This window comes from Nocardioides sp., from assembly GCF_016462705.1.
Taxonomy (GTDB): domain Bacteria; phylum Actinomycetota; class Actinomycetes; order Propionibacteriales; family Nocardioidaceae; genus Nocardioides.
This window is the reverse complement of record NZ_JAEMSS010000002.1, coordinates 1-55,955: the sequence shown is the minus strand read 5'-3', so window position 1 is coordinate 55,955 and position 55,955 is coordinate 1. Positions and strand designations below refer to the sequence as shown.

At 72.3% G+C, this 55,955-nt stretch carries 58 protein-coding genes and 1 pseudogene (1 of these 59 running past the window's edge); 46 read left to right on the top strand and 13 right to left on the bottom strand.

Going from position 1 to position 55,955, the window contains the following annotated elements:
• The 5 genes from JHD21_RS00580 to JHD21_RS00560 all read left to right on the top strand — a co-directional run.
• Nucleotides 1-631, top strand: partial view of a TerC family protein gene (locus JHD21_RS00580; RefSeq protein ID WP_292670802.1) — the 3' portion only. It extends 359 nt beyond the left edge of the window; 631 of the gene's 990 nt are visible here — the last part of the coding sequence; its start codon lies off the left edge, out of view; its stop codon occupies nt 629-631.
• Nucleotides 628-1,683, top strand: a complete 1,056-nt coding sequence (locus tag JHD21_RS00575) for a hypothetical protein (RefSeq protein ID WP_292670800.1) — start codon at nt 628-630, stop codon at nt 1,681-1,683. Before JHD21_RS00580 ends, JHD21_RS00575 begins: the two co-directional genes overlap by 4 nt.
• Nucleotides 1,684-1,748: 65 nt before the next feature.
• Nucleotides 1,749-2,033 carry a winged helix-turn-helix domain-containing protein gene (locus JHD21_RS00570; RefSeq protein WP_292670799.1) on the top strand — a complete coding sequence of 95 codons (285 nt, stop codon included), beginning with the start codon at nt 1,749-1,751 and terminating at the stop codon, nt 2,031-2,033.
• An 82-nt stretch (nt 2,034-2,115) separates the two neighbouring features.
• Entirely contained in the window at nt 2,116-3,129 is a 1,014-nt protein-coding gene (locus JHD21_RS00565; protein ID WP_292670798.1) for an NADPH:quinone reductase, read from the top strand.
• Nucleotides 3,130-3,290: 161 nt separating this feature from the next.
• Nucleotides 3,291-3,932: a hypothetical protein gene (locus JHD21_RS00560; RefSeq protein ID WP_292670796.1), complete on the top strand. Its 642-nt coding sequence runs from the start codon at nt 3,291-3,293 to the stop codon at nt 3,930-3,932.
• 45 nt (nt 3,933-3,977) lie between these two features.
• Here the strand turns inward: JHD21_RS00560 and JHD21_RS00555 are convergent, their stop codons facing one another.
• Entirely contained in the window at nt 3,978-4,325 is a 348-nt protein-coding gene (locus JHD21_RS00555) for a hypothetical protein (protein WP_292670795.1), read from the bottom strand.
• A 117-nt stretch (nt 4,326-4,442) separates the two neighbouring features.
• On the opposite strand from JHD21_RS00555, the gene JHD21_RS00550 reads away from it, so the two are divergent.
• From JHD21_RS00550 to JHD21_RS00525, 6 genes are read left to right on the top strand one after another with little or no spacing between them, the layout of a single operon-like run.
• The gene (locus JHD21_RS00550; protein WP_292670794.1) at nt 4,443-5,417 is read left to right on the top strand and encodes an SDR family NAD(P)-dependent oxidoreductase; all 975 of its coding nucleotides are present in this window, start codon (nt 4,443-4,445) and stop codon (nt 5,415-5,417) included.
• Between the two features lie 13 nt (nt 5,418-5,430).
• A complete protein-coding gene (locus JHD21_RS00545) occupies nt 5,431-6,063 on the top strand; it encodes a nitroreductase family protein (protein WP_292670792.1) in 633 nt (210 codons plus the stop codon).
• On the top strand, nt 6,060-6,710 hold the full coding sequence (locus JHD21_RS00540; RefSeq protein ID WP_292670790.1) for a hypothetical protein: 651 nt from the start codon (nt 6,060-6,062) through the stop codon (nt 6,708-6,710). The genes JHD21_RS00545 and JHD21_RS00540 overlap by 4 nt, the downstream gene beginning before the upstream one ends.
• 36 nt (nt 6,711-6,746) lie before the next feature.
• On the top strand, nt 6,747-7,229 hold the full coding sequence (locus tag JHD21_RS00535; protein ID WP_292670788.1) for a glutathione peroxidase: 483 nt from the start codon (nt 6,747-6,749) through the stop codon (nt 7,227-7,229).
• Nucleotides 7,230-7,245: 16 nt separating this feature from the next.
• Nucleotides 7,246-7,731: an SRPBCC family protein gene (locus JHD21_RS00530; protein WP_292670787.1), complete on the top strand. Its 486-nt coding sequence runs from the start codon at nt 7,246-7,248 to the stop codon at nt 7,729-7,731.
• A gap of 43 nt (nt 7,732-7,774) precedes the next feature.
• Nucleotides 7,775-9,151, top strand: coding sequence for an NAD-dependent malic enzyme (locus tag JHD21_RS00525; protein ID WP_292670785.1), 1,377 nt, complete (start codon nt 7,775-7,777; stop codon nt 9,149-9,151).
• On the opposite strand, the gene JHD21_RS00520 is transcribed toward JHD21_RS00525, so the two are convergent.
• Entirely contained in the window at nt 9,148-11,166 is a 2,019-nt protein-coding gene (locus JHD21_RS00520; protein WP_292670783.1) for an MMPL family transporter, read from the bottom strand. The two genes, JHD21_RS00525 and JHD21_RS00520, sit on opposite strands and share 4 nt — an antisense overlap.
• Nucleotides 11,167-11,220: 54 nt before the next feature.
• Here JHD21_RS00520 and JHD21_RS00515 point away from each other — a divergent pair, with 54 nt between their 5' ends.
• Nucleotides 11,221-11,712: a MarR family transcriptional regulator gene (locus JHD21_RS00515; RefSeq protein WP_292670782.1), complete on the top strand. Its 492-nt coding sequence runs from the start codon at nt 11,221-11,223 to the stop codon at nt 11,710-11,712.
• On the opposite strand, the gene ppgK is transcribed toward JHD21_RS00515, so the two are convergent.
• Nucleotides 11,679-12,434 (bottom strand): polyphosphate--glucose phosphotransferase, encoded by a 756-nt coding sequence (ppgK, locus tag JHD21_RS00510; RefSeq protein ID WP_292670780.1) that lies wholly within the window; start codon nt 12,432-12,434, stop codon nt 11,679-11,681. The genes JHD21_RS00515 and ppgK overlap by 34 nt on opposite strands.
• A gap of 22 nt (nt 12,435-12,456) precedes the next feature.
• Between ppgK and JHD21_RS00505 the strand changes: the two genes are divergently transcribed.
• The 9 genes from JHD21_RS00505 (at nt 12,457) to JHD21_RS00460 (ending at nt 21,021) form a co-directional block, all read left to right on the top strand.
• Nucleotides 12,457-13,587, top strand: a complete 1,131-nt coding sequence (locus JHD21_RS00505) for a glycosyltransferase (RefSeq protein ID WP_292670778.1) — start codon at nt 12,457-12,459, stop codon at nt 13,585-13,587.
• Nucleotides 13,588-13,594: 7 nt separating this feature from the next.
• Nucleotides 13,595-14,161 (top strand): dTDP-4-dehydrorhamnose 3,5-epimerase family protein, encoded by a 567-nt coding sequence (locus tag JHD21_RS00500; RefSeq protein WP_292670776.1) that lies wholly within the window; start codon nt 13,595-13,597, stop codon nt 14,159-14,161.
• Nucleotides 14,162-14,220: 59 nt separating this feature from the next.
• Nucleotides 14,221-14,994 carry a maleylpyruvate isomerase family mycothiol-dependent enzyme gene (locus JHD21_RS00495; protein WP_292670774.1) on the top strand — a complete coding sequence of 258 codons (774 nt, stop codon included), beginning with the start codon at nt 14,221-14,223 and terminating at the stop codon, nt 14,992-14,994.
• A gap of 95 nt (nt 14,995-15,089) precedes the next feature.
• On the top strand, nt 15,090-16,112 hold the full coding sequence (locus tag JHD21_RS00490; protein WP_292670808.1) for an ATP-binding cassette domain-containing protein: 1,023 nt from the start codon (nt 15,090-15,092) through the stop codon (nt 16,110-16,112).
• A gap of 173 nt (nt 16,113-16,285) precedes the next feature.
• Nucleotides 16,286-17,047 carry an ABC transporter permease gene (locus JHD21_RS00485; protein ID WP_292670772.1) on the top strand — a complete coding sequence of 254 codons (762 nt, stop codon included), beginning with the start codon at nt 16,286-16,288 and terminating at the stop codon, nt 17,045-17,047.
• Between the two features lie 61 nt (nt 17,048-17,108).
• The gene (locus JHD21_RS00480) at nt 17,109-18,710 is read left to right on the top strand and encodes a von Willebrand factor type A domain-containing protein (protein ID WP_292670770.1); all 1,602 of its coding nucleotides are present in this window, start codon (nt 17,109-17,111) and stop codon (nt 18,708-18,710) included.
• A gap of 69 nt (nt 18,711-18,779) precedes the next feature.
• The gene (locus JHD21_RS21865; protein WP_365695253.1) at nt 18,780-20,234 is read left to right on the top strand and encodes a fatty acid desaturase; all 1,455 of its coding nucleotides are present in this window, start codon (nt 18,780-18,782) and stop codon (nt 20,232-20,234) included.
• Nucleotides 20,235-20,244: 10 nt separating this feature from the next.
• A complete protein-coding gene (locus JHD21_RS00465) occupies nt 20,245-20,436 on the top strand; it encodes a ferredoxin (protein WP_292670768.1) in 192 nt (63 codons plus the stop codon).
• Nucleotides 20,437-20,451: 15 nt separating this feature from the next.
• A complete protein-coding gene (locus JHD21_RS00460) occupies nt 20,452-21,021 on the top strand; it encodes a TetR family transcriptional regulator (protein WP_292670767.1) in 570 nt (189 codons plus the stop codon).
• Nucleotides 21,022-21,174: 153 nt separating this feature from the next.
• On the opposite strand, the gene JHD21_RS00455 is transcribed toward JHD21_RS00460, so the two are convergent.
• Nucleotides 21,175-22,056, bottom strand: a complete 882-nt coding sequence (locus JHD21_RS00455; protein ID WP_292670765.1) for a GTP-binding protein LepA — start codon at nt 22,054-22,056, stop codon at nt 21,175-21,177.
• Between the two features lie 54 nt (nt 22,057-22,110).
• Between JHD21_RS00455 and JHD21_RS00450 the strand changes: the two genes are divergently transcribed.
• Nucleotides 22,111-23,514: an MFS transporter gene (locus tag JHD21_RS00450; protein ID WP_292670764.1), complete on the top strand. Its 1,404-nt coding sequence runs from the start codon at nt 22,111-22,113 to the stop codon at nt 23,512-23,514.
• A 3-nt stretch (nt 23,515-23,517) separates the two neighbouring features.
• Nucleotides 23,518-24,717 (top strand): M15 family metallopeptidase, encoded by a 1,200-nt coding sequence (locus JHD21_RS00445; RefSeq protein ID WP_292670762.1) that lies wholly within the window; start codon nt 23,518-23,520, stop codon nt 24,715-24,717.
• A 6-nt stretch (nt 24,718-24,723) separates the two neighbouring features.
• Here the strand turns inward: JHD21_RS00445 and JHD21_RS00440 are convergent, their stop codons facing one another.
• The gene (locus JHD21_RS00440; protein WP_292670759.1) at nt 24,724-25,737 is read right to left on the bottom strand and encodes an alcohol dehydrogenase catalytic domain-containing protein; all 1,014 of its coding nucleotides are present in this window, start codon (nt 25,735-25,737) and stop codon (nt 24,724-24,726) included.
• Between the two features lie 82 nt (nt 25,738-25,819).
• On the opposite strand from JHD21_RS00440, the gene JHD21_RS00435 reads away from it, so the two are divergent.
• The 7 genes from JHD21_RS00435 (at nt 25,820) to JHD21_RS00405 (ending at nt 35,202) form a co-directional block, all read left to right on the top strand.
• A complete protein-coding gene (locus JHD21_RS00435; protein ID WP_292670758.1) occupies nt 25,820-28,114 on the top strand; it encodes a heavy metal translocating P-type ATPase in 2,295 nt (764 codons plus the stop codon).
• Nucleotides 28,115-28,123: 9 nt separating this feature from the next.
• Nucleotides 28,124-29,092: an NADPH:quinone oxidoreductase family protein gene (locus JHD21_RS00430; protein WP_292670757.1), complete on the top strand. Its 969-nt coding sequence runs from the start codon at nt 28,124-28,126 to the stop codon at nt 29,090-29,092.
• A 7-nt stretch (nt 29,093-29,099) separates the two neighbouring features.
• The gene (locus tag JHD21_RS00425; protein ID WP_292670756.1) at nt 29,100-29,852 is read left to right on the top strand and encodes a 2-phosphosulfolactate phosphatase; all 753 of its coding nucleotides are present in this window, start codon (nt 29,100-29,102) and stop codon (nt 29,850-29,852) included.
• A gap of 14 nt (nt 29,853-29,866) precedes the next feature.
• Entirely contained in the window at nt 29,867-31,834 is a 1,968-nt protein-coding gene (locus JHD21_RS00420) for a M13-type metalloendopeptidase (protein WP_292670755.1), read from the top strand.
• A gap of 116 nt (nt 31,835-31,950) precedes the next feature.
• Nucleotides 31,951-32,820, top strand: coding sequence for an AraC family transcriptional regulator (locus JHD21_RS00415; protein ID WP_292670754.1), 870 nt, complete (start codon nt 31,951-31,953; stop codon nt 32,818-32,820).
• Between the two features lie 225 nt (nt 32,821-33,045).
• Nucleotides 33,046-33,252: a cold-shock protein gene (locus JHD21_RS00410; RefSeq protein WP_292670753.1), complete on the top strand. Its 207-nt coding sequence runs from the start codon at nt 33,046-33,048 to the stop codon at nt 33,250-33,252.
• Nucleotides 33,253-33,339: 87 nt separating this feature from the next.
• Nucleotides 33,340-35,202, top strand: coding sequence for a 1-acyl-sn-glycerol-3-phosphate acyltransferase (locus tag JHD21_RS00405; RefSeq protein WP_292670752.1), 1,863 nt, complete (start codon nt 33,340-33,342; stop codon nt 35,200-35,202).
• A 27-nt stretch (nt 35,203-35,229) separates the two neighbouring features.
• Here JHD21_RS00405 and JHD21_RS00400 read toward each other — a convergent pair whose 3' ends face one another.
• Both JHD21_RS00400 and JHD21_RS00395 read right to left on the bottom strand, forming a co-directional pair.
• The gene (locus tag JHD21_RS00400) at nt 35,230-35,739 is read right to left on the bottom strand and encodes a hypothetical protein (protein ID WP_292670751.1); all 510 of its coding nucleotides are present in this window, start codon (nt 35,737-35,739) and stop codon (nt 35,230-35,232) included.
• Nucleotides 35,736-36,224 carry a hypothetical protein gene (locus JHD21_RS00395; RefSeq protein ID WP_292670750.1) on the bottom strand — a complete coding sequence of 163 codons (489 nt, stop codon included), beginning with the start codon at nt 36,222-36,224 and terminating at the stop codon, nt 35,736-35,738. The genes JHD21_RS00400 and JHD21_RS00395 overlap by 4 nt, the downstream gene beginning before the upstream one ends.
• Nucleotides 36,225-36,357: 133 nt before the next feature.
• On the opposite strand from JHD21_RS00395, the gene JHD21_RS00390 reads away from it, so the two are divergent.
• Both JHD21_RS00390 and JHD21_RS00385 read left to right on the top strand, forming a co-directional pair.
• Nucleotides 36,358-37,677 (top strand): DUF222 domain-containing protein, encoded by a 1,320-nt coding sequence (locus JHD21_RS00390; RefSeq protein WP_292670749.1) that lies wholly within the window; start codon nt 36,358-36,360, stop codon nt 37,675-37,677.
• A gap of 57 nt (nt 37,678-37,734) precedes the next feature.
• Nucleotides 37,735-38,466, top strand: a complete 732-nt coding sequence (locus JHD21_RS00385; RefSeq protein WP_292670748.1) for a class I SAM-dependent methyltransferase — start codon at nt 37,735-37,737, stop codon at nt 38,464-38,466.
• Between the two features lie 18 nt (nt 38,467-38,484).
• On the opposite strand, the gene JHD21_RS00380 is transcribed toward JHD21_RS00385, so the two are convergent.
• A complete protein-coding gene (locus tag JHD21_RS00380; protein ID WP_292670746.1) occupies nt 38,485-38,853 on the bottom strand; it encodes a GntR family transcriptional regulator in 369 nt (122 codons plus the stop codon).
• 17 nt (nt 38,854-38,870) lie between these two features.
• Nucleotides 38,871-39,563 carry a DapH/DapD/GlmU-related protein gene (locus JHD21_RS00375; RefSeq protein WP_292670745.1) on the bottom strand — a complete coding sequence of 231 codons (693 nt, stop codon included), beginning with the start codon at nt 39,561-39,563 and terminating at the stop codon, nt 38,871-38,873.
• Nucleotides 39,564-39,750: 187 nt separating this feature from the next.
• Between JHD21_RS00375 and JHD21_RS00370 the strand changes: the two genes are divergently transcribed.
• From JHD21_RS00370 to nadE, 7 genes are read left to right on the top strand one after another with little or no spacing between them, the layout of a single operon-like run.
• Nucleotides 39,751-40,047 (top strand): acyl carrier protein, encoded by a 297-nt coding sequence (locus JHD21_RS00370; protein ID WP_292670744.1) that lies wholly within the window; start codon nt 39,751-39,753, stop codon nt 40,045-40,047.
• Nucleotides 40,044-41,555, top strand: a complete 1,512-nt coding sequence (locus tag JHD21_RS00365) for an AMP-binding protein (protein WP_292670743.1) — start codon at nt 40,044-40,046, stop codon at nt 41,553-41,555. Before JHD21_RS00370 ends, JHD21_RS00365 begins: the two co-directional genes overlap by 4 nt.
• A 4-nt stretch (nt 41,556-41,559) precedes the next feature.
• Nucleotides 41,560-42,243, top strand: a complete 684-nt coding sequence (locus JHD21_RS00360; RefSeq protein ID WP_292670742.1) for a hypothetical protein — start codon at nt 41,560-41,562, stop codon at nt 42,241-42,243.
• A gap of 3 nt (nt 42,244-42,246) precedes the next feature.
• The gene (gene acpS, locus JHD21_RS00355; protein ID WP_292670741.1) at nt 42,247-42,651 is read left to right on the top strand and encodes a holo-ACP synthase; all 405 of its coding nucleotides are present in this window, start codon (nt 42,247-42,249) and stop codon (nt 42,649-42,651) included.
• Nucleotides 42,648-42,866, top strand: a complete 219-nt coding sequence (locus tag JHD21_RS00350; RefSeq protein ID WP_292670739.1) for a hypothetical protein — start codon at nt 42,648-42,650, stop codon at nt 42,864-42,866. The genes acpS and JHD21_RS00350 overlap by 4 nt, the downstream gene beginning before the upstream one ends.
• A complete protein-coding gene (gene asnB / locus JHD21_RS00345; RefSeq protein WP_292670737.1) occupies nt 42,866-44,866 on the top strand; it encodes an asparagine synthase (glutamine-hydrolyzing) in 2,001 nt (666 codons plus the stop codon). Before JHD21_RS00350 ends, asnB begins: the two co-directional genes overlap by 1 nt.
• The gene (gene nadE / locus JHD21_RS00340) at nt 44,863-45,855 is read left to right on the top strand and encodes an NAD(+) synthase (RefSeq protein WP_292670735.1); all 993 of its coding nucleotides are present in this window, start codon (nt 44,863-44,865) and stop codon (nt 45,853-45,855) included. Before asnB ends, nadE begins: the two co-directional genes overlap by 4 nt.
• Before the next feature lie 9 nt (nt 45,856-45,864).
• Here the strand turns inward: nadE and JHD21_RS00335 are convergent, their stop codons facing one another.
• A complete protein-coding gene (locus JHD21_RS00335; protein ID WP_292670733.1) occupies nt 45,865-46,857 on the bottom strand; it encodes an aldo/keto reductase in 993 nt (330 codons plus the stop codon).
• Nucleotides 46,858-46,891: 34 nt separating this feature from the next.
• Nucleotides 46,892-47,284 (bottom strand): MerR family transcriptional regulator, encoded by a 393-nt coding sequence (locus JHD21_RS00330; protein ID WP_292670731.1) that lies wholly within the window; start codon nt 47,282-47,284, stop codon nt 46,892-46,894.
• A 102-nt stretch (nt 47,285-47,386) separates the two neighbouring features.
• On the opposite strand from JHD21_RS00330, the gene JHD21_RS00325 reads away from it, so the two are divergent.
• Both JHD21_RS00325 and JHD21_RS00320 read left to right on the top strand, forming a co-directional pair.
• The gene (locus JHD21_RS00325) at nt 47,387-47,836 is read left to right on the top strand and encodes a MarR family transcriptional regulator (RefSeq protein WP_292670729.1); all 450 of its coding nucleotides are present in this window, start codon (nt 47,387-47,389) and stop codon (nt 47,834-47,836) included.
• A gap of 10 nt (nt 47,837-47,846) precedes the next feature.
• Entirely contained in the window at nt 47,847-49,169 is a 1,323-nt protein-coding gene (locus JHD21_RS00320; RefSeq protein WP_292670727.1) for an MFS transporter, read from the top strand.
• Between the two features lie 173 nt (nt 49,170-49,342).
• On the opposite strand, the pseudogene JHD21_RS00315 reads toward JHD21_RS00320, so the two are convergent.
• Nucleotides 49,343-49,846, bottom strand: a pseudogene (locus JHD21_RS00315) (NAD(P)-dependent oxidoreductase); the annotation flags it as partial.
• Between the two features lie 30 nt (nt 49,847-49,876).
• A complete protein-coding gene (locus tag JHD21_RS00310) occupies nt 49,877-50,533 on the bottom strand; it encodes a biliverdin-producing heme oxygenase (RefSeq protein ID WP_292670724.1) in 657 nt (218 codons plus the stop codon).
• Nucleotides 50,534-50,632: 99 nt separating this feature from the next.
• On the opposite strand from JHD21_RS00310, the gene JHD21_RS00305 reads away from it, so the two are divergent.
• The 5 genes from JHD21_RS00305 to JHD21_RS00285 all read left to right on the top strand — a co-directional run.
• Nucleotides 50,633-51,727 carry an ABC transporter substrate-binding protein gene (locus tag JHD21_RS00305; RefSeq protein WP_292670722.1) on the top strand — a complete coding sequence of 365 codons (1,095 nt, stop codon included), beginning with the start codon at nt 50,633-50,635 and terminating at the stop codon, nt 51,725-51,727.
• Nucleotides 51,724-52,812 (top strand): iron ABC transporter permease, encoded by a 1,089-nt coding sequence (locus JHD21_RS00300; protein WP_292670720.1) that lies wholly within the window; start codon nt 51,724-51,726, stop codon nt 52,810-52,812. Before JHD21_RS00305 ends, JHD21_RS00300 begins: the two co-directional genes overlap by 4 nt.
• Nucleotides 52,809-53,612: a heme ABC transporter ATP-binding protein gene (locus JHD21_RS00295; RefSeq protein ID WP_292670718.1), complete on the top strand. Its 804-nt coding sequence runs from the start codon at nt 52,809-52,811 to the stop codon at nt 53,610-53,612. Before JHD21_RS00300 ends, JHD21_RS00295 begins: the two co-directional genes overlap by 4 nt.
• Complete coding sequence (locus tag JHD21_RS00290) at nt 53,600-54,685, top strand: hypothetical protein (protein ID WP_292670716.1); 1,086 nt, start codon at nt 53,600-53,602, stop codon at nt 54,683-54,685. The genes JHD21_RS00295 and JHD21_RS00290 overlap by 13 nt, the downstream gene beginning before the upstream one ends.
• The coding region (locus JHD21_RS00285; RefSeq protein WP_292670714.1) for a hypothetical protein at nt 54,678-55,955 on the top strand (1,278 nt) is incomplete at its 3' end. The genes JHD21_RS00290 and JHD21_RS00285, both read left to right, overlap by 8 nt.

Genomic DNA, 55,955 nt, shown 5'->3' with positions numbered 1-55,955 from the left:
CGGCTCGGTGCTGATCAGCAGCTTCGCCTGGATCCTCTACATCTTCGGCGCGTTCCTGGTCTACACGGGCTGGAAGATGTTCACCCATCGCAACGACGAGATGGACCTGTCCCGCAACAAGGTCCTGGCCTGGGCCAGGAGACGCGTCCCCTCCACCGAGGAGTACCACGGCCAGAAGTTCTGGGTGAGGAAGGCCGGCACGTGGGTCGCCACACCGTTGTTCTTCGTCCTGGTCATGGTCGAGACGACCGACATCATCTTCGCCGTCGACTCCATTCCCGCGATCTTCGCGGTGACCCAGGAGCCGTTCCTGGTCTTCACCAGCAACGCCTTCGCGATCCTCGGGCTGCGAGCCATGTACTTCCTGCTCGCCGACCTGATCGACCGGTTCATCTACCTCAAGGCGGGCCTGGCCGCGATCCTGGTCTTCGTCGGCGTCAAGATGCTGCTGCTCGACGTCTACAAGGTCCCGATCTGGCTCTCCCTGAGCGCGATCGCGCTCGCCCTGGCGGTCTCGGTCGGCCTCAGCCTGTACCGCACCCGGGGCCGCCCCTCCGTCTCCGAGCCGGCTGACCAGCCGGAGGCGGACACCGAGGACGGCCTGGAGCCGACGACGGCGGGTCGCCGATGACCGCCGCACCGACGCGCACCGCGATCAGCGCTGTCGACCCGCGGTCCGTGGCGCACCTGACGGTCTCCCGCGGGTACCCGTGCATCTCGGTGCTGCTGCCCACCACACCGTCCCGGCGGATGCTCGACGCGGACGCGGGTCTCCTCAGCAGACTGCTGCACCAGGTCAAGCAGCAGCTGGAGGACAGTCAGGTGACCAGTCGCGACAAGCTCCTGAGTGAGCTCGAGGGCCTGGCGCTCGTGGCGAGGGAGTCCCGCACCGACAGCGGCCTCGGCCTCTTCGTCAACCTCAGCCTGACGAGAGCCTGGACCCTGCCGGTGCCGGTCAACGCGAAGGCCGTCGTCGAGTCGACGTTCGCCACCCGTGACCTGCTGCGGGCGCTGCACCGCACACCACCGCACCTGGTCCTCCGCCTGGACGGGTTCGGCGCCCGGGCTTTCTGGGTGTCCGACCGGGTCACGGTGCTCGATGCCGTGGAGCGGATCCCGAGGAGCGGCGGCGGTTCGGGCGTGGCCGCCAGGCGGGAGGCGGTGGCCGAGGAGCGGCGCGACTTCGTGGCCCGCGTCGATGCCCGGCTGACGCGGTTGAGGTCGGAGCATACGGCCCCGCTGGTCCTCGCCGGTGACCTCGACCTCGTGACCGAGCTGAAGGGGCGTGCCCGGTCGTTGCAGCGGCTCGCCGGCGAGGTCGTCGGGGCTGAGGCCGCCGAGCCGGCGACCCTCTTCCCCGCCGCCGCACTGCGCCTCGAGGACTACCTGCACCGGCGCGGGCAGCAGACCCTCGACGCCCTCCGCGAGGCGGCAGCCGACACGCCCGGACGAGTGATCGCCGGACTCGACGACTGCGAGGCCGCCATCGCCGGCTACACGCCAGGAACCCTGGTCGTCGAGCACGGCTACGTCCACCCGCGCGCGGAGACCGGAACCGCCCCGGCGTCCCACGACCTCATCGACGACCTCCTCGAGCTGGCACTCGAGAACGGCAACCTGATCGCGTTCGTCGAGGACGGGCAGCTGCACGAGTTCGGCGGCATCGCGGTCCTGAGGCCCTGACCCCGGCAGGCGATCGGCGCGCTCGACCGGAGACAGTGAACTCGAACTCACGTAGTCTTCTTCGTATGACGCGGGACGGCTGGACGTTCCTGTCCAACCACGGGCACGTGCTCGTGTGCCTGGCCAAGAACCCCGGCTTCCGGACGCGAGACGTCGCCGAGGCCGTCGGGATCACCGAACGGGCCGTCCAGCAGATCGTGAGCGACCTGGTGGAACACGGCTACCTGATCAAGGAGAAGGTCGGCCGACGGAACCGGTACGCCGTGGTCCGGCGGGCGCACTTCCGGCACCACCTCGAGGCGGACGTGACCCTCGGGGAGTTCTTGGACCTCGTGTCGGACGGGCGGTAGCCGTCGGTGTTCACCACAGGCGCAAGAACGCGGAGCATCTCGACCAGGGAATGGCCGGGCGGCCCCCAGGCTTGCTAGCCGTATGCGCGCCGTCGTCTTCTCCGAGCCCGGTCCCTCCTCCGTCCTGAGGCTGGTCGAGCGCGACCTCCCCGAGCCGGGGCCGGGCGAGGTCAGGGTGCGCCTGGTCCGGGCCGGCGTCAACCCGACCGACTGGAAACGTCGCCAGGGCCCGCTGGTCCACGCCGAGGTCACGCCCGGTCAGGACGGCGCCGGCGTGGTGGACGCGCTCGGGCCCGGGGTCGAGGGCCTGGCCGTCGGTGACCGCGTGTGGCTGGTGCTGGCCCAGAACGACCGGGCGTACGGCACCGCGGCCGACTACACGGTGCAGACGTCCTCGCAGGTCATCCCACTGCCGGACGACGCGTCGTACGACCTCGGCGCGTCGCTGGGTGTGCCCGCCGTCACCGCGCACCGGGCGCTGACCTCTGCCGAGCTCGGGCCGTCCAGGCTCGGCCCCGGCTCGATGTCCGGGATGACGGTCCTGGTGGCGGGTGGCGCGGGCGCGGTCGGCAACGCGGCGATCCAGCTGGCCCGCTGGTCGGGCGCCACGGTGGTGGCGACCGTGAGCAGCCAGGAGAAGGCGTCGCTCGCGGCGGCCGCCGGCGCCCATCACGTCGTGAACTACCGGGCCGGCGAGCCAGAAGCGGCGATCCGGGAGGTGTCACCGGACGGAGTCGACCTCGTCGTCGAGGTCGCTCCGGCCGAGAACATCGGCCTCGACGTCGCCGTCACCAAGGTGCACGGCACGGTCGCGATCTACGCCAACAACGGTGGCGACGAGATGACGGTCCAGCTCCGGTCGGTCTTCTCGAAGAACCTGCGCTTCCAGTTCCTGATCCTCTACACCCTCGACGCCGCACTGCTGCGTGCGGCGACCGAGGACGTCACGGCGGCGGTCGCCGCCGGCGCTCTCCGAGTGGGCGAGGCCGCCGGGATCCCCCTGCACCACTTCACCTTGGAGCAGGCGGCTGCCGCGCACGACGCGGTCGAGAGCGGCGCGGTCGGGAAGGTGCTCATCAGCCTGTCCGAGGAGTGACCGGACGGGCCTCGCCCATCCCCGCGTCGCTCGGGACTCGAGGGCCGCCCGGACGTGACGTCCTCCCCTACCCGGCTGGCAGGCGGAGCGAGATGGTGGTGGGACCGCGCAGCACCGTGCGGCAGCTCGGCAGTGCATGAGACCCCGATGGAGGTTTCGCCATGCTGATGCCACCCCGCTATCGCCCCTCGCTGGCCCTGGTCGTCGCACTGTTGGCGTTGGTCGTCGCCCTGGTCGGCACCAGCTATGCCGCGGTGGTGCTGCCCAAGGACAGCGTCGGCACCGCCCAGCTCAAGAACCGAGCGGTGACCAAGGCGAAGCTCAGCAAGAAGACGATCACCGCCCTCGCAGGCAACCCAGGCCCGGTCGGTCCCGCCGGCCCTGCGGGAAGCGACGCCAGCCTCACCGACGTCGCTGCGGGTGGCGCGCTCACCGGCCACTACCCGAGCCCGCAGCTCGCCGCGCCCGAGGCGCCGCAGCCGATCACCTTCCAGAACGGCTGGCACGACTACGGCCTCGCCTACAACCCGGCCCGGTTCTACAAGGACCCGCTCGGCATCGTGCACCTCTCCGGCGGAATGTCGGGTGGGACGCTCCGCGGGACAGCGTTCACGCTGCCCGAGGGCTACCGGCCGGTCGGCGTCGCGCTGTTCACGGTGCTGTCGACCGACGGCGCTGGCGGCTCCGGCAACATCGTCCCGGCGTGCTTCTTCGTCTTCAGGAACGGCACGGCCTACGTGCAGAACGGCGGCAGCAACGCGTTCGTGAGCCTCGAGGGCATCACGTTCCGCGCCGCCTACTGACGACGGTCGGGCTCACAGGAGATCGACAGCAACGGCAAGGCGCCGTCAGGAGAACGTGAACGCCAGGCCGATCGCGGCGACGGCGAGCCCCAGCAGGAGCCACGGTGACAACGGCTTGCGACCGTGGATCGCGAAGCCGACGCCGACGGCGATCACCGCGAAGGCGCCCGCGATCAGGTTGAGGCCCACCCGGGCCGCGACGAACTCGTCGTCGATGAACACCGCGGCGATGATCAGGCCGGCCGAGAGGTGCAGGATCGTCGTGGTGGCCAGGACCGAGGCCACGGTGCGCTGGACCCGGGTCAGCGACCGGTCGTTGACCTGCCGGACCGGGTTGGCCGGGTCCATCAGGTGCCGGGCACGCTTCGTAGGGGCTTGCTCCACGACGACCATCGTCCCAGGTTGCGACCGGGAAGCGGTGGGTGTGGGCCTGTTCCGTTGCCCACAACGGGCGCTGCCTCACCGCTCCACCCGCGGCGGGCCTTGGCACGCTCGGCCACTGTTGGGGGCATGACGCGACTCCTCGACCGTGCGCTCGACCGCTCCGTGGTGCTCGGCTACAGCAAGGTCGGTTCGGCCCTGCGCCGCCGGTGGTGGCCGGCCGACCCGGAGCCGGGGGCGCTGGCGGGCAAGCGGGTGCTGGTCACCGGGGCGACCTCCGGCATCGGCGAGGCGATGGCCCGCTCGTTCGCCGACCTCGGGGCCTCCGTGCACGTCCTGGGCCGCAACGGCGACAAGCTGGCCGAGGTCGCCCGGCAGCTGCGGCTCGACAAGCCGGCGACCGAGGTCGTCGAGGAGGTCTGTGACGTCGGCGACCTGGACGCCGTGCGCGGCTGGGCCGCCGACTTCACCGGCCGGGTGCCCGCGCTGCACGGACTCGTGCACAACGCCGGGACGATGACCGAGAAGCGCGAGGAGAGCCCGCAGGGCCACGAGCTCGGGCTGGCCGTGCACGTGCTCGGTCCGCACGTGATGAGCGAGCTGCTGCACAACCCGCTGGCCGCGGCGGGAGGCGCGAGCGTGGTCTGGATGAGCAGCGGCGGCATGTACAGCGCCCGGCTCCCCGCGGACGTGGACGGCTACGAGTCCCGTGGCGTCGACAAGGGCGGCTACAACGGCGTCCGCGCCTACGCCCGCACCAAGCGGATGCAGGTGGTCATCGCCGACGCCTGGGCGCGGCGGCTGGCCGCTCAGGACGTGCGGGTCGAGTCCATGCACCCGGGCTGGGTGGGGACGCCCGGAGTGGCGACGCACCTGCCGACGTTCAACATGATCACCAAGCCGGTGCTGCGCGACTCCGAGGACGGCGCCGACACCGCGGTGTGGCTGGTCGCCACACGCCCCTCCTCTGAGCCGCCGCACTTCTGGCACGACCGGGCGCAGCGCCCGGTGACCATGGGACGGCGCGGCGGGCCGGACCCCGTGGACGTCCGCCGCTTCCTCCTGTGGGTCAGCGAGACGACCAGCACCCCCGCGACCTGGTGACACACTGGCGGCCGTGACCGACGCGGGGCCCGACCTGCCCGGGCAGGGCGCGCAGGAGACGCTCGCCGAGCCGCTGCGCACGCGGTGGAGCCCCAGTGTCTTCGACGACTCGCACGTGCTCGACCGCGACCAGGTCGTGCGGCTGCTCACCGCGGCCCGCTGGGCACCCAGCTGCGGCAACGCGCAGCCGGCGCACCTCGTGGTCGCCGAACGCGGCAGCCCGAGCCACGAGGTGCTGGTCCGGCACCTCTCCCGCGGCAACGCGCGCTGGGTGCCGCGGGCGTCCCTCGTGCTGGTGGTGGGCGCGCAGCACGCACCCGACGAGCGGGGCGAGGGCGGCTACAAGCCGCGGTACGCCGACTACGACACCGGCCAGGCGGCCGCGCACGTCACGCTCCAGGCCCGGGCGATGGGGCTCGAGGCGCACCAGTTCGCCGGCTTCGACCAGGAGGCCGTCGCCGCCGAGCTCGGCGTCCCGGCGTACGTCCGGCTGCTGGCCGGCATCGCCGTCGGCGTCCGGGGCGACCCGGCCGACGTCCCCGACCGGGACGCCGAGCGGGACGAGCGGGTCCGCCGCCGGGTGCCGCTGTCGGCACGGGCGCACGGCGACCGCTGGGGAACGCCGTGGCAGGGGCTCGAGCCGTGAGCGGGGCGCGCCGCTGGCTCAGCATCGTGCTCATCGGCTTCGTCGCGTTCGTCGTCAACTTCCCGATGGCGCACAGCACCTACCTGCGGTGGCAGGTGGACCGGTCCGGCGTTGACGTGGCCGCCGAGGTCACCGACACCCGGGAGGTGGGCGACGACCTGCTCGTCGAGTTCACGGTGCCGGGAGACGGGCGTCGCGAGCCGTTCGAGAACGCGGTCGCCGAGGTCGACGCCGCGACGTACGCCGAGGCGCGCGAGACCGGGCAGCTCGCCGTCCGCGTCCTGCCGGACGACGGCGGCGCGTTCACCGTCGAGGGCCAGGTCACCAGCAGGCTCGGGCTGGTCATCACCCTGCTGGCCGACCTCTTCCTGGTCGCGATGGTCGTGCTGATGGTGCGCTTCCGGGCCGTCATGCGGGTCGAGCTGGTGCTGCGCGCCACGGAGGACCTGGAGCGCTGCCCGCCGGGGTCCCGGCTCGACCGGATCTCGGGGATGCGCTACGTCGTCAGCGGCGAGGTCGCCGAGCTGGGGGACGACGAGGTCGTGCTGGACCTCGGTGACCGGCGGGTGCGGGTCCTGCTCGACGGCTACGCCAACCCGGCGGGCTACCAGCAGCCGGTCCGCGCGACCGGCTACATGGTCGCCTGACCCATCCGGTCAGGGCCTGACTGCGAAGATCGTCATGTGACCACCCTGGGGGACTTCACCGCGCGCTCGCTCGACGGCCACGACGTCGACCTGTCCGCCTACGACGACAAGGTCGTGCTGATCGTCAACACCGCCTCCCAGTGTGGGTTCACCCCGCAGTACAAGGGGCTGCAGGAGCTCCACGACACCTTCGCCCCTCAGGGGTTCGACGTCCTCGGCTTCCCGTGCGACCAGTTCGGCAACCAGGAGTTCAGCGAGGACGCGGAGATCGCGGGCTTCTGCGAGAAGAACTTCGGGGTCACGTTCCCGATGTTCTCCAAGGTCGACGTCAACGGGGCCCAGGCCCACCCGGTCTTCCAGTGGCTGCGGAAACAGAAGGGCGGACTGCTGGGCGACAAGATCCGCTGGAACTTCACCAAGTTCCTGGTGGGCAGGGACGGCACCGTCATCGGCCGCTACGCGCCCACCACCCCCCCGTCGAAGATCACAGGCGACATCGAGAAGGCCCTGGCCTCCTAGGGGTACCGCCTCGCCCGTGACCGTCTTCCACGCCAGCACCCACGCCGAGGCCGTCGTCCTCGCGCCCCAGCAGGACATCTGGGACGTGCTCGTCGACCCCGACCTGATCGCCCGGTTCACGCCGTTCGTGAAGCGGATCACCGCGGACGGCGAGCACTGGCGCTGGGAGATGGGCGGGCTCGAGGTGCTCGGCAGGAGCGTGGCGCCGGCGTTCACCGAGCGGATGGTCTTCAAGGAGCCGGACCGGATCGAGTTCCACCACGACCCCCCGCAGGGTGCGAAGGAGAAGTCGTGGGTCGAGGGCTGGTACGACCTGTCGCCCGTGCCCGAGGACGAGGGAGGCGGGACCGCTCTGGTCACCGACCTCACCATCTCCCTGGACCTCCCACTGCCCGGCGTCGCCCGGTCGGCGGTGAAGGCCACGATGGGCAAGGTCATCGACACCATGGGCGACCGCTTCTCCGCCAACCTCCTCGTGCACCTGGGAACCACGCAGCGGTAGTCCGGCGGTAGATGCGGGGGAGCGCGCGTGCGAAGGTGAAGACGTGTCCGTCACCCCCTCGTCGTACTCCATCACCATGCGCCTGCACACGCTGCCCGACCATGGGGTCGTCGGGCAGGTGGCCACCGCGATCGCGACCGCGGGCGGCGTGGTCACCGCCATCGACGTCGCCGAGTCGACCCGCGAGCGCCTCGTCGTCGACGTCACCTGCTCGGCCAGCGACGCCGAGCACGCCGCGCAGCTCGAGACCGCCGTCGACGCCGTCGCGGGTGTCGAGGTCTACAAGGTCAGCGACCGGACCTTCCTGCTGCACATCGGCGGCAAGATCGAGGTCAGCTCGAAGGTCCCGCTGAAGAACCGCGACGACCTCTCCATGGCCTACACCCCGGGCGTCGGCCGGGTGAGCATGGCGCTGGCCAAGAACCCCGACGACGTCCGCCGCCTCACCATCAAGGGCAACTCCGTGGCGGTCGTGACCGACGGCTCGGCGGTGCTGGGTCTCGGCAACATCGGGCCGGGCGCCGCGCTGCCCGTCATGGAGGGCAAGGCCGCGCTCTTCAAGCGGTTCGCCGACATCGACGCCTGGCCGATCTGCCTGGCCAGCCAGGACACCGACGAGATCGTGAAGGCCGTCGAGATGATCGCCCCGGGGTTCGGAGGCATCAACCTCGAGGACATCGCGGCGCCACGCTGCTTCGAGATCGAACGGCGGCTGCGCGAGAGCCTGGACATCCCGGTCTTCCACGACGACCAGCACGGCACGGCGATCGTCGTCCTCGCCGCGCTGACCAACGCGCTGCGCGTGGTGAAGAAGGACATCGCCGAGGTGCGCATCGTCGTCTCCGGCGGTGGTGCCGCCGGCACCGCCATCGTGACGCTGCTGCTGGCGGCAGGCGTCACCGACGTGGTCGTCTGCGACCGGGCTGGTGCGATCTGCGCCGGCGACGAGACCCTCTCGAGCGCGCACCGGCAGCTGGCCGAGGTGACCAACCCGCGGCAGGTGCGCGGGGACCTGCACACCGCGCTGCGCGGGGCTGACGTCTTCATCGGCGTCAGCGCGCCCGGCGTGCTCGACGCTGAGTGGATCAGGGACATGGCCGACCGGGCGGTGGTGTTCGCGCTCGCCAACCCCGACCCCGAGGTCGACCCGGTGGAGGCGGAGAGGTACGCCGCCGTCGTCGCCAGCGGCCGCTCCGACTACCCCAACCAGATCAACAACGTGCTGGCGTTCCCCGGGGTCTTCCGCGGGCTGCTCGACGCCCGCGCCCGCGACGTCACCATCGACATGCTGCTGCGGGCCGCGGACGCGATCGCGCACGTGGTGCGGGACGAGGAGCTCAACCCGAGCTTCATCATCCCGACCGTCTTCCACCCCGACGTGCCCAAGGCCGTGGCGGCGGCCGTGCGCGGGCCCGCCTAGACCTGGTTCGTCGACACCCGGCGCGGCCACCAGAACCGGTCTCCGAGCAGCAGCGCCAGTGCCGGGACCAGCACGGTCCGGACCAGCAGCGTGTCGAGCAGGACCCCGATGCAGATGACCGTGCCGAGCTGGGCGAGCACCACGAGGGGCAGCACCCCGAGCACGAGGAACACCGCGGCGAGGACGATGCCGGCGCTGGTGATGACCCCGCCGGTCGCGGTCAGCGCGCGCAGCATCCCGCGCCGGGACCCGTGCTCGGCGGACTCCTGCGCTGCCCGGGTGACCAGGAAGATGTTGTAGTCGACACCGAGCGCGACGAGGAACAGGAACGACAGCAGCGGGACGGACGAGTCCAGCGACTCGAAGCCCAGCGGGCCCGTGAACACCCACCAGGACACCCCCAGGCTGGCGGCGTACGTCGCCAGCACGGTGGCCACGAGCAGGATCGGCGCGACCACCGCGCGCAGGAGCAGCAGCAGCGCACCGAGCACCAGGGCGAGGATCAGCGGCAGGATCAGCTTCCGGTCGCGCGCCGCCCCGGCTGCCTCGTCGACCGACTCCGCCTCGGTGCCGGTCACGTGGGTGTCGTCGTACGACGCCAGCGCTGCGCGCAGGTCCTCGATCGCCGAGCGTGCCCCCGCCGAGCCGGGGTCGCCCTCCAGCACCGCCTCGATCACCGCGATGCCGTCGGCCTGGTCGGCGAGCGTCGCCCGGTCTACGCCGGAGGTCCCCTCCACGGCGGCGAGGACCTGGTCGGGGTCGGCCCGGGTGACGACCCGGGCCGGGTCGGTGAGACCGGCGGGGAACGACTCGCCGAGCCGCGTGGCGGCGGCGATGGCCTCCGGTTCGTCGAGGAACTGGTCGTCCTGGTCGAGACCGAGGTCCAGCCGGAGGACGCCCACCGACATCACCGCGAGCACGACGACGGCCCCCGCGACGAACTGCGCGGGTCGGAGGGCGACCAGGGCACCCACCCGCCCCCAGAAGGAGCCGCTGTCGGCGAGCTCCGGCTCACCGGTGTGCGGCACCCGGGGCCAGAACACCCAGCGGCCGAACAGCACGAGCGCAGCGGGGAGCACAACGAGCGCGAACGCGGCGGCGATCACGATGCCCACGGCGCACGCGACCCCGAGGCCGCGCGTCGTGGGCACCAGCGAGAGGGTGAGGGTCAGCACGCCGAGGACGACGGTGGTGGCGCTGGCCAGGATGGCCTCGGCGGTCCGACGCAGCGCGACCGCCATCGCGTCGTAGCGCGACTCGTGGGTCCGCAGCTCGTCGCGGTAGCGGGAGATCAGGAGCAGCGCGTAGTCGGTGCCGGCGCCGAAGACCAGCACCGAGAGGATGCCGATGGTGGAGTCGTCCCAGGCGACGTCGAGCAGGGCCATCACCTGGGTCGCCGAGACCGCGGCGAGCCGGTCGGCGATGCCCACGACGACCAACGGGACCAGCCACAGCACGGGGCTGCGGTAGGTGAGGATCAGCAGGATCGCCACGATGCCCGCGGTCGCGGCGAGCAGGCGGGTGTTGGCGCCGTCGAAGACGGCGCACAGGTCGGCGGTCACGCCCGCCGGGCCGGTGACCTGGGTCCGGACTCCGTCGGGCGCGGCGGCGGCGAGCTCGTCGCGGAGCTCGGTCACGGCGTCGGCGACCTCCTGGGAGTCGGTCGCGGCCACCGGGACCACCGCGATCGCCGCGGTGCCGTCCTCGGAGAGCGTGACGGCGCCCTCCTCCCCGCGCTCGACCGCGCCCAGGTCGGTGGCGACCTGCCCGAGAGCCTCGACGCCCGCCTCGTCGATGGTGCCGTCGTCGACGGTCCACAGGACCACCGCGGTGGTGCCCTGCTCGTCCGGGAGCCGGTCCCGCAGCTCGGCGCCCTCGGTGCTGTCCAGCCCCGCGGGGAGGGTGTCGGTGGCCGAAGCCTGTCGCTCGGCCTCGCCGGCCAGCACGATGAAGGCCATCGCCAGCAGCATCGGCAGCAACGCCACCAGCCAGGCGGTGCGTCGGCTCGTGATCATCTCGGTTCCTGTCATAATAGTTAGACAGATTAGTCATTAAGTTGGTGAAACAAAATGGACGATCTCCGGCCGAGCTGGAGCGAGACCGAGAGCCTGGTGGCCCTGCGGTCCGCCATGTCGGCCGCGCAGCGCGTCTCCCCCGTCGTCGCCCGGCGGGCGGGCCTCAGCCATTCCGAGCTGCTGGCCCTCGACCACCTCAGCCGCGGCCCCCTCGGCCCGGGCGAGCTGGCCCGGCTGCTCGAGCTCACGACCGCGGCGGCCACCGGGGTCGTCGACCGGCTGGTCTCGCACGGCCATGCGGACCGGGTACCCCGCGCCGATGACCGTCGGCGTACCGAGGTGCGGCTGACCGAGTCCGGGCGTGCCGAGGTGGTGCAGCTGCTGCTGCCGATGTTCGCGGCCCTCCAGTCGCTCGACGAGACGTTCGACGACGACGAGCGGGCGGTCGTGGCCCGCTACCTGCGCGGCGCCGAGGCCGCCTTCGAGGCGGTGGCCGGACCGGTGCCGCTGCGTCAGCCGGAGGAGCCCTCGGAGAGCGAGGCGTAGAGCGCGGCTCCGACGATCCCCGCCTTGTTGAGCAGGCGTGCCGGGACGATCTCTGTGTCGAGGCCGAGCAGCGGCAGGAACTCGTCGGCCTGCTTGCTGATGCCGCCCCCGACGACGAAGAGCTCCGGCGAGAACAGCATCTCCAGGTGCCGGTAGTAGGTCCGCAGCCGTCCGGCCCACTCCTCCATCGACAGTCCCTCGCGCTCCCGGGCGCTGTTGGCGGCCCGCGACTCGGCGTCGTGTCCCTCGATCTCCAGGTGCCCGAGCTCGGAGTTGGGCACCAGGACGCCGTCGTGCACGAGGGCCGAGCCGATGCCCGTGCCGAGCGTGGTCACGATGACCAGACCCCGGCGGCCGCGCGCGGCGCCGTACCTGACCTCCGCCAGCCCGGCGGCGTCGGCGTCGTTGACGATGTGCACGTCGCGGCCGGTGGCGTCGGTGAACAGTGCGTCGGCGTCGGTGCCGACCCAGCTGTCGTCGATGTTGGCCGCCGAGCTCACCACCCCGTGCCGGACGACGGCCGGCACGGTGATGCCCACGGCGGCCGAGGAGTGGGGGAATCGCGAGAGCAGGTCGACGAGCACGGCCGCGACGGCGTCCGGAGTCGCCGGCTGCGGGGTCGCGACCCGTTGGCGCTCCATCGCGAACTCGCCCGCGGCCAGGTCCACGGGCGCGCCCTTGATGCCTGAGCCACCGAAGTCGATGCCGAAGGGCAGGTCCATGTCCGCACGGTAACTTCCGCACGTGTTCGTTGCCTTCGACCGGCGGGTCCGTGTCCACCTGGGTGTCGTCGCGCTCGGGGCCCACGCCCGGCTGCGGGACTGTCTCGAGGCCCTCGTCGCCCACGAGTCAGCGCACGACTTCGCCGTGAGCTGCCTGGTCAACCCGGTGACGCCGGACGACGCCCCGCTGGACGTGCCGCTGCCGGCCGGCGTGCACGTCGAGCGACCGGGCTCCAACCTCGGCTGGCCCGGCGGGCTGCAGCGGCTGCGAGGGCTCTGGGACGGTGAGCTCTTCGTCTGGGTCCAGGACGACATGGTTCCCGTGGCGGGGTGGCTGGACGCCCTGGTCGCTGCGGCCGACGCCCACCCCCGGGTCGGCTGCTTCGGCGCCCTCAGGGTCGACGAGGAGGACCGGGTGCTGCTCCACAACGGCGGCCGGGCGGAGCCACCGGACCGGGTGCGGCCCTGGAACGACACCGACACCACCGCGGAGCAGCGACCGACCGAGGTCACGACGCTCGACTGGGTGACCAGCAAGGGGTGCCTCACCCGGGCCGCCGCCTTCGACGACGTCAGCGGCCCGGACCCGAGGCTGTGGCCGCTCAACCACGTGGACAAGGACTACTGCACCCACCTGCGGGCGCACGGCTGGGACGTGGCGCTGGTCCCGCAGGCGAGGCTGCTGCACCTCGGCAGCCAGAGCGCGCCGTCCTCGTTCCGTGGCTTCCTCAACGAGTGGCGGGACGGGTGGTTCGACGCCAGGTGGGGCGCCACGGCCACGGCGCTCCACGGCCGGACCTCGGCCGAGGTCGACCACCCCTGCGCGGAATGGCGCGACCTGCGGGTCGACGCCGTCGAGGCCGCCGCCGGTCAGGGGGCCACCCGGATGCTCGTGCCGTTCGCGCGCCTCGAGTCGTCGAGCCGGAAGGCGTTCGAGGAGCACCACGAGGCGGTGGTCCAGGCGTTCGAGGCCCGGGTCGCCGACCTGGAGCAGGGCATCGAGGAGGCGGTCGGGCGGCTCCACGAGGCGACCGAGCGGCTCGAGCGCAGCCGTCGGCGGGCCCGACGGCTCCGGCGCCGGCTGCGCCAGCAGCCCCAGCCGCGTCCCGGACTGGCGGCGCGGCTGGGACAGCGGCTCGCCCGTTTGCGATGATCGGCCGGTGACCGACCCCGTGGCCATCAGCGACCTCCCTGCCCAGGACGGTGGCCTCGGCTTCCGGGACGTGGCGACCGTGACCTCCGACGGGATCCCCGTGGGTCCCACCATCGCCGGGGTGGTGATGCACCGGCCCGTCCACCACCACGACCACCGCGGCACCTTGTTCGAGATCGCCAACGGCGACCCGCTGCAGTGGAGCGAGCCGATCGTCTGGTGCTACCAGACCTCGGTCCGCCCGAGACAGATCAAGGGCTGGGCCCGGCACGAGGTCAAGGTCGACCGCTACTGCCTCACCAGCGGGGAGCTGATGGTGCTCCTGCACGACGACCGCGACGGCTCGCCGACGCGCGGCGTGACGATGCGGGTGATGCTCGCCCCGGACGCCGACCGACAGGTCGTGATCCCGGTCGGGGTCTGGCACATGATCATCAACCTGCGCGACGAGGACGCCCAGCTCATCAACTTCCCCACCGAGCCGTACCACCACGACCGGCCGGACCGGATCCTGCTGCCCTGGGACACCGACGAGCTGCCGGTCGACGTCAGGTCCTACCTCCCCAAGTTCTGACCCAGGCGCCGAGCGATAACCGGTCGCTCCGCCGGCCCCGCGGGTGACACGCTCGCCGGGTGCCCACCCACCTGACGCCCGAGGAGCACCTCGCCGGCCTGCGCGACGCCGTGGTCGCCTTCGTCCGGTACGTCGACCGGGCCGGGCCGGCCGCTGCGGTGCCGACCTGCCCGGACTGGACCGTGCTCGACCTGGTCGCCCACCAGGGCATGGTGCACCGCTGGGCGGCCGCCCTGGTGCGCGGCGAGCGGCCGGACGACGAGGCCGTGGCGGCGTTCGAGGCGCAAGGCCGGGCCGGCCCAGACCTGGTCGGGTGGCTGCGCGACGGCGCGCTCGAGGTGACCCGCGCGGTCGCCGAGGCTCCGGAGGACCGGGCCGCCCCGGTGTTCCTCCACGACGCGCCGGCCCCGCGGCGGTTCTGGGCCCGGCGCCAGTGCCACGAGACGACGATCCACGCCGTCGACGCGCTCTCGGCCTCGCTGGGGCGGCCCCCGCGCGCCGACGAGACCTGGGTCGACCCGGCCCTCGCGCTCGACGGCATCGACGAGCTGCTCGGCGGGTTCCTGACCCGGCCGCGGTCGCGGCTGCGCTGCGAGGAGGACGCCCTGCTGGTCGTCGTACCGGAGGGGGCGACCGACTGGTGGGAGGTCGCCCTCGGTCCGCGGCCGGCCGTGGTGACCAGGCACCGGACGCCGTACGACGGCGCGGCCGATCCGGACTGGGAGGTGACCGGGTCCGCGGTCGAGCTCTACCTGCGGCTGTGGAACCGAACCGACCCGGCCGATCCCGTCGACGAGGACTGGCGCCACCTGACGGCCGTGCGCTGGTCGTGACCGATCCCGTGACCCGATCCAGCGACCGATGAGATGACCGATGAGTTGACCGGCCGGAGCCGGTCGGAGGAGCTGTGCGGATGAGCAACGGCAAGATGATCGAGGCCCGAGGCCTCACCCAGACGTTCCACACCGGGAGGGGCAAGAAGCAGACCGCCGTGCACGCCGTCGCCGGTGTGGACCTCGACGTCGCCGAGGGCGAGGTGGTGGGCTTCCTGGGCCCCAACGGCGCCGGCAAGACCACCACCCTGCGGATGTTGGTGACGCTGCTCCGGCCGACCGCCGGGACCGCGACCGTCGCCGGGTACGACGTCGTCCGCGAGTCGGTGCAGGTCCGGCGGAGCATCGGCTACTGCTCGCAGGTCGGCTCCACCTTCTCCGGGGCGTACGCCGGTGACGAGGTCGTCGACCACGGGATGCTCTACGGGATGTCCCGCACGGAGGCGGTGGCCAAGGGGCACGAGCTGTTCGACCGGCTCCAGCTCGACGGGCTGTGGCGGCGGATGCCCAAGAACATGTCCGGCGGCCAGAAGCGCCGGCTCGACATCGCGATGGGCCTGATCCACTCGCCGTCGCTGGTGTTCCTCGACGAGCCCACGACCGGCCTGGACCCGCAGGCCCGGGCCAACCTGTGGGAGCACATCCGCGACCTGCGCGCCCAGCAGGGGATGACCGTCTTCCTCACCACGCACTACCTCGACGAGGCCGACGCGCTGGCCGACCGGATCCTGATCATCGACAAGGGCACCATCGTGGCCAGCGACACCGCCGACAACCTCAAGGCCAACGTCTCCGGCGACCTGGTCGACCTCGAGGTCGCCGGGGACGAGCAGGTGGCGGTCGCCCGCGACAAGCTCGCCAGCATCTCGGACTCGGTCGAGGTCGAGGGACACCACGTCCGCGGCCGGGTGGCCCGGGCCGGCAAGGCCGTGCCCGGACTCCTCCGCGACCTGGACGCCGCCGGTGTGGCGCTGGACTCGATCGAGGTGATCCGGCCCTCCCTCGACGACGTCTTCCTCACCCTGACCGGCCGGTCGCTGCGGGACGCCGACGAGACGGCCACCCCGCCCGAGGCCGAGCCCGGCCAGCCGGCGTACGACACCACCCCGACGGCCTGAGAGGCGTCAAGTGCCTCACATCAGGTGTCAGCGTGCGCTTCGCGCACACATAGCACGCACCTGGTGCGTTGCCGTCGCTCGATGATGAGCCAACAGCGTCGTCGCTCCGGCGCCTTCCGATGCACACGCTCTGAGCACGCCAAGTGCTCACTGACACCTGATGCGAGGCACTCATGACCTTCCTCCGCGAGACGTCCGTCGTCTTCCGCCGCCAGATCCGGATGAACCTGCGCAACCCGGCGTGGGTCCTCATCGGGGTCATGCAGCCGGTGCTCTACCTGGTGCTGTTCGGGCCGCTGCTCGAGCCGCTGGTCGACCAGTTCGGCACCGGGACGGACAACGCGTACACGTTCCTGGTGCCCGGCCTGCTGGTGCAGCTCGGGATGTTCGGGGCGTTCTTCGCCGGGTTCAGCCTGATCGGCGAGTGGCGCGAGGGCGTCATCGAGGCGGAGCGGGTGACGCCGGCCAACCGGTCCGCCCTCCTCGTCGGGCGGCTGGCCCGCGACCTGCTGCAGCTGCTGGTGCAGGCCCTGATCCTGGTCGGCCTCGGCTACGTGATGGGCCTGCGCGGCTCGGTCGGCGGTGTCGTCCTGGGCATCGCGATCACGCTGCTCGTCGGCGGGGCCTGCGCGGCCGCGTCCAACGCCCTGGCGCTGACCACCAAGAGCGAGGACGTGATGGCCCCGGTCATCAACGTCGTGATGATGCCCGTCCTGCTGCTCAGCGGGATCCTGCTGCCGATGACGATCGGCGCCGACTGGCTGAAGCGGATCAGCGACTTCATGCCGTTCCGCTACATCGTCGACGCGGTCCGGGACGTCTTCGCCGGCGACTTCGGCGGTGGCTCGGTCGTGTGGGGCACCGGCTGGGCGGTCGTCCTGTTCGCGCTGGCCATGTGGTGGGGCACCTCGGTCTTCCGCAAGGAGAACGCCTGACCTCGAGGTCACGATTGGGCAACTGGGGGAACGCGGTCCCGCGGAGCCGCGTCCCAGCGCCGTGACCCGCCTCCTCCGGACGACCAGCCTGACCACCCTCGCGCTCACGGGCGCACTCGTCCTCGGCGGCTGCTCGCCGGACTACAAGGACGAGCAACCCGGGCCGGTCGTCGACCGCGGTATCGACGCCAGGGAGTATGTCGAGGACTACGAGCAGGCCGAGTTCGAGGACCAGTCCGGCAGCGACTCCACCCAGTACAGCGCCTCAGCACCGACGGCAGGCGAGGGAGAGAGCGCCGAGCCCGGCCTTCTCGACGACAACGTCTTCGTGGACCACGGCGCCAGCGGCTTCGTCGACGCCGACGAGGACGCCAGGTCGACCTTCGCGCTCGACGTCGACACGGGCTCGTACTCCGTCGCCCGCACCCTGCTCGACCAGGGCCGTCGCCCGCCGCCGGCCTCCATCCGCGTCGAGGAGTGGGTCAACGCGTTCGGCTACGGCGACGAGGCGCCCACCGACGCCGACCTGGCAGTCACGGCCGAGACCGGCACTGCGCCGAGCCTGGACGACGGCACCCAGCTGGTCCGCGTCGCCGTCACCTCGCGCGAGCTGTCGCAGGCCGAGCGGCCGCGTCTCAACGTGGCTCTGGTCGTCGACCGGTCCGGCAGCATGGACATCCGTGAGCGCCTGGGTCTCGTGAAGTCCTCGCTGGCCCTCCTCGCCAACGGCCTGCGCGACGACGACGTGGTGTCGGTGGTGTCGTTCGAGGACCAGGCCCGGCCGATCCTGGAGCCGACCCCGGTCGAGGACACCGACGCCGTCCTGGACGCGATCGACGAGCTGCGGCCCGGTGGCAGCACCAACCTCGAGGCCGGCCTCCGGCTCGGCTACGAGCAGGCGCGGGAGTCCTTCATCGAGGACGGTGCCAACGTGGTCGTGCTCTGCTCGGACGGGGTGGCCAACGTCGGCCGGACCGGCCCGGGGTCGATCGTCGACAAGATCCAGGACGAGGGCGCCGACGGGATCCACCTGGTCACGGTCGGCTACGGCATGGGCAACTACAACGACCACCTGATGGAGCAGCTCGCCGACCTCGGCGACGGCTTCTACTCCTACGTCGACACCTTCGAGGAGGCCGAGAGCCTCTTCGGCACAGAGCTCGTCACGACGATGGTCCCCGTCGCGGCCGAGGCCCGGGCGCAGGTGTCCTTCGACCCGGAGCTGGTCGAGTCGTACCGGCTGGTCGGCTACGACAACCGGACGCTGGCCGACGAGGACTTCGACGACCTCTCGGTCGACGCCGGTGAGCTCGGCCCCGGTCATCGCGCCACCGCGCTCTACGAGGTGCGGCTGGCCGACGGCGTCCCGTCCGGCTCGACCATCGGCACCGCGCAGCTGGCTTGGCTCTCGGCCGGGGACGGCGAAGAGCAGCAGGCGCAGGTGGACGTCACCTCGGCGTCGGGCCACGGCTCACCGAGCGCGTCGTTCGACCTGGCGGCCACCGTGGCCGACACCGCGGAGCTCCTCAAGGGTGGCGACCCGGTGGCGGAGCGGGGGGTCGCGCTCGCCGACCTGACCGACCGCGCCGAGGCGCTGGCGCAAGCGAGAGTCCCCGGGGCCGAGGAGCTGCTCGAGCGGATCCGGGCGATCGCTCGCGGTTGACAAAAGTCGGGGGGTTGTCAACCAACTTTACATCTGGCAGGGTTCTGTCAACCCAGTTGGAGGACCCCCATGGACACGATCGCGAACAGCACCGTCTCGGCCAGCTCCACGGAGAACTGGACCGACCCCAAGCGCTACCTGTGGCTGATCGGCCTCGTGGTGCCGTCCCTGTTCTTCGTCGGCTACGGCGGGTGGCTGGCCACCGGCGCGCAGCAGTGGTCGGGGCTGTGGTTCTGGGTCGGCCCGGTGGTCGTCCTGGTCGTCGTGCCGCTGATCGACCTGGTCGCCGGCCTCGACCGCTCCAACCCGCCCGACGACGTGATCGAGGCGCTGGAGAACGACCGGTACTACCGCTGGATCACCTACCTGTTCCTGCCGATCCAGTACGTCGCCTTCCCGGCCGCGATGTACCTCATCGTGGAGGGCGACCCCTTCTTCGGGGGCGGCGAGCTCGCGCTCTGGGAGAAGGTCGGCCTGGCCATCTCGATCGGCGTGATCGGCGGGATCGGCATCAACACCGCCCACGAGCTCGGCCACAAGAAGGAGAGCCACGAGCGCTGGCTCTCCAAGATCGCGCTGGCGCAGGTCTTCTACGGCCACTTCTACATCGAGCACAACCGGGGCCACCACGTCCGCGTCGCCACCCCCGACGACCCGGCCAGCGCCCGGATGGGCGAGAACTTCTACCAGTTCTGGCCGCGCACCGTCGCCGGGTCGCTCCGGAGCGCCTGGCGGGTCGAGCGGAAGCGGTACGCCCGCAAGCAGCAGCACCCGTTCCGGATCGGCAACGACGTGCTCAACGCCTGGCTGATGTCGGTCGTGCTGTGGGGCGCGCTGGTCGCCTGGCTCGGAGTCGGCGTGCTGCCCTTCCTCGTGCTGCAGGCGGTGGTCGGCTTCTCGTTGCTGGAGATCGTCAACTTCATGGAGCACTACGGGATGCTGCGCCAGAAGGTCGGCGTCGGGGAGCGGCAGCGCTACGAGCGCGTCGACCCGACCCACTCGTGGAACTCCAACAACATCGCGACCAACGTGCTGCTCTACCACCTGCAGCGGCACAGCGACCACCACGCGAACCCGACCCGGCGCTACCAGGCACTGCGTGACTTCGAGGAGTCGCCGGTCCTCCCGACGGGGTACGCCGGGATGATCGTCCTGGCCCTGGTCCCGCCGCTCTACCGGCGGGTCATGGACCCGCGGGTGCTCGCCCACTACCGGGGCGACCTGCGGCTGGCCAACCTCGCCCCGCGCAAGCGGGACCGGCTGCTGGCGGCGTACCCCCCACCCGCCAGTCAGGAGCTGGTGTCGACCGAGGAGCTGTCGGCGGCGCAGGCCGCCGCGGTCGAGGTGCTGGCCGCACGTTGCCCCGGCTGCGGCTACACCTACTCGGTCGACACCGGCGACGAGCACGAGGGGTTCGCGGCCGGGACGGCGTGGGCCGACATCCCCGACACGTGGTGCTGCCCGGACTGCGGCGTCCGCGAGAAGGTCGACTTCGTCCCGGTCGACCGGGAGTCGGTCTCGTGAGGATCTCCCGATGAAGATCACCGTCGACCGGGACCGCTGCGAGGGGCTCGGGATGTGCGAGGCGATGGCGCACCAGTTCTTCGAGGTGGACGACGACGAGGTCATGCACGTCCTCGACGAGTCGCCGGGGGAGGAGCACCGCGCCACCGTGCACGCGGCCGTCGAGGCCTGCCCGGTGATGGCGCTGACGCTCACGGGCTGACATACCGTGACCGTCGTGAGCACCCGGCCGCCGACGATGCGCGAGCGCGTCATCGACGCGGCCGTCGTGCTCACGTCGGACGTCGGCTGGTCCGCGGTCACCATGGCCCGGCTCGCCGACGAGGTCGGCGTCAGCCGGCAGACGGTCTACAACGAGATCGGCTCCAAGCCGCGGCTGGCCGAGGCGATGATCCTGCGCGAGCTGGACCGCTTCCTGGCCATCGTGACCGTGGCGTTCGACGAGCACCCGGCCGACCTCGTCGCCGCGATCCGGGCGGCCTCCGAGCAGGTGCTGCTGAACGCGCAGGACAACCGGCTGCTGCACGCGGTCGTCTCCGCCACCCACGGCGCGGACACCGAGCTGCTGCCGCTGCTGACCACCCACGCCGAGTCGCTGCTCACGGCCGCCAAGACCGTCGTGGCCGCCCGCGTGGCGCCGTACGACCTCCGGCTGTCGCCGGAGCTCCTCGACGCCGCCATCGACATGGTCGTCCGGGTGGTGCTCAGCCACGTCATGCAGCCCTCGGACACCCCGGCGGCCACTGCGGCGGACATCGCCTGGATCGCCGAGCGGGTGCTGCGGTAGGTGCGGCGGCGGCGGCGGAGTCCCCGGATATCCGGTGACTCCGACGGCCCGGGGCAGACTCCTGAGCCGAGTCCTGCACTTCTGCACCCAGATCTCGGTGCAGAAGCGGCAGGGTCACCGGATATCCGGTGACTCCGCCCGCTACGCCGCCCGCTACGCCGCCCGCTCCGGCGTCCGCGCCCGGGCCAGCTCGACGGCCTCGCGGAAGGCGCGCGCGACGTAGTCGGGGACCTTGAGGCCGCGGGTGCGGGCCCAGAGCAGCTCGCGCTCGACCCGGGAGATCTGCTCGGCGAAGTCCTCGAACCGGTCGGTGATGCCGAGGGTCGTCATCACGTCGCCGAAGTCGGCCTTCTGCTTCTCGTTGTTGGCGCCGACGGGGGCGAAGGACATCCGGCGCATGAGCCGGACCATCCACTTCTGCCAGGCGGCCAGCTCGCCCCACAGGGCCCTCGCGGACAGCTGGTAGAACGCGTAGTGCCCGGGCTCCTGGCGGCGGATCGGGCCGATCACCGTCTTGGCGATCCCGGTCTCGCCCATCTCCATGACGCCGTCGTGCAGGAAGTTGTAGGCCAGGACGGCTGACCGCTCGGTGGCCATGCCGGTCAGGTAGTAGAGCATCCGGCAGACGTCCTGGAAGGCGCCGAGGTGGGCGAGGGCGCCGAGCACCTTGAGCTTGAGGCCGAGGGAGTCGAGGTCGGCGTCGGCCGGCTGACGCCCGAGGTGGACCTGGAGCGAGTCGAGGATCAGACCGTGCCGGATCTCCTGCGGCTGCCACACGTCGGCGTAGAAGACCCGGTCGATCTCGGGTGGGTCGGGGAGCATCGTGGTGAGCTCGAGGACGTTGCGGTCGACCTCGAGCTCGACCCGCGCCATGTAGTCGAGGACGTGCCCGAACCGCGCCTCGAACTCGACCGGGTTGCGCACGCTGTAGTCGACCGAGGCCAGGTCGATCGGGGGGTGCTCGACCGCCAGCCGGTCGACGTGCTCGACGAGCCGTCGCTCGGCCGCTGAGCGGGCAGCGATCGACGTGGACATGACAGTGAAGGTTACCTTTCGTCAGTGGCTCGTTCGGATTCGCAGGCTGTCCGGATGGGTACGCCGCCAGGCCGGGCGGTCATCGCCGCGGCGGTGCTCGGATCCGGGATGGCGTTCCTCGACGGCACGGTCGTCAACGTCGCCCTCAAGACCATCGGCACCGACCTCGACGCGAGCTTCGCCCAGCTGCAGTGGGTGACCAACGGCTACCTGCTCTCGCTGGCCAGCCTGATCCTGCTCGGCGGCTCGCTGGGGGACAGGTTCGGGCGGCGCCGGGTGTTCGTGGTCGGCGTCGTCTGGTTCGCCGCGGCCTCCGCGCTCTGCGGGCTCGCGCCCACCCCCGAGGTGCTCATCGCCGCCCGTGTCCTGCAGGGGATCGGCGGGGCCCTGCTCACCCCGGGCAGCCTGGCGATGATCCAGGGCGCGTTCGCCTCCGAGGACCGGGCACCGGCGATCGGCGCCTGGTCGGGCCTCGGGGGGATCTCCGCCGCCATCGGGCCGTTCGTCGGCGGCGGGCTGGTCGACTACGCCAGCTGGCGGTGGATCTTCCTCATCAACCTGCCCCTCGCCGCGATCACGGTGCTCATCGCGGTGCGGTACGTCCCGGAGACCCGCGACCCGCACGCGTCGAGCCACTTCGACTGGTGGGGGGCCGTCCTCGCGTCGCTCGCGCTCGGCGGGACGACGTACGCCCTGATCGAGTGGGGCGGACCGTCGGCGGTCGTCGCGGCGGTCGTCGCCGTGGTCACCGCGATCGGGTTCGTGCTGGTGGAGGGACGGGTGGCGGAGCCGATGCTGGAGCTCGGCGTCTTCAGGGACCGGACCTTCTCGGCCTCGAACGCGATGACCTTCCTGGTCTACGGCGCGCTGGGCGCCATGGGCTTCTTCGTCACCCTCCAGCTCCAGACGGTGGTGGGGTACGGCGCGCTGGCGGCCGGCGTCGCCTTCCTGCCCATGACCATCTGCATGCTGTTCCTCGCCTCGGCCGGCGGCCGCCTCGCGACCCGGATCGGGCCGCGGCTCCCGATGACCGTCGGCCCGGTGGTGATGGGCGCGGCGACGCTGCTGCTCATGCGGGTCGACGCCGAGAGCGGCTACTGGCTCGACGTGTTCCCCGGGGCCACGCTCTTCGGGCTGGGGCTCTCGGTCATGGTCGCCCCGCTGACCGCCACGGTCCTCGCGGCCGCTCCGGACGAGCATGCCGGCATCGCCAGCGGGGTCAACAACGCGGTCGCCCGGTCCGGCACGCTGATCGCGGTCGCCGCCCTGCCCGTGGCCGTCGGGCTGGGCGGCGGGGACTACGGCGACCCGTCGGTCTTCGACCCGGCGTACGGCACCGCGATGCTGGCCTGCGCGGTCCTTCTCTTCGCCGGGGGCCTGCTCTCCTGGCTGACGATCCGCAACCACGTGCTGGACGCCTCGCCTACCCTTGACGCGGGGGAGTCCGGGGAGGGCTGACGGATGCGGGCACGCGCACTGGTGGTGACGGCGTTGGTGCTGACGCTGACCGCCTGCGGTGCCGAGGGCGCGGCGCCGCCCGACGCAGCACCGTCGCCGTCCGAGACGCCGGCCGCCGACAGCAGCGGGACCCCGTCGATCGACCCCGAGCACGTGATGCCGCCCATCGGGCCGCGCACCGGCGAGGTGGCCAACCCCGACATCCTGATCCAGAGCTCGAGCTCGATCAGCCAGTCCACCATCGACGCGATCCGCGCGTTGGACGGGGTGCGGGGGGTCGAGACCTTCTCGCTGACCAAGGTCCTGATCGAGAACGAGTCCTACAACATCGCGGCCGTCGACCCCGCGACGTACCGGAACTACACCCTGCGCGAGGTGGCCGAGACGCAGGAGGTCTGGGACCGGATCGCCGGCGGTGAGCTCGGGCTGCGGGAGAAGGTCGCCAAGAAGATCCCGCAGGACGAGAACCAGTTCGTCACGCTCGGCAGCACCGACGACGCGCGGGCCGTGCACATCGGCGCCGTCGCGGACACGGTCGTCGAGGTGGACGGCGTCGTCAACGAGACCTGGGTCGACGACCTCGGCATGGTGCCGGACAACGCCGTGCTGATCCGCACCGGGATCAAAGCTCCCCAGACGCTCCGCGAGCCGATCGAGGATCTCGTCGGCGATGCGGGCGTGGTGTCCATGATCGACGCCATCGCGCTCAACGGCCTCGACCCGGACGTCAAGCAGGTCGCGGTCACCACCGGCACCGTCGCCGACGTCGTCGGGGTGTTCCGCTACACCGTGATCGGCGGCGGCCGGATCGCCCCCGAGCCGTCCTGGGTCGCCAGCCACATCGAGACCCGGACCGTCCCGATCCTGGGCGAGGTCACCTGCAACAAGTACCTCTTCCCGCAGCTCATCGCGGCGCTCAACGAGGTGGTGGCCTCGGGCCTGGCCGACGAGATCCACCCAGAGGAGTACGCCGGGTGCTACTACCCGCGGTTCATCGCCGGGTCGACCAAGCTGTCCAACCACTCCTTCGGTCTCGCGCTCGACTTCAACGTCCCGGGCAACCAGCGCGGGACCGTGGGGGAGATGGACCGCGGCGTCGTGGCGATCTTCAAGTCCTGGGGCTTCGGGTGGGGCGGCGACTGGAGCTACACCGACCCCATGCACTTCGAGATGGCCCGGCTCGTCGACCCGCAGAACCCCTGACCGGGATCAGGACCGCGACACGACGATGACCGTCTTGTCACCGGTGCGGCCGACGGCGTGCTCGAACGCCTCGGGCGACCGGCCGAGCGGGAAGCGGTCGCTGACCAGCCCGTCGAGGTCGATGCCCGTCGTCGCGAGCTCGACCGCCTGCGCGTAGGTGTCGTGCATCCGCCTGACCATCGCGAAGGTCAGGCCCTTGCGGCGAGCCGCAGCGGCCGGGAAGGCGGACTGCGGCGTGGACGGGATCCCGCCCAGCGCGACCCGGGCGCCGGGCCGCGCGCACATCACGGCGGTGGCGATCGCGTCGTCCGTCCCGGCCATCTCGACGACGACGTCGACACCGCGCCCCGCCGTCGCCCTCATGACCTCGTCCTGGACCGAGTCCGGCGCCCAGGCCGCGTCCGCGCCGAAGCGCAGCGCGGTCAGGCGGCGGTGCTCGAGTGGCTCGGACACGAGGACCCGTGCCGCGCCCGCGCGGCGGGCGACCGCGCCCGCCAGCACGCCGAGCGGACCGGCCCCGACCACGAGCACGTCGTGGCCCGGCCGGACGTGCGCGTGCTTGACGGCGTGGATCGCGACGCCCAGTGGCTCGAGCAGGGCCCCGGCGTCGTCGCTGAGGCTGTCCGGCAGGGGGACCAGCAGCTCGTCCGGCCAGAGCAGGCGCTCCTGGAGACCCCCGTCGAGGTCCTGGTGGCCGGCGAACCGCACCTCCGGGCAGAGGTTCGCGTGCCCCGCGCGGCACGACTCGCACCGTCCGCACGGGATGGCCGGGTCGACCGCCACCCGCCGTCCGGCGTACGGCCCGTCCAGCGCCACGCCGGCGAGCTCGTGCCCCGGCACCACCGGCGCGTCGATCGAGACCTCGCCGGTGCCGCCGTCGGCGAACCAGTGCAGGTCCGAGCCGCACAGCCCGACCGACGTGACGGCGACGGTGGACCAACCCGCCAGGGGCGCGGGCGGGCCGGCGGACTCCTCGACCCGGAGGTCGCCCACGGCGTGGAGCCTCGCGACGACCTGCATGGTCCTCATCATCACGGCTGGGCGGGTCGCGGTGGGACGAAGGCCTCTGGTGACCCGTCGCCCGGTCGGGTGGTCTGGGGTGGTGGAGGAGGTCCGCAGCCGGGTCGCGCTGCCGCTGTTCGTGGTGTCCTCGGTGCTCCTCGCCGTGGGAGGCGGCCTTCGGCTGGGCGGCGGAGCCGATGCCGCCGAGGTCCTGTGGCTCATGGGGACCGTGGTGGGTCTGGTGGCCTCGGTCGCCGAGACGGCCACGGCGGTTCGCCGCCGGCGTCCCACCGTCGACGTGATCGCCCTGCTCGCCCTGGTCGGCGCGCTCGTGGTGGGGGAGTACTTCGCGGGCGCGGTGATCACCGTGATGCTGGCCAGCGGGCAGCTGCTCGAGGCTCGGGCCGAGGCCCGGGCCCGTCGCGAGCTGCGGCTGCTCCTCGAGCGCGCGCCGCGCACCGCTCGGCGCCGGGTGGCCGAGGGCGTCGAGGAGGTCGACGTCGGTGCGGTCACCCCGGGGGACCGCCTGGTGGTCCGCACCGGCGAGGTGGTGCCGGTGGACGGCCGGCTGCTCACCGCGGCGACCCTGGACGAGTCGGCGCTGACCGGCGAGCCGCTCCCGGTGGAGCGCCTGGTGGGCGAGACGGCTCGCAGCGGAGCGGTGAACGCCGGCGCGCCCTTCGACCTGCTGGCCAACGCGAGCGCCGCGGACTCCACGTACGCCGGTCTCGTGCGTCTGGTGGAGCAGGCCCAGGCGTCGTCGGCTCCCTTCGTCCGCCTGGCCGACCGGCTGGCTCTCCTGTTCGTCCCCGTGACCCTGGTGCTCGCCGGCGGCGCCTGGGCGGTGAGCGCGGACCGCGTCCGGGCCGTCGCCGTGCTCGTCGTCGCGACCCCCTGCCCCCTCCTCCTGGCGGCACCCATCGCCTACATCTCTGGTCTGTCACGGGCCACGCGGGTCGGGGTGGTCATCAAGGGTGGCGGCGCGCTCGAGCGGCTCGCCGACGCCCGCGTCATCGTCTTCGACAAGACCGGCACCCTGACCCGGGGCCAGCCCCAGGTCGTCGAGGTCATCCCGGGAGGGGACGACTTCCCCACGGACCGGCTGCTGCAGCTGGCCGCGTCGCTGGACCAGATGTCGCCGCACGTCCTCGCGACCGCGATCGTGTCCGCTGCGAGCGCCCGCGGGCTGACCCTGGAGATGCCCGAGCAGGTGGCCGAGGAGCACGGGTACGGCCTCAGCGGCCTGGTCGGGCAGCACCGGGTCGCGCTCGGCAAGCAGTCCTGGATCGTCCCCGACCCGGTGCCCGACTGGGTGCTGCGGGCACGGCGCCGGGCCAGCCTGGACGACTCGATGGTGGTGTTCGTCGCCGTCGACGGCACCGCGGCCGGCGCGTTCCTCCTCGAGGACGTCATCCGTCCGGACGCTCCGCGGATGGTCCACGGCCTGCGCGATGCCGGGATCCGCCGCGTCGTCCTGCTCACCGGGGACCGCGCCGACACCGCCGAGACCGTGGGCCGGATCGTCGGGACCGACGCCGTCCGGGCCGAGTGCGACCCCGGCGAGAAGCTCGCGGTGATCACCGCCGAGCGCGAGGGCGGCACCACGATGATGGTGGGTGACGGGGTGAACGACGCCCCGGCGCTGGCCGCCGCCGACGTCGGCGTCGCCCTCGCCGCGAGGGGAGCGACGGCGTCGTCCGAGGCCGCCGACGTCGTCCTCACCGTCGACCGGGTCGACGCCCTCGCCGATGCCATCCTCATCGCCCAGCGATCCCGGCGGATCGCCCGGCAGGCCGTCGGCACGGGGATGGGTCTGTCCCTGGTCGCGATGGTCGCCGCCGCGGCCGGCCTGCTCCCACCGGCTGCGGGCGCGGTGCTGCAGGAGGGCATCGACGTCCTGGCGATCGGACTGGCCCTGCGGGCGGTGCTTCCGGGGCGGACCCACACGGTGACGATGACCCCGGCCGACGTGGCCCTCGGTCGCGAGCTGCACGCCCAGCACGAGGCGGCCCTCCCCGTGGTGGAGGAGATCCGTGCCGTCGCCGACCGGCTCAGCACCGACCAGCCCCAGCTCGCACCGGCGCGCCGGCTGCTGGGGCGCCTGCGCTCGGACCTGCTCACCCACGAGCGCGCCGACCAGGAGCACCTGGTGCCGCTCGTGGCCCGAGCACTGGGCCCGTCGGCGACGTACTCCCTGACCAGGACGCACGCCGAGATCGAGCACCAGGTGGCTCGTCTGGGGCGGCTGCTGGCGGACATCCCGGACGCGGACGTCCAGCCCGAGGACGTCGTCGAGCTCCGCCGGCTGCTGTACGGCCTCTACGGGGTGCTGCGCCTCCACAACGCCCAGGAGAACGAGACCGCCTTCAGCCTGCTGCCCCCGACGGATGGGTAGGTTCTCCGGGTGCGCGCTGCCCAGGTCCTGACCACCACCGGCCCCGCTGACGTCGTCGTGACCGAGGTCGCCGATCCGACGCCGGGCCCCGGCGACGTCCTCGTCGAGGTGCACAGCGTGGGGATCTCGTTCCCCGACCTGCTGCTCTCCAAGGGCGAGTACCAGCTCAAGCCGGAGCCGCCGTTCACGCTGGGCGTCGACTTCGCGGGCACCGTGGCCGACCCCGGCTCGAGCGACCTCGCGGTCGGCGACCGGGTGGCCGGCGTCGGGGGCTGGGGAGGTGCGGCGGAGCTGGTCGCCAACCCCGCGGCGTTCACGTTCCCGCTGCCGGACGCGATGTCGTACGACGAGGGCGCGGCGCTGCCGATGAACTACCTCACCGCGCACTTCGCGCTCGCCGAGCGCGGGGACCTCCGCGAGGGCGAGACGGTCCTGGTGCACGGGGCCGCCGGAGGCGTCGGCACGGCGGCGATCCAGGTCGCCAAGGCGATGGGCGCCCGCACCATCGGCGTGGTGAGCAACGAGACCAAGGCCGAGGTCGCGCGGGCCGCCGGCGCCGACGACGTGGTGCTGCTCGAGGGGTTCAAGGACTCCGTCGGCGGCCTGACCGGAGGCCGGGGCGTGGACGTCGTCGTGGACGTCGTGGGCGGCGACGTCTTCATGGACTCGCTCCGGGTCCTGGGCCCCCAGGGACGCCTGCTCGTCGTCGGCTTCGCGGCCGGCCAGGGGATCCCCGAGGTCAAGGTCAACCGGCTCCTGCTCAACAACATCGACGTCCGCGGCGTCGGCTGGGGTGCCTACGCGATGGCCCGCACCGAGTACATGCAGCAGCAGTGGGCCGAGCTCGTGCCGATGATCGAGGCCGGCTTCGTGAAGCCGCCGATCGGTGCGACGTACGAGCTCGAGGACTTCGGCCGCGCGTTGCAGGACATGGACGACCGGCTCACCCTGGGCAAGTCCGTCGTCCGCGTGCGCTGACGCTCCCGTGAACCCGGCTCATCGCCAGACCCCGCACCGGGTCCGCTTCGACTGGGGCCCGACCGGCGCCGAGGCGATCGCGCCCGGGGCGGACGTCGCAGTGGTCGTCGACGTGCTGTCGTTCACCACCACGCTGTCGGTCGCCGTCGAGCGCGGCATCACGGTCCTGCCCTTCCGCTGGAAGGACGAGCGTGCCGCGGCGTACGCCGCCGAGCGCGACGCCACTCTCGCGGTCGGCCGGCTCGAGGCCCGGCAGCTGTCCGGTTCCGCGGTCAGCCTGAGCCCCGCGGACCTGGCGTCGGTGACCGGCGTCGAGCGGCTCGTGCTGCCCTCGCCCAACGGGTCGTCGATCTCCTTCGGCCTGGCGTCCGGTGGTGCCACCGTGGTGGGCGCCTGTCTCCGCAACCGGTCGGCCGTGGCGCGCCACCTGCGCGATGCCGGGAGCATCGCCGTGGTCGCCGCCGGCGAGCGCTGGCCCGACGGGTCGCTGCGCCCGTGCGTCGAGGACCTGTGGGGCGCGGGGGCCGTGCTCGCGGCCCTCGCCGGCCTCGGCGTCAAGGACTTCAGCCCCGAGGCGCGGGTCGCGGCCGACGCCTACGGGGCGGTCCGGGACGGGCTGCCCGCCGCGCTGGCCGCGTGCGCCGGGGGACTCGAGCTCGCCGGGATCGGGTTCGCCGCCGACGTCGAGGTGGCCGCTGCCGTCGACGTCTCGGACGTGGTGCCGGTGCTGGATCACGACGGCGCCTTCACCCCCGGCTGACATAGGCTCGGCGCGTGAGCATCCTCGACGACGCCCGGGAGGGGATGGACCTCGACGTCCGTCCCCAGGACGACCTCTTCGGCCACGTCAACGGCCGGTGGCTGGCCGAGACCGAGATCCCCTCCGACCGGTCGAGCTGGGGGCCGTTCGTGCAGCTGGCCGACGTCGCCGAGGAGCAGGTGCACCGGATCATCGAGGACCTCGCCGCGAAGGCGACCGACGACACCGACGGCGACCTCAACCCCGACGCCCAGAAGATCGGCGACCTGTTCGCGTCGTTCATGGACGAGGGGCGGATCGAGAAGCTCGGCATCCGTCCGGTGCGGCCGCTGGTCGAGGCGGTCGCGGGCCTGCGCGACGTGCGCGACCTGGCGGCGTTCCTCGGCGAGTTCGAGCGGATCGGCGGGCACGGGCTGTTCGGGTCCTACGTCAACAACGACGACCGGGACTCCGACCGCTACATCTTCCACTTCGTCCAGGGCGGTCTCGGGCTGCCCGACGAGTCCTACTACCGCGACGACAAGTTCGCCGAGATCCGGGAGAAGTACGCCGCCTACCTGGCGACGCTGCTCCGGCTCGCCGAGCACCCCGACCCCGAGGACGCGGCCGCGACGGTGCTGCGGATCGACACCCGGCTGGCCGAGGGCCACTGGGAGCGCGCCGAGACCCGCGACGTGCAGAAGACCTACAACCTCTACACCGTCGACGGGCTGCGCGAGCTCTGCCCGGCCTTCGACTGGGACGCCTACGTGCGCAACCTCAGCGCCTCGGCGTTCGAGGCCGACGAGCTGCTGTTCGAGGTGTGCGTCCGGCAGCCGTCCTACTACTCCCACCTGGCGACGGTGCTGCACGAGGTGTCGATCGACGACTGGCGCGCCTGGCTGCTGACCCACGTGCTGCGCTCCGCGGCGCCCTACCTCTCGACCCCCTTCGTCGAGGCCAACTTCGACTTCTACGGCCGCACCCTCAACGGCACCCCCGAGCTGCGGGCCCGCTGGAAGCGCGGCGTCGCGCTGGTCGAGGGCGCGCTCGGCGAGGCCGTGGGCAAGGAGTACGTCGCCCGGCACTTCCCGCCGACGTCCAAGGCGCTGATGGACGACCTGGTCGCCAACCTGCTGGCCGCCTACCGGCAGTCCATCTCGCGGCTCGACTGGATGACCGACGAGACCAAGGCGAAGGCCTACGAGAAGCTCGACACGTTCCGGCCCAAGATCGGGTACCCGGAGAAGTTCCGCGACTACTCGGCGCTGCAGGTCCGGCCCAACGACCTGATGGGCAACGTCGCCGCCGCCTCGGCGTTCGAGACCGACCGCCAGCTCAACAAGATCGGCTCGCCCGTCGACCGCGACGAGTGGTTCATGCTGCCGCAGACGGTCAACGCCTACTACAACCCGGGCACCAACGAGATCTGCTTCCCGGCCGGGATCCTTCAGAAGCCGTTCTTCTCCCCCGACGCCCACCCCGCCGAGAACTACGGTGGCATCGGCGCGGTCATCGGCCACGAGATCGGCCACGGCTTCGACGACCAGGGTGCGCAGTACGACGGCCACGGCAACCTCAACGACTGGTGGACCGCCGACGACAAGGCGGCGTTCGAGGTCAAGTCCCAGGCGCTGGTCACGCAGTACGACGCGTTCGAGCCGCGCAACCTCCCCGGCGAGCACGTCAACGGACAGCTCACCGTCGGCGAGAACATCGGTGACCTCGGCGGGCTGACGATCGGGCACACGGCCTACGTCATCGCCACCGACGGGACCGCGACCGTCGAGGACCGGCAGAAGGTCTTCATGAACTGGGCCTACTGCTGGCGCACCAAGCGCCGCGAGGAGCAGGAGCGGCAGCTGCTCACCGTCGACCCGCACAGCCCGCCGGAGTTCCGCGCCAACATCGTGCGCAACCTCGACGAGTTCCACGAGGTGTTCGGCACCGCCGAGGGCGACGGGCTCTGGCTCGACCCCGGCGACCGGGTCCGGATCTGGTAGCCCCTTCCCCCCTCGTGGTCAGCGTCACCGTCACCGTCGGCTGATCGGATCGGACCGCGATCATCGGGCGCGGTCGGGCCGTCGGCGGCCAGGCTCGAGCGTGGAAGGGGGACCCCATGATCGACGTGCTCAACCGGCTGGTCGACCTGGTCGAGGAGCGCCTCACCGACGAGATCGACCTCGGCGGGCTGGCGACCGGCCTGGGCACGACCGAGTACCACCTGCGCCGGATGTTCTCGTCGCTGGCGGGCCTGCCGGTCTCGGAGTACGTCCGCCGCCGCCGGATGACGGTGGCGGCGGCCGAGGTGATCGCCGGCGAGGACGACCTGCTCGAGATCGCGGTGCGCTACGGCTACGGCTCGACCGAGGCGTTCGGACGCGCGTTCCGGTCCGTCCACGGCACCTCGCCCGGCGACGTCCGTCGTGACGGTGGCCCCCTCCGCACACAACCACAGCTCAGGTTCCGCCTGACCGTCGAAGGGAGCACCACCATGGACACCCACATCGTCGAACGCCCGGCCTTCCGGCTCGTGGGGCACGCCGCGCGCGTGCCGCTGGTCCACGAGGGCGTCAACCCGCACATCCAGCAGCACGTCGCCGCCATCCCGGCGGAGGAGCACCAGCGGCTGAAGCAGCTGGGCAACACCGCCCCCCAGGGTCTGCTCCAGGTGAGCGACGGTGTCGACCCCGACGCCGTCGAGGGCACCGAGCTGACCTACCTGCACGGCGTCGCGGTCACCGGGGACACCCCGGTGCCCGACGGCCTCGACGAGATCGAGGTCGTGGCCGGTACGTGGGCGGTGTTCCGCACCGAAGGGTCCTACCCGGCCGCCCTGCAGGAGACCTGGGCGGCGACCGCGACCGAGTGGTTCCCCTCCAACCCGTGGCGGCTGAGGCCAGGTCCCTCGGTCGTGGCGGTGCTCGAGCGGGCCGACGACTTCAGCACGGCGACGTGCGAGCTGTGGCTGCCGATCGAGGCCGCCTGAACGGCGTCGGGGCGGCAGGTGAGCGCGGAAACCCCGAATAGCCCACCCGTGCCCTAGGCTGGGTCCTGTTGAAGGGACGGCTCCCGAGTCGTCCTGGCCGCGCAAGAGTCGCGGCTCGTGTCTCGTACTTCCTGGTTTTCGGTTCGCTGGACATCAGCAGCACAGGTGGATGTCTTCAGCAGCCGGAGGGCACACCGTCCTCGGCACCGAACAAAGGAAACGACCATGGCTCAGGGAACCGTCAAGTGGTTCAACGCCGAGAAGGGCTTCGGCTTCATCGCCCAGGACGACGGCGGCGAGGACGTCTTCGTCCACTTCTCCGCGATCCAGACCAGCGGCTACAAGTCGCTCGACGAGAACCAGAAGGTCGAGTTCGACCTCGCCGCCGGCCCCAAGGGCCCGCAGGCCGAGAACGTCCGCGTCTCTTCCTGACTCACCGCGAAGGGCCCCGACCGCAGTCTGCGGTCGGGGCCCTTCGTGCGTCATCCCAGGACGGCAGCGCCGAACTAGGCTGCGCGGATGGGTGACGCCGATCACGAACGCCGGGCCGTGGAGCTCGTGATGGGTTCGCCGCAGTACGCCGAGACACTGGACGCCCTGGTCGAGAGGACCGGTCGCACGCCGGCCGACCTGCGCGCCGACTCGCAGGCCGCGCTGACGGAGATGGCGGCGTACGTCGACGAGTCGGCCTCGCGCGTCTGGGACCGGATGGGTCGGTGGCTGACGCGCTCCTACGAGGTCGACGTCGACGCCAGTGGGCTGAGCGACCTCGCCGAGCTGGGACGCCGACACTCGCTGGTGTTCCTTCCCAACCACCGCTCCTACCTCGACCCGCTGGTCCTGCGGGCGGCCACGGCCGGGCACGGCTTCCCCAGCAACTACACCCTCGGCGGGATCAACCTCGCCATGTGGCCGCTCTCGGAGCTCGGGAAGCGGAGCGGGCTGATCTTCATCCGCCGCTCCACCCGCGACGACCCGGTCTACCCGGCCATGCTGCGCCTCTACCTGGGGTTCCTGCTGCGCCAGCACGCCAACCTCGAGTGGTACTTCGAGGGCGGTCGGACCCGGACCGGCAAGCTGCGACCGCCGCGGATGGGGGTGCTGCGCTACCTGGTCGACGCCTTCCGCGCCAACGGCGAGGGGTCCGACGACGCCTACCTCGTGCCGGTCTCCATCGTCTACGACCAGCAGCACGAGGTCTCGGCGCTGTCCCTGGAGGAGAGCGGTGGGAAGAAGGCGCCCGAGAGCCTGACCTGGCTCTACCGGTTCGCCCGCGCCCAGGGGCGACGCCGCGGTCGCGTGCACGTCCGGTTCGGCCCGCCGCTGTCGCTGCGCGAGGCCCTGACCGACGCCGGGTCGCGCGCCGAGAGCGACGACCTCACCGAGGTGGTGCCGCGGGTCGCGTTCGAGGTGGCCCACCGCATCAACGCCGCCACGCCGATCACCCCGGCGGCGCTGGTGACCTTCGGCCTGCTCGACAACGACGGTCGTGCGATGACGCTGGCCGAGACGCTCGGCGTGCTCGAGCCGCTGGTCGCCTACGTACGCCGCCGCCGGCTGCCGCTGACCGCCGACGTCGACCTGGGGCGCCCCGAGGGCCTGCGCCGGGCGCTGGCGACCCTCGTGCGCGAGGGCGTCGTCGTGGAGTACGCCGGCGGGCTCGAGCCCGTCTACGCGATCGCCCCCGACCGGCAGCACGAGGCGGCGTTCTACCGCAACACCGTCACCCACTACTTCATCGACCGGGCGATCCTCGAGGTGGCGCTGGTCCAGGCCACGGACGAGGACCCGGCCTCGGGCATCGACGTCGTGGCGGCCACCTGGACGCGCGCCCTGGCCCTGCGCGACCTGCTCAAGTACGAGTTCTTCTTCGCGACCAAGGCCGAGTTCGACGCCCGGCTGCGCTACGAGACCGACCTGGTGCGTCCCGGCTGGGCCGAGGAGCGGGCCACACCGGGCGAGATCACCGGGCTGCTGGCCGATTCCCACCTGCTCCTGGCGCACCGGGTGATCGGGCCGTTCCTGGAGGCCTACTCGGTGGTGGCCGACCGGCTGGTCACCCGCGAGCCCGCCGCGCCCCTGGACAGCGACGCCCTGATCGCCGAGAGCCTCGGCGTGGCCCACCAGCGGTGGCTGCAGCAGGACCTGCACTCGCCGGAGTCGATCTCCAAGGACCTCATGGGCGGCGCCCTCAAGCTCGCCGGCAACCGCGGGCTCCTGGGCCCCGGGGGTGACGAGCTCCTCCAAGCGCGTCGACGTCTCGCCGACGAGCTGGCCGCGGCCGTCACTGCCATCGCCGTCGTCCGCTCCCTCGCCCTCGAGGAGCGCGGACTGCCCGGCTCGTCCGGGGGTGCCGGGCCGGCTCCACCGGCTCCCCGATGAGGTCCTCGCGGAACCCCGGGTCGCGGCTCAGCTCGTGCCGATCGCCGGCGACGTCAGTCCCGCGCACCACGCATACACGGTGACCGGGACCGGGGTGTTGCCGCTCGAGTTCCCCAGGAGCAGCCGCCACCGCTCCTGGCCCGGCACCTTGCTGCTGTCGAGGACGTCGAGCGGCTTCTCCCAGAACCCGCTGCCGCCGAGCACGGTCGTGCCCGCGGGGCACGTGACGGTGACCTCGTGGGAGGTCGACATCGCGGGCACGGGCGCGACCGACGGGTTGAACACCCACGAGTAGCCGGCACCGGTGTCCGAGCCGCGCGGACCCACGGTGCCGGACGGGCCCGGCCCGCCGCGGTCCCCACGGACGTTCCCGGCGAAGTCACCCGGCTTCAGCGTCCGGTTCTTCAGGTCCTTCGCCGTGACCGTGCCGTCCTGGATGAGGTCTCCCGTGATCTGGGCGGCGGCGACGGATCCGCCCGCCGCCCCCAGGACCAGGCATGCTGCGGCCACGAGCGTGGCTGCTGTCCGGGTGCTCATGGCCGGGTGCAGACGGCGTGCGGGGTGACGGTGACCTGGAAGTCCGTGGGGTTGGCCACCCGGACCTGCCAGGCGTCGAAGTCGGCGGGACCGCCCGCCACCAGGTTCGCCGTGCCGGCGGGGTCGGACGTGAACGAACCTCCCAGGGCCGTCGTGCCGGCCGGGCAGTCCACGGTGAGGGTCGCCGAACCGCCGGAGCTCAGAACCGCGGGGGAGCCGGTGACGTGCTGGTAGCCGTTCAGGCCCGGAGCTCCCGGCGGTCCGGCCGCTCCTGGGGCTCCGGCGGGCCCGGTCAGTGACTCGACCGTCTTGGTGCTCAGGTCGGAGGTCTTGAGGGACTTGTCCTTGACGTCCTTGGTGGTGACGGTGCCGTCCTTGATGTCCTCGCCGGTGACGAGGGCTCCAGCGACCGCTCCGCTGGTGGTGCCGAGGACCAGGCACGCGGCGGCGACGACCAGCGCAGGCTTCGAGATGTCGATGTGCATGATCCAGTCAAGATCGCCTGGCGTGACTCCGCCATGGCCCGTTCGGGTGACCTGTCCCCTGCTGGTCCTGCCGCACGGGCTCGTCCTCGTTGGAGGTCCGCGAGCTGTCGGTGGTGGCTGGTTGGCTCGACTCATGGCTGAGACGGCGGTGTTGGAGGGGATGGGTGAGGACGATGTCCTTGCCTTTGCCGGTGACGCTGCTGCGCGGGAGCGGGCCGCTCAGGCCGACCAGCTCAGGGGTGCCTACCAGTGGGCGATCCTGCACTCCCCGGGCCGGCTGGACCCGGACCAGGCTGACCGCCCGGGGCGGGAGCGGGCCCGGGCTTATGGCGGTGAGGAGACTCCGGAGGTGACCGAGTTCGCGGCCGCGGCGCTGGGTGCCCGGATGGGGTTGACGACGTTCGCGGCGGGTCAGCTGATGGCCGACGCGTTGGACCTGGCGCACCGGTCGCCGCGGTTGTGGGCGCGGGTGCAGGCCGGTGAGGTCAAGGCGTCGTATGCCCGGTTCGTGGTCAAGCAGACCCGGGGGCTGCCGGCGCAGGAGGCGGCCTATGTCGACGTCGCGGTCGCGGAGTCTGCTGACGGCCGGGTCCCGTGGACCCGGTTCGAGGCACTGGTCGAAGCGGCGGTCGCGAAGGCCAACCCTGCGGTGGCGCGGGAGCAGGAGGAACGCGCCGCGAGGGCGACGTTCGCCAAGAAGCTGCGCGGCGAGGCGCACGGGATGGCGTCGTACCTCATCCGTGGGCCGGTGCCGGTGATCGAGCAGATCGCCGCCGCGGTGGACTCCTACAGCGCCGCGATCGCCGAGGACTTCCCCGACCTGAGCGACGACCAACGCGCCGTCCAGGCCGTGTTGATGCTGCTCACCCCGGGCGCCGACCAGGACCCCAGCACGCTGGCCGACCGTGCGCCGGTGGTGAACCTCTACGTCCACTACTACGCCGGCCCGGACGCAACCGGGATCGCCCGGGTGGAGGGCCACGGCCCGGTGACCGAGGACTGGGTCCGTGACGTCCTGGGCCCCTCGTGCCGGTTCACGGTGACCCCGGTCCTGGACCTGGCCGGGATGGCACCGGTCGATGCCTACGAGGTCCCGGACCGACATCGACAGGCCGCGCATCTGATGACGCCGGCCGACACCTTCCCCCACGGGTCCAGCCTGTCGCGAGGCATGGACCTCGACCACACCAGCGCCTGGGACCCCGAGGGTCCACCGGGCCAGTCAGGGCTGGGGAACTACGGGCCGATGACCCGTAGCCACCACCGGATCAAGACCCACGGCGGCTGGGACGTCAAGCAACCCTTCCCCGGGATCTACCTGTGGCGCGACCCCTACGGCGGCTACTACCTGGTCGACCACACCGGCACCCGAGCACTCACCGGCCGCCCCAACGACCTCCCCCTCGTCGTCGAGATCTACCGCGACCTCCCCGAGATCGAGTGGGCCGCGTAGGCCGCAGGAGAGCTAAACCGCTGGCACCGGCAGTGGCCGGGAGGTCACGCTGGTCCGGTGCCGAGCAGCGACTACTGGGACGCCGAGACGGCGGCGCACTACGACGAGAGCTCGGCGTTCATGTTCGCGCCGGACGTCCTCGACCCGGCCGTCGACCTCCTCGCCAGGTTGGCCGGCGACGGACCGGCGCTGGAGCTCGCCATCGGCACCGGCCGGGTCGCCATCCCGCTGACCGACCGCGGGGTGCCCGTGACCGGCATCGAGCTCTCGCAGCCCATGGTCGACGAGCTGCACAGGAAGCGCGCGGACATCCCGGTGGTCGTCGGCGACATGGCCACCAGCCGCGCGCCGGGCGAATTCTCGCTCGTGTACGTCGTCTGGAACAGCATCGGCAACCTCCGGACGCAGGCCGAGCAGGTCGCCTGCTTCGCCAACTCCGCACGCCACCTCGCTCCCGGCGGTCGCTTCGTGGTCGAGCTCGGCGTCCCGGCGATCCGGCGGTTCCCACCCGGGCAGGAGGCCGTGCCGTTCCACGTCGGCGAGCGCCACGTGGGCTTCGACACCTACGACATGACCACCCAGCAGGGGACGTCCCACCATTACACCCGGCAGGCGGACGGCTTCGTGGAGTACGGCGCGAGCAACTTCCGCTACATCTGGCCCGCGGAGTGCGACCTGATGGCGCAGCTCGCGGGCATGGTGCTCGAGAGCCGGTTCGCCGACTGGGTCGGGAGCCCTTTCACGAACGACAGCGAGAGCCACGTGTCGGTGTGGCGCACGCCAGCCTGATCACGGCGGGCCTCGGGGTCAGGAGTGCGGTGGTCGCTCACCCAGCGTCCGCACCAGCTCCAGGGCCTCGGCCGCGGTGAGTCCGAGGGCCTTGGTCTCGGCCAGGTAGGCGACCGCGGCCGCCTTGGCCCTGCTGACGACCTCGTCGCCCGTGACGAAGCTGCCGTTCCGGCCCCGGGTCTCGATCACGCCGGACTGCTCGAGCTCGCGATAGGCGCGTGCCACCGTGCCCGGCGCCACCGCCAGGTCCTCGGCCAGCCGGCGTACGGTCGGCAACCGGTCGCCGGGCTGCAGGGCACCGGAGTCGACGTGCCCGGCGATCTGCGAGCGGATCTGCTCGTACGGCGGGGCAGCGGCGACGCCGTCGTCGAGCTCGAGGTCGAGCACGCTGAGAGCCAGCCGGGCTAGGCGCCCGGGTCGGTGCCGGGGGCCTGCTCTTCCAGGGCCAGGGCCACGCGCCGATCGGGGTCGTCGGCCATGCCGCGGTAGTAGATCTGGGTGAAGCTGCCCTTGCGGGACAGGAGCCGGGCGGGCACGCCGAGCACGACGCCCCGGGGCGGCACGTCGCGCAGCAGCACGCTGTTGGCGCCGACGGACGCGTCCGAGCCGACGTGGATCGGTCCCGCGATGACCGCACCCGGGCCGACCCACACCCGGTCGCCCAGGATCGGGGTGTCGTCGTGGGCGGGACCGTCGCCCTGCAGCCCCTGGCCGAGCGTCACGCTGTGGGAGATGGTGCAGTTGCGGCCGATGCGGGCCGGACCGATCACGATGTGGCCGTCGTGGGGGATCATCAGGCCGGGCCCGATGTGGGCGTGCGGGTCGATCTCGACGCCCGTGACCATGCTGAACAGCCGCTGACCGATGAAGGAGACGCCCCCCAGCACCCTGCCGACGAGACGGGGCCGCACCCGGGTCAGGAGGAGATGGCTGAGCCGGTAGTTCGCCACCGCGGCGACCTTCAGCGACAGGGGCACCCGCAGCCGGGCAAGGACGCGCGACAGCCCGTCGCGCTCGGCGGCGGCAACGTACCGGTCGATGTCCTCGCTGATCGCGTCACGCAGGCTCGCGCCCTCGCAGACGCAGGTGGCCGGCATGTCTCCCCCTTCGGGCCTCACCAGTCAGATGATTTCTCGGCGAGCCCCCGTCATTGTCGTCCACGACCCGACCGATTCGCCGCACACCCGTGCAGGTAGCCGCCTAGAGTCGTCACAGGGGGGTGGCAGCGGGCTGCCCTGGAGAGCTCGTCGTGACCGGTGGTCACGACGAATCACGGGAGATGGCGTGGAAACACAGGTCAGGCGGCAGCTGGTCGACTTCGTGGTCACCAACTACCTCTTCGGGGACGAGTCCCGGGCGCCGCAGGAGGACGACTCGCTGGTCGAGGGCGGCATCATCGACTCCACCGGCCTGATGGAGCTGATCGAGTTCCTGGAGTCCCAGTTCGAGATCGAGGTCGCCGACGAGGACACCGTGCCCAGCAACCTCGACACCGTCGGCAACCTGACCCGGTTCGTGCTGCACAAGCAGGGCCACGCCCCGGCCACTCCGGCAGAGACCGGGGAACGGCTCCCGGGGTGAACGCCGGCGCCAACGCCGCCGACTACCTGCTCGAGCAGGGATCCGAGGGCGACGTCGCCCTCGTCGACGGCGGCCGGCACCACACCTACGGCGAGCTGCGCGCCGCGTCCGGGGTGCTCGCGGCCGAGCTGGCGGCCCTCGGGCTGCCAGCGGGAGCTCGGGTGGGCGTGCTCGGCTCCAACTCCCTGTTCTGGGTGGCCGCCTACCTCGCGGCCATCAAGCTCGACCTGGTCGCCGTCCCGTTCTCCGACAAGCTCACCCCCGCCGACGTGAGCCGCAACGCGCGGCTGGTGCGGCTCGACGTCGTGCTCGCCGACCGGCGCACGCTGCGCAGGTTCGACTCGGCGTTCGGGGCCGAGGTCCCGGTCCTGACCGACGAGGCACTGACCGCCCCGCGTGACCCGTTCTGGCCGGACAGCACCACGGATCCCGACGGGGACGCCGTGCTGATGTTCACGTCCGGTACGACGGCGACCCCGCGGGCGGTGCGGGTGACGCACCGCAACATGCGGGCGAACACGGACTCGATCGTCGACTACCTCGGCCTGCGCCGCGACGACCGGGCCTTGGTCATCCTCCCGTTCTCCTACTGCTACGGCGCGTCGATCCTGCACACGCACCTGCGCGCCGGGGCCCGGGTCGTGCTCTGCCACTCCTTCGTCTACCCCGAGACCGCCATCGAGCTGCTGGACAAGGAAGGGTGCACCGTGCTCGCGGGTGTCCCGTCGTCGTTCCAGCTCCTGCTGCGGGCCAGCACCTTCGCCTCGCGCAGGTTGCCGTCGCTCCGGCTCGTCCAGCAGGCGGGGGGCAAGCTCTCGCCGGTGCTCATCGAGGAGCTGCGGGCCGCCCAGCCGCAGGCGGAGCTGTTCGTGATGTACGGCGCGACCGAGGCGACCGCCAGGCTGTCCTACCTGCCACCCGAGCGGCTGGGCGACAAGCTCGGCTCGATCGGGCGTGGCATCCCCGGTGTGGAGCTGAGGGTCCTCGACGAGCAGGGCCGACGGGTGGCGCCGGGCGAGCGCGGCGAGATCTACGCGCGCGGCGACAACATCAGCCCGGGCTATCTCGACGCCCCGGAGGCGACCGCCGCCAAGTTCACCCCCGACGGGTTGCGGACCGGCGACGTGGCGGTGGTCGACGACGAGGGCTTCATCTTCATCGTCGACCGGGTCGCCGACTTCATCAAGACGTGGGGCCACCGGGTCTCGAGCCAGGAGGTCGAGGCCTGCGCGCTGCGGCTCGACGGCCTGGTGTCGGCCGCCGCGGTCGGCGTCCCCGACGAGGAGGCGGGTGAGGCGGTCGCCCTGTTCGTCACCCTGGCGCCCGGGGCGGACGTGGGCCCCGAGGAGATCCGGTCCTTCATGCGCGCCCAGCTGCCGAAGCACATGGTGCCGAGCACGGTCGTGATCCTGGACGCGCTGCCCCTCACGGCCAACGGCAAGACGGCCAAGGCCAGCCTGCGCGAGCTCGCGTCGGCGCCCGACCCGGTGGGGCACGGCGTTGGCTGAGGACATGAGCGGGCACCGGCCGGAGCCCCGGGTGTTCTTCGGCCACCAGTCCGTGGGCCAGAACGTGCTCGACGGCGTACGCCGCCTGGCGGGGCGGGGCGAACCGGTGCCGGTCGTCGAGGACGCCCTCATCGGCGCGAACGAGCAGCCGCTGCTGAAGATCGAGGACTTCGACGCCAGGGTGCGCGGCGGCCTCGGCGACCGGGTCGACGTGGCGATGATGAAGCTCTGCTACATCGACGTCACCGCCCGGACCGACGTCGAGGCGCTGTTCGGCACCTACCGGGCCACCCTGGCGGCCCTGGAGCGGGACTACCCCGAGGTCACCTTCGTGCACGTGACCGTGCCGCTCACGACGGAGCGCGGCGGTCTGTCGAGGCTCAGGGCGAGGCTCACCGGCAACGACCGCTACGGTCCGGACGAGAACGCCGCCCGCGAGCGGCTGAACGCCCTGATCCGCGACGCGTACGCCGGGGGGCACGTCTTCGACCTCGCCGCGGCCGAGTCGACCAGGCCCGACGGCAGCCGGGTGACCGGCCGGCACGGCGGAGCGGACTACTTCGCCCTCCACGACGGCTACGCGTCCGACCTCGGGCACCTCAACGACGCCGGTGCCGAGGTCGCGGCCGCGGCCTGGCTCCGAGCCGTAGCCCGAGCCGCCTCGACCGCGCCCGGCGGGGAGCGCTAGCCCGTGGGCGCCACCGAGACCGACATCGGGACCGACATCGTGTCCGTGGCCCGGATCGCGGCGCTGGTGGAGGCGCGCGGCGCGGCGTTCCTCGACCGCTGGTTCACCCCGCTGGAGGTCGACTACTGCACCCGGATGGCCGAGCCCAGCCGGCACTTCGCCGCCCGGATGGCGGCCAAGGAGGCGGTCTCGAAGGCGCTGCCGGTGTCCTGGGAGGGACCGTTGCCGTGGCGGTCGATCGAGATCGTGAACGGCCCTGACGGCACCCCGTCGGTGACCCTGTCCGGTGCGCTGCGGCTGGCTGCCGAGGGGGCCGGCGTGCGCTCGGTCAAGGTCTCCCTGTCGCACTGCGACGAGTACGCCACCGCCGTCGCGCTCGCGACCTGGTCGGACGGCGGCGCCTCGTGAGCGGTGACCTGGAGCCCGGCCTGGTCGCGCAGGTCCTCCGCGAGGCCGAGGAGCTGCGCGACCCGGGCGCCGACCCGGACCTGGAGGCGGTCAAGACCGCCATCCTGCTCGAGGACGCCCTCGGCATCGTGCTGACCGACGACGACATCACGGCCGACGTCCTGGGCGACCCGGACTCCGTGGCCGACCTCGTCGAGCGGCGGGGCCACGCCTGATGTGCGGCATCTGCGGCATCGTGTCGACCGGCGCGCCGCCGGACCTGGACCTCCTGCGCCGGATGATGGGCCGGCTCGGCCACCGCGGCCCCGACGGCAACGGCTACTACCGGGACCGGCGGGCGGCACTCGGTCACAACCGCCTCGCCATCATCGACACCGCGGGCGGAGCCCAGCCGCTGTGCAACGAGGACGAGACGCTGTGGGTCACCTTCAACGGCGAGATCTTCAACTACGTCGAGCTGCGTGACGAGCTGCGCGGGCACGGGCACCGGTTCCGCACCGCCAGCGACACCGAGGTGATCGTGCACGCCTGGGAGCAGTGGGGCGAGGGCTGCTTCTCCCGCTTCAACGGGCAGTGGGCGCTCGCCCTGTGGGACAGCCGCGAGGAGCGACTGGTCCTGTCCCGGGACCGGCTGGGGGTGCGGCCGCTCTACTACCGGCGGACGCCCGGCGGGCTGGCGTTCGCCTCCGAGGTGAAGGCGCTGTTCGCCGACCCGACCGCCCAGCGGGCCCTGGACCCCACGGGGCTGGACGAGACCCTCACGTACTGGTCCACGGTCGCCCCCCGGACGGTGTTCCGCGGGATCGAGCAGCTCGAGCCAGGACACGTCGCCGTGCTCGACCGCGACGGGCTGCGCACCTCGGCGTACTGGAGCATCTCGTTCCCCGAGCGCGGCCGGGAGCCCGTCCAGGACGCCCGCGCCAACGCCGAGGCGCTGCGCGAACGGCTGGTCGAGGCGACCAGGCTGCGGTTCCTGCGCAGCGACGTCCCGGTGGGCGCCTACCTGTCGGGCGGGCTGGACTCGTCGATCACGGCGGCGGTCATCTCGCAGTACACCGACGCCCCGCTGCACACGTTCTCGCTCCGGTTCTCCGAGGACGAGCTCGACGAAGGGCGCTTCCAGAAGGAGATGGCGGCGCGGCTCGGGACCGAGCACGAGGACGTGGTCGTCTCGCCCGCCGACATCGCCGAGGTCTTCCCCGAGGTGGTCCGGCACACCGAGACCCCGGTCCTCCGGGCGGCGCCCGCACCGCTGTTCCTGCTCTCCAGGCTGGTGCGCGACAACGGCTACAAGGTCGTGGTGACCGGCGAGGGGGCCGACGAGGTCCTGGCCGGCTACGACATCTTCCGCGAGGCGCGGGTGCGGATGTTCTGGGCGCGCGACCCCGAGTCGGCGAAGCGTTCCCGGGCGGCGGAGCTCCTCTACCCGTGGATGGCCCGTTCCCCGGGTCGGATGCCCGCCTTCGCGCGGACGTTCTTCGGCCGCAACCTCGACCTGGCGGACCCCGCGCTGTCACACCGGCCGCGCTGGGACTCGACCTCGACGGTCAAGGGGATCCTGTCCGCGGACCTGCGTGCCGAGATCGAGCGCGGCGACCCGCCCGACGTGGCGGCGTCCCTGCCGGCCGGCAGCGAGGACTGGGACCCGCTGAGCCGGGCGCAGTGGCTCGAGATGAAGACGCTGCTGGCCGGCTACATCCTCAGCTCGCAGGGAGACCGGATGCTGATGGCCAACTCGGTGGAGGGCAGGTTCCCGTTCCTCGACCGGGACGTGGTCGACCTCGCCAACACGCTCCCGGCGCGGCACAAGCTGTTCGGGATGGAGGAGAAGTACGTGCTCAAGCAGGCGTTCGGCGACCTGGTGCCGCCCGACATCCTCCGCCGGCCCAAGCAGCCCTACCGGGCCCCGGACGCGGCGAGCTTCTTCACCCCGGGCCGTCCCGACTGGGTCGACGAGCTGACCTCGCGGCGCGCGATCGAGGCGGCGGGCGTCTTCGAGCCGGCCCTGGTCGCGGGACTGATGGCCAAAGGCGACCGGACCCGGGGCGAGAACATGAGCAACACCGACAACATGCGCGTCCTGGCCGTCGTCTCCACCCAGCTCGTCCACGACAGCTTCGTCGACGACCACCACGACTGGGCGGCCGCGGAGCGCGCGCTGCCACCACCCGAGGTCGCCGTCGACCTCGTCACCCACGACAGGAGCACTCGATGAGCAGCTCGGCAACTCCCTTCAGCGCAGCAAACCTCGAGATAGACGCCGAGGCCGAGACCGCGCGGATCAGCGAGATGCTCACCGCCTACCTCGCGGACTCCAAGCGGAAGGGCGTCGTCGTCGCCGTCTCCGGCGGGATCGACTCGAGCGTGGTCGCGGCGCTGTGCGTGGCCGCCCTCGGGCCGCAGCGGGTGTTCGGTCTGCACATGCCCGAGCGGGAGTCGTCCTCCGACACCCTGACGCTGAGCCGACAGCTCACCGACTCGCTCGGGATCGACTCGACCCTCGAGGAGATCTCGCCGGTCCTCGAGGCCGCCGGCTGCTACCAGCGCCGGGACGACGCCATCCGGATGGTGGTCCCGGAGTACGGGCCGGGGTTCCTGTCCAAGATCGTCCTGCCCAGCGTCGTCGACTCCGACAGCTTCCGCCTCTACTCCGTGGTGGTGCAGGCGCCGGACGGCACCGAGACCAAGCACCGGCTGACCCACGACGCCTACCTGGGCATCGTGGCCGCCACGAACTTCAAGCAGCGGGTGCGGAAGATGCTCGAGTACTACCACGCCGACCGGCTCAACTACGTCGTGTCCGGCACGCCCAACCGGCTGGAGTACGACCAGGGGTTCTTCGTCAAGCTCGGCGACGGCTCGGCCGACGTCAAGCCGATCGCGCACCTCTACAAGTCGCAGGTCTACGCCCTGGCCGAGCACCTCGGCGTCCCGGCCGAGATCCGCTCCCGCCCGTCGACGACCGACACCTACTCGCTGCCGCAGTCGCAGGAGGAGTTCTACTTCTCCCTGCCCTACGAGCGGATGGACCTGTGCCTCTACGGCAAGAACCACGACGTCCCGATCGAGGAGGTGGCCGCCGCCACCGACCTGACCGTGGAGCAGGTCCAGCGGGTCTACCGCGACATCGACCAGAAGCGCAGCACGACCGCCTACCTGCACCGCGAGCCGCAGCTCGTGGCGGACGTGCCCGAGGTCGGCTGACCTCAGCCCCTACTTGTTGACGGTGCTCATGTCGCCGTACCGGTCGCCGACGACGGCGTCCCGCGGGACCGCGTCCTCGAGCGCCTTGAGGTCGGCGTCGGAGAGGGTGACGTCGGCGGCTCCGACGTTCTCCTCGAGGTAGGGGATGCGCTTGGTGCCGGGGATCGGCACCACGTCGTCGCCCTGGGCCAGCACCCAGGCCAGCGCGAGCTGCCCGGGCGTGCACCCCTTGGCCTCGGCGAGCTCGCGGACCTTGGCGACCAGCTGCAGGTTGGCGTCGAGCGCGTCGCCCTCGAAGCGCGGGAAGCGTCCGGTCGCCCGGGAGTCGCCGGCCTCGAGCGTGTCGGCCGAGACGGCGCCGGTGAGGATGCCTCGCCCGAGGGGCGAGTAGGGGACCAGCCCGATGCCCAGCTCACGCACCGTTGGGACGACGTCGTCCTCCAGGTCGCGGGTGAACAGCGACCACTCGCTCTGCAGCGCGGTGATCGGGTGGACCGCGTGGGCGCGGCGGATCGTGTCGGCCGCGGCCTCGGACAGCCCGAGGTGGCGGACCTTGCCGGCGTCGACCAGCTCCTTCATCGCCCCGACGGTCTCCTCGATCGGCACCGACGTGTCGACCCGGTGCTGGTAGTAGAGGTCGATGTGGTCCACGCCCAAGCGGGCGAGCGAGGCGTCGCAGGCGGATCGGACGTAGTCGGGACTGCCGTTGATCCCGACCCAGCTGCCGTCGGGGTTGCGCTCGTTGCCGAACTTGGTGGCCAGCTGGACCTCGTCGCGCCGGCCGGCGATCGCCTTGCCGACGAGCTGCTCGTTGGTGAACGGCCCGTACATGTCCGCGGTGTCGAGGAAGGTCACGCCCAGGTCGAGGGCGCGCCGGATCGTCGCGATGCCGGTCGCCTCGTCGCCGGTCCCGTAGAACTCGGACATGCCCATGCAGCCGAGGCCGAGGATGGAGACGTCGAGGGCCGACGTGGTGCCGAGAGTGCGTCGTTGGAGGGTCATGCCGACCACTGAACGCCTTGGAGTGCGCTCCAGGTCAAGCCGTGGACCGCAGTGGTCGTTCGAGCCGGTCCTCGTAGAGCCCGATCTTGTAGTCGATAGCGCCGAGGTGGTCCTGGACCTCGGCCAGGCGCGCCAGGACGACCTGGCGGTGCGCGCGCAGCAGGTCGAGGCGCTCGGCCTCGTTGCCGTCACCGGCCCGGCAGAGCTCGGTGTAGCGGCGTACGTCGCGGATCGGCATCCCGGTGGACCGCAGCTTGGTGATGAGCCTGATCCAGGTCAGGTCGCTCTCGGCGTAGTGCCGGTGGCCGGACGCCGCGCGGGGGATCGGGCGCAGCATCAGCCCACCGCGCTCGTAGTAGCGAAGCGTGTCCGCGGTCAGGCCGGTCTCGGCCGCGGCCTCGGCGATGGTCAGTCCGGTGCGGTCCATCCGCCCAGTGTCAGGCCTGGAGTGGGCTCCAGGTCAAGACGAGGACCGCTGCTTCCTGACATCGGGAATTACTTAGCATAGGTAATGAGTTAGGCTAACGATATGCCTACCGTCCAACGCGCTGCCCGCACCGACGCCGGCCTGGCCGCCGAGCTGCGGCTGTCGGTCATGCGCCTGCGCCGTCGGCTCGCCAACGAGCGGGAGCCGGGCAACGAGCTGAGCATCGCCTCGATGAGCGTGCTCGGCTACCTGTTCCGGCACGGGGACCTCACGGTCGGCGAGCTGGCCGGCCTCGAGCGGGTGCAGCCGCCGAGCATGACCCGGCACATCAACGCCCTCGAGGAGGGCGGCTACGTCGCGCGCAAGGCGCATGCGACCGACGGCCGGGTCGTGGTGGTCGAGCTGACCGACCGCGGCCGCGAGCGGGTGCTGGCCGACCGCCGCCGCCGCGACGAGTGGCTGTCCCGGCAGCTGCGCGACCTCACCGCGGAGGAGCGCGACGTGCTCCGCGCCGCGGCGCCCCTGCTCCAACGACTCGCCGAGGAGGCCTGAGCCAAACCGTATGTCACAGATGTTCCGCACCCTCGAGCGCAACCACAACTTCCGCCTCTACTTCGCCGGGAGCGTCGTCTCCAACACCGGCACCTGGATGCAGCGGGTCGCCCAGGACTGGCTGGTCCTGAGCCTCCCGGGGACCGGCGGCACGGAGCTCGGCATCACGACCGGGCTGCAGTTCCTGCCGATCCTGCTGCTCTCGCCGTACGCCGGCGTGATCGCCGACCGGTTCCCCAAGCGGGCGCTGCTCCAGCTGACCCAGCTGAGCATGGCGATCTCCTCGCTCATGCTGGGGGCCCTGGCGGTGTCCGGCCACGCCGAGGTGTGGATGGTCTACGTGCTGGCGTTCGTGTTCGGGATCGGCACCGCCTTCGACGGGCCCGCCCGGCAGAGCTTCACCTCCGAGATGGTCGACCGCGACGACCTCACCAACGCGGTCGGGCTCAACGGCGCGGCGTTCAACCTGGCCCGGCTCCTCGGCCCGGCGTCCGCCGGCCTGCTGATCGCGCTGCTGGGCAGCGGCGCCGAGGCGGCCGGCTGGGTGATCGCGCTCAACGGGATCTCCTACTTCGCCGTGATCTGGCAGCTGCGCCGGATGGACGCGTCGCAGCTCCATCCGGCCGACATCCAGCCACGCGCCCCCGGCATGCTCCTCGACGGCGTCCGCTACGTGCGGACGCAGCCGACGATGCTGATGGTGCTGGTCCTCGTGTTCTTCGCCGGCACGTTCGGGATGAACTTCCAGATCACCTCCGCGCTGATGGCGACCCAGGTCTTCGACAAGGGCGCCGGCGAGTTCGGGGTCCTCGGGTCCGCCGTCGCGGTCGGGTCCCTGACCGGCGCCCTGCTCGCGGCCCGGCGTCCGAGGATCCGGCTGCGGCTGCTCCTGTTCGCGGCCACCGGCTTCGGGGTCGCCGAGATCGTCGCGGGGCTGCTGCCGAGCTATCTGACCTTCGCGCTGTTCGCGCCGGTGATCGGCTTCTTCGTGATCACCCTGCTCAACTCCGCCAACGCGACCATGCAGCTGGCCGCCGACCCGGCCTACCGCGGCCGGGTGATGGCCCTCTACATGACCGTCGTGATGGGCGGCACCCCGCTGGGGGCGCCGTTGATCGGGCTGATCGGCGAGGAGCTCGGCGCCCGCTGGACGCTCGTCATCGGTGGGGCGATGGTCCTCGTCGGTGTCGGCCTCGCCGCCCTGGTCTACGACCGGTCGAGCGCGGGGCGGAAGAACTCCTCGGTGACGAACGGCCCGCCGACGAACGCCGACTCGACCTCGTCCTCGGCCCGGGTGGGGATCCTCGACGAGAACGTCTCCGCGTCGTCCTGAGGGTCGTAGCCCAGCGCCCGGCCCGGGGCGAGGTCCCACCAGGCACGGGTGTTGCGTGAGATCCCGTAGAGCACGGCGTAGCCGGGTGCCGGCGCCGTGAGCGCCGCCTCGAACATCCGCACGCAGTCGTCGGGGGACAGCCACGTCGAGAGCTGCCGCACGGTCGTGGGCTCGGGACCGAACGAGCCGATCCGGCAGGAGACGACGTCGAGCCCGTAGCGGTCGGCGTAGAGGCTCATCAGGGCCTCCGCGGCGACCTTGGCGACCCCGTAGAAGGTGTCGGGCCTCGGTCGGTGCTCGACGGTGAGCTCGGTGTCCCGGGGGCGGGGCGTCCGCCCGACCGCGTGGTTGGAGCCGGCGTAGACGAACCGGCGGACGCCGTGGTCGACCATCGCGTCGAGCAGCGCCCCGGTGGTGACGGTGTGCGAGGTGAGCGAGTCCGGTAGCGAGGCCTCGTCCGGGAGTCCCGCCAGGTGGACGACCCCGTCCAGCGGACCGGTTGCGAACACGGCGGCGACGGCGTCGGCGTCCGCGCAGTCACCGGTGTGCCAGGCGAGGTCGATGCCGTCGGGTGCCGGGACCCGGTCGAAGGCGACGACGTCGTGGCCGCGGTCCACGAGGCCCACGGTGACGACCTGCCCGATGCTGCCGGCGGCGCCGGTGACCAGCACCCTCATGGGCGCGGGCCGCCGGAACGGTGGGTGCGGTCAGGTGACGCGGCGGAAGGCATCGATCTCCTGTCCCAGCTCGGTGAAGAGGGCCTGGTTCAGGCGGAACGCTACCTTCACCTCCTCCACGACCCGTCGCTTCTCCTCCGCGTTCGCTCCGAGGGCGTCGAGCCGCGCCCGGTAGGCGTCCTTGTAGGGCTTGGGCTTGCCCACCCCGGCGAAGTCGTAGAACGCCGTCCCGCGGCCGGACAGGCCGAACTCCCGGTCGAGGATGCGCCCGATCGCCTGGCCTCCGGACAGGTCGCCCAGGTAGCGGGTGTAGTGGTGGGCGGCGTAGAGACCGCCCCACGCGCGGGCGTCGAGGATCCGCTCGCAGTACGCCGTCGCGGCGGGGGAGTGGGCCTGCAACGTCGCGCCCGACGCCCAGGCCTCGAGGTCCGAGTCGATCGCGGCCAGCCGGGCGAGGGCGTCGTCGTGGACGGCGGCGACGTAGGGGTCGTCACCCATCAGCCGGGGCACCGACTCCAGGGCGGCGTACACCTGCCGCAGCCGCAGCAGGTAGGTCGCGTAGCCGACCTCGTTGATCCGTCCGGCGAGCAGCTCGGTCATGAACCGGGAACCCTCGGCGGCTTCGTGCTCGGCCTGCGAACCGGTGCGCATGGCGGTCGACAGCGGCACGTCGAGGTGTGAGGCCACGGCGGTCATGGTGCTCCTTGGGGCTGAGGGAGAGGCGGTGAGGCGAGCCTTAGTAAGGCTAGGCTAACCTACTGTCGCTCCCGAACCCGATGGAGGGTCATGAACCGCCTGGTGCTCGCCGCGCTGCTCGTCGTCACGCTGACGACCGGCTGTGGCCTGGAGGGACCCTCCGCCGCGACGCCGGAAGGAGGAGACCCGGATCGGCCGGCCGCGGTCTCGCTGGCGGAGGCGACCCCGCTGGCGGACCCGCGCGACTGGACGGGCCCCTCCACGGCGGTCCTCCCGGACACCCCCGTCGACCCGGTCGCGGTCGGCGACCAGCGGCTCCCGGTGACGGTGACCGACGCCCAGGGCACGAGGGTCACCGTCACCGACACCAGCCGGATCCTCGCCCTGGACGTGCACGGGACCCTGGCTCGCACCGTCTTCGAGCTGGGTCTGGGCCAGCACGTCGTCGGCCGCGACATCTCGACCCAGTTCGCGGAGGCCGCGGACCTGCCCCTGGTCACCCCCGTCGGCCACGACCTGGCGGCCGAGGCCATTCTCGAGCTCGACCCCACGGTGATCCTGACCGACACCTCGCTCGGCCCCTGGGACGTCGTGCTGCAGATGCGGGACGCGGGCATCCCCGTCGTCGTCACCGACTCGCACCGCGGGCTCGACAACCTCGGCTCCCTGACCGAGGAGGTGGCCGCCGCCCTCGGGGTCGAGGAGGCGGGCCGGATGCTGGCCGAGCGGATCGAGACCGAGGTCGCCGAGGTGCGTGCCCAGGTCGAGGCGGTGGCTCCCACCGACCCGGGTGACCGGCTGCGCACCGTCTTCCTCTACGTCCGCGGGCAGTCCGGCGTCTACTACCTCTTCGGGAACGGGTCCGGCGCGGACCAGCTGATCGAGGGCGTCGGCGGCTACGACGTCGCCGAGGAGATCGGCTGGAAGGGCATGCGCCCGGTCACGGACGAGGGCATCGTCGCCGCGGCGCCCGAGCTGGTGCTGCTCATGACCAAGGGCCTCGAGTCGGCGGGCGGCGTCGACGGCCTGCTGGAGCGGCTGCCGGCCCTGGCCACCACGCCCGCGGGACAGAACCGGCGGTTCGTCGACATGGACGACGCCCAGGTCCTCGGGTTCGGCCCGACCACGGCCGCGGTCCTGGACGCCCTGGCCGTGGCCATCTACGCGCCGGAGGCGGTGTCGTGACGCTGGCAGCTCCGGTGGGCGCGCGGGTCACGCCTCGGCTCGGCGTACGCCGGGGACTGGCCCGGGTCGGGCTGCTCGGCGGGCTGGGTGCCGCCCTGGTCGTCGCGGTCGTGGTCGCCGCGGGCCACGGGCAGCTGGACGTGTCACCGGCCGAGGTCGTCGGGTCGGTCCTGCACCGGCTGGGGCTGGACCTCGGACCGCTGCCGAGCCACCCGCAGGGCGAGACGACGCTGTGGCAGGTCCGCTTCCCCCGGGTGGCGATGGCCGCGCTGGCCGGTGCCGCGCTCGCGGCCGCGGGGGCCCTGATGCAGGGCGTCTTCGGCAACCCGCTCGCCGAGCCGGGCGTCGTGGGCGTCTCGTCGGGTGCGGCGCTGGCCGCGGCCACCGTGATCGTGACCGGCTGGACCTTCGCGGGCACCTGGACCATCGCCCTCGCCGCCTTCGTCGGGGGCCTGCTGACCACGTTGCTCGTCTACACCACCGCCCGGGACGGTGGTCGCACCGAGGTGGTCACGCTGGTCCTCACGGGCGTCGCCCTCAACGCCATGACCAGCGCCGGGCTCGCGTTCCTCATGTTCGTCGGTGACCAGCAGGCCCGCGAGGAGATCGTCTTCTGGACCCTGGGCAGCCTCAACGGCTCGCGCTGGGCGTACGTCGCGGTCAGCGGTCCGATCGCCGCGGTCGGTCTGGTCGCGGCGCTGCTCATGGCGCGCCAGCTCGACCTGCTCGCGCTCGGGGACCGCGCCGCCCGGCACGTCGGCGTGGACGTCGAGCGGCTGCGGCTTCGGGTCATCGTCGTGGTCGCGCTGCTCACCGCGGCGGCGGTGTCCTTCTGCGGCATCATCGCGTTCGTCGGCCTGGTCGTGCCGCACCTGGTCCGGCTGGTCGCCGGTCCAGGGCACCGGCTCCTGGTCCCGGCCAGTGCGCTGGGCGGTGCGGTGCTGCTCGTGCTGGCCGACCTGTGGGCGCGCACCGCGGTCGACTACGCGGACCTGCCGCTCGGCATGCTCACCGCCCTGGTCGGCGGCCCGTTCTTCTTCTGGCTCATCCGCCGGGCCCGGCGCACCGCCGGAGGCTGGGCATGAGCGTCCTCAGCGCGGCCTCGGTCTCGGTCCACCTCGGCGGTGCGCCGGTTCTGCGCGGGGTCGACCTCGAGATCTCCGGCGGCGAGCTCGTCGCGCTGGTCGGGCCCAACGGCGCCGGCAAGTCGACGCTGCTCGGCGTGCTCGCCGGGGACGTGGAGCCCGACTCCGGCGAGGTCACCCTGGACGGGCACCCGGTCCGGCACCTGGGGGCGGCCGCGCTCGCCCGGCGCCGGGCCGTCCTGCTCCAGCACCAGGGCCTGTCGTTCGGGTTCCGGGTGTCCGAGGTCGTCCGGATGGGCCGGTCGCCGTGGCACCGGACCCCGCAGGCCGAGCGCGACGACGAGGTCGTCGCCTCGGTCATGACCGTGGCCGACGTCGACGCGCTGGCCGACCGGGTCTTCCCGACCCTGTCCGGCGGCGAGCAGGCCCGCACCTCGTTCGCCCGCGTGCTCGCCCAGGAGGCTCCCGTCCTGCTGCTCGACGAGCCGACCGCCGCGCTCGACATCCGGCACCAGGAGGCCGTCCTCGGTGTCGCCCGGGCCACGGCCAGGGCCGGGTCGGCGGTCGTCGTCGTGCTGCACGACCTGTCCCTCGCGGCGGCGTACGCCGACCGCGTCTGCCTGCTGGACGCGGGCCGGGTCGCGGCCGACGGGACGCCCGACGACGTGCTCACCGCGCAGCGGCTGGGCGCGGTCTACGAGCACCCGATCTCGGTGACCCGGGTCGACGGCTCGCTGGTCGTCGTCCCGGTCCGGGCCCGCGCGGGTGCGGGTGAGAAGGAGGACGCATGCGTGCCCTGAGCCGGACCCTCGCGCTCGTCACGACGCTCGCCCTGCTCGGCCTCGCCGGTCCGGCGCACGCGGAGCCGCGGGTGGACGTGGCGAACGACGACGGCGACGCCGCCGTTGACCCGACCTACGTCACCTCGCTCACCCTGCGCGGCAGCGGCTTCCAGTCGATCCACGGCGGCCACGGCGGCATCTACGTCTTCTTCGGCACCGTCCGGGCGGGCTGGCGGCCCAGCCAGGGAGGGCAGACCGGCGTCGACTACTTCTACGTGCCCGACGGGGAGAGCCGCGACAACCAGGGGTTCGCGAAGTTCGTCGCCTTCCAGGGCTCGGACACCGCCGGGTCGGCCAACGGCGGCACCATCTCGGCGGCCGGTGCCTGGTCGACCACCCTGCGCGTCCCCGGCGCGACGTTCGAGGCCTACGACCGCACCGGCGGCTCCCGGACGGTGGACTGCCGCCAGGTCACCTGCGGGGTCATCACGGTCGGCGCGCACGGCGTCGCCAACGCGCGCAACGAGAGCTTCACGCCGGTGCGGGTGGAGGACCTGTACGCCGCCGGCGAGCAGCCGGGGTCGGTCGGCGTCACCCCGGCGGCCGGCTCGGACACCCCCGCCACCGGTGTGACCGGCCCCGAGCCCACGGGCAACGGCAAGAGCAAGGGCGGTGCCGTCGCGGTCACCCCGACCCTGGCCGTCGATCGCGGAGCCGCCCGGGCCGGGCACGTCCTCTCCTTCGCCGCGGCCGGGCTGCCCGCCGGGGCGCAGGTGACCACCGTCCTGGACGACGGCGTTGCTGGCGCGGGGCCGTTCCTGGTCGGCGACGACGGCAGGGTCGCCGGCGTGCTGACACTTCCCGCGGACCTCGATGCCGGGACCCACGAGCTGCGGCTGTTCGGGGTCGAGGGTGCCCCGACCGTGAGCTTCGGGGTCGCCGCGGGCGTCGAGGTGACGGCCGCGACGCCCGCACCCGTCGGCGAGTCGAACGACCGGTCGGCGCAGCTCTTCGTGGCGGCGGCGGGGGTGCTGCTGCTGCTCGCCCTGGGGCGGCTGCTGCTGGCCCGGCGCAGGGGGCGTCATGACTGACCGGCTCCGGCTCGTGCTCCTCACTCTGCTCGCGGCGGCCCTCGGCGTGGTCATGGTCGCCGGGGCGGCCGCCGCGGACGACGGCCCGGGCGAGACGCCGACCGAGACGCCGACGGAGACACCGACGCCGACGGAGACACCGACGGAGACACCGACACCGACGGAGACACCGACGGAGACACCGACACCGACGGAGACGCCGACGGAGACGCCGACCGCGGCACCCACGGACGGCGGGGTGACCGTCGCCGACGCGGTGCTGCGCTGGGGCGTCAACAACGAGTCCAACAACAAGGCGTTCGCCCCACGCACCTTCAACTTCTTCTCCGCCGGCCTGCTGCCCGACCCCGGCAGGGGCGGGGTGACCATCACGCAGGCGCAGTGGCAGGCCGCCGCGGGGAACACCCGGGTCGAGAAGTGGGACGGGTCGGCCTGGCGGCCGGCGACGTGGGCCGGGCTCGGCAACGACAGCTCGGGCGCACCGCTCACCTCGCCGACGGAGGGCCGGTTCAGCAACCACACGTTCGTGATGAGCGGTGGCACGGGCAGTGTCGATGTCGACGCCGGCACCGCTCACGTCGCGTGGGACGCCGACGTCACCGTCCTCTACTACTCCGGCATGTCGTTCTTCCACGTCTCCGACCCGGTCCTCGACGTGGCAGCCGGCCGCGGCACCGTGACCGCGGTCCTGCACGGCTACCGGTCCTCGCAGAGCGACCAGGGTGTCTGGGAGGAGGTCCCGGCCCGGCGGGTCGTGGTCGCCGACCTGCCCAGCGTCGACCTGGGCGACGTCTCCGGCTTGGTGTCCACCCCGGCCTACGCCGGGGTGCTGGTGAGCGGGGTGCCGCAGGTGACGTCCGGGGCCGCGGCCGGCTCGTTCCCGCAGTCGTTCGTGGACTATCTCGGTGAGCTGGGAGCGGCGGCGTTCTGGTACTCGAGCGGTGCCGTCACCGACCCCTTCAAGCTCGCCCTCCCGCTGTCGGTCTCCTACGACGCCGCCGCGCCCGTCAGGGCGCCGGAGCCGTCGGGCGAGCCCCCCGTCGAGGAGCCGACGGGGGTGGCGGAACCGACCGCCGTGCCGCCCCCGACCCGCCGACCGATGCCGGTCGGCCAGGCGGTGCCGGTGCAGGCACCTCGACAGGCCGCCGCCCCGCAGGCACGGGCACCAGTCCCAGCCGACGTCGCGCTGCTGGCCCGGCCGGCCACCGACGTACGCCTGACCTCCTCCGCGGACGTCCCCGCCCCGGCAGCGGCGAGCGCGGGCCTGTGG

Excerpts from the sequence above, each read along its gene's own strand:
- JHD21_RS00575 (WP_292670800.1), top strand. The coding sequence starts at position 628 with ATGACCGCCGCACCGACGCGCACCGCGATCAGCGCTGTCGACCCGCGG.
- JHD21_RS00570 (WP_292670799.1), top strand. The coding sequence starts at position 1,749 with ATGACGCGGGACGGCTGGACGTTCCTGTCCAACCACGGGCACGTGCTC.
- JHD21_RS00565 (WP_292670798.1), top strand. The coding sequence starts at position 2,116 with ATGCGCGCCGTCGTCTTCTCCGAGCCCGGTCCCTCCTCCGTCCTGAGG.
- JHD21_RS00560 (WP_292670796.1), top strand. The coding sequence starts at position 3,291 with ATGCTGATGCCACCCCGCTATCGCCCCTCGCTGGCCCTGGTCGTCGCA.
- JHD21_RS00555 (WP_292670795.1), bottom strand. The coding sequence starts at position 4,325 with ATGGTCGTCGTGGAGCAAGCCCCTACGAAGCGTGCCCGGCACCTGATG.
- JHD21_RS00550 (WP_292670794.1), top strand. The coding sequence starts at position 4,443 with ATGACGCGACTCCTCGACCGTGCGCTCGACCGCTCCGTGGTGCTCGGC.
- JHD21_RS00520 (WP_292670783.1), bottom strand. The coding sequence starts at position 11,166 with ATGATCACGAGCCGACGCACCGCCTGGCTGGTGGCGTTGCTGCCGATG.
- JHD21_RS00515 (WP_292670782.1), top strand. The coding sequence starts at position 11,221 with ATGGACGATCTCCGGCCGAGCTGGAGCGAGACCGAGAGCCTGGTGGCC.
- ppgK (WP_292670780.1), bottom strand. The coding sequence starts at position 12,434 with ATGGACCTGCCCTTCGGCATCGACTTCGGTGGCTCAGGCATCAAGGGC.
- JHD21_RS00490 (WP_292670808.1), top strand. The coding sequence starts at position 15,090 with ATGATCGAGGCCCGAGGCCTCACCCAGACGTTCCACACCGGGAGGGGC.
- JHD21_RS00485 (WP_292670772.1), top strand. The coding sequence starts at position 16,286 with ATGACCTTCCTCCGCGAGACGTCCGTCGTCTTCCGCCGCCAGATCCGG.
- JHD21_RS21865 (WP_365695253.1), top strand. The coding sequence starts at position 18,780 with ATGGACACGATCGCGAACAGCACCGTCTCGGCCAGCTCCACGGAGAAC.
- JHD21_RS00465 (WP_292670768.1), top strand. The coding sequence starts at position 20,245 with ATGAAGATCACCGTCGACCGGGACCGCTGCGAGGGGCTCGGGATGTGC.
- JHD21_RS00455 (WP_292670765.1), bottom strand. The coding sequence starts at position 22,056 with ATGTCCACGTCGATCGCTGCCCGCTCAGCGGCCGAGCGACGGCTCGTC.
- JHD21_RS00450 (WP_292670764.1), top strand. The coding sequence starts at position 22,111 with ATGGGTACGCCGCCAGGCCGGGCGGTCATCGCCGCGGCGGTGCTCGGA.
- JHD21_RS00445 (WP_292670762.1), top strand. The coding sequence starts at position 23,518 with ATGCGGGCACGCGCACTGGTGGTGACGGCGTTGGTGCTGACGCTGACC.
- JHD21_RS00440 (WP_292670759.1), bottom strand. The coding sequence starts at position 25,737 with ATGCAGGTCGTCGCGAGGCTCCACGCCGTGGGCGACCTCCGGGTCGAG.
- JHD21_RS00415 (WP_292670754.1), top strand. The coding sequence starts at position 31,951 with ATGATCGACGTGCTCAACCGGCTGGTCGACCTGGTCGAGGAGCGCCTC.
- JHD21_RS00410 (WP_292670753.1), top strand. The coding sequence starts at position 33,046 with ATGGCTCAGGGAACCGTCAAGTGGTTCAACGCCGAGAAGGGCTTCGGC.
- JHD21_RS00405 (WP_292670752.1), top strand. The coding sequence starts at position 33,340 with ATGGGTGACGCCGATCACGAACGCCGGGCCGTGGAGCTCGTGATGGGT.
- JHD21_RS00400 (WP_292670751.1), bottom strand. The coding sequence starts at position 35,739 with ATGAGCACCCGGACAGCAGCCACGCTCGTGGCCGCAGCATGCCTGGTC.
- JHD21_RS00395 (WP_292670750.1), bottom strand. The coding sequence starts at position 36,224 with ATGCACATCGACATCTCGAAGCCTGCGCTGGTCGTCGCCGCCGCGTGC.
- JHD21_RS00390 (WP_292670749.1), top strand. The coding sequence starts at position 36,358 with ATGGCTGAGACGGCGGTGTTGGAGGGGATGGGTGAGGACGATGTCCTT.
- JHD21_RS00375 (WP_292670745.1), bottom strand. The coding sequence starts at position 39,563 with ATGCCGGCCACCTGCGTCTGCGAGGGCGCGAGCCTGCGTGACGCGATC.
- JHD21_RS00360 (WP_292670742.1), top strand. The coding sequence starts at position 41,560 with ATGAGCGGGCACCGGCCGGAGCCCCGGGTGTTCTTCGGCCACCAGTCC.
- asnB (WP_292670737.1), top strand. The coding sequence starts at position 42,866 with ATGTGCGGCATCTGCGGCATCGTGTCGACCGGCGCGCCGCCGGACCTG.
- nadE (WP_292670735.1), top strand. The coding sequence starts at position 44,863 with ATGAGCAGCTCGGCAACTCCCTTCAGCGCAGCAAACCTCGAGATAGAC.
- JHD21_RS00335 (WP_292670733.1), bottom strand. The coding sequence starts at position 46,857 with ATGACCCTCCAACGACGCACTCTCGGCACCACGTCGGCCCTCGACGTC.
- JHD21_RS00330 (WP_292670731.1), bottom strand. The coding sequence starts at position 47,284 with ATGGACCGCACCGGACTGACCATCGCCGAGGCCGCGGCCGAGACCGGC.
- JHD21_RS00325 (WP_292670729.1), top strand. The coding sequence starts at position 47,387 with ATGCCTACCGTCCAACGCGCTGCCCGCACCGACGCCGGCCTGGCCGCC.
- JHD21_RS00320 (WP_292670727.1), top strand. The coding sequence starts at position 47,847 with ATGTCACAGATGTTCCGCACCCTCGAGCGCAACCACAACTTCCGCCTC.
- JHD21_RS00305 (WP_292670722.1), top strand. The coding sequence starts at position 50,633 with ATGAACCGCCTGGTGCTCGCCGCGCTGCTCGTCGTCACGCTGACGACC.
- JHD21_RS00295 (WP_292670718.1), top strand. The coding sequence starts at position 52,809 with ATGAGCGTCCTCAGCGCGGCCTCGGTCTCGGTCCACCTCGGCGGTGCG.
- JHD21_RS00290 (WP_292670716.1), top strand. The coding sequence starts at position 53,600 with ATGCGTGCCCTGAGCCGGACCCTCGCGCTCGTCACGACGCTCGCCCTG.